Genomic DNA, 55,958 nt, shown 5'->3' with positions numbered 1-55,958 from the left:
TTCCCGGTCCGGACGTGCTCCAACGGCGTGTTCAAGCGCGCCCAACAGGTCGGCCGCCCCTGCCTGTTGGGCTACATCGGCAAGTGCGCGGCGCCCTGCGTGGGCCGGGTGAGCGCGGATGAGCACCGCGAACTCGCCGAGGAGTTCTGCGACTTCATGGCCGGCCGGACGGGCAACTACCTGCGCCGCCTGGAGGCGCAGATGCAGGAGGCCGCCGCCGACATGGAGTACGAGAAGGCGGCCCGGCTGCGCGACGACCTGGGGGCGCTGCGCCGCGCGATGGAGAAGAACGCGGTGGTGCTCGGCGACGGCACCGACGCGGACCTACTGGCGGTCGCCGAGGACGAACTCGAAGCCGCCGTACAGATCTTCCACGTCCGCGGCGGCCGGGTGCGCGGCCAGCGCGGCTGGGTGACCGACAAGGTCGAGGACGTGGACACGGCCGGCCTGGTCGAGCACGCGCTGCAGCAGCTGTACGGCGCGGGCACCGAGCAGGTGCCGCGCGAGGTGCTCGTCCCGGCGGTGCCGGACGAGGCCGTGCACGAGTGGCTGTCCGGCCTGCGCGGCGCCCAGGTCGACCTGCGGGTGCCGCAGCGCGGCGACAAGAAGGACCTGATGGAGACGGTGCAGCGCAACGCCCAGCAGGCGCTGGCGCTGCACAAGACCAAGCGCGCCTCCGATCTGACCACCCGCAGCCGGGCGCTGCAGGAGATCGCCGAGGCGCTGGAGCTGGACTCGGCGCCGCTGCGGATCGAGTGCTTCGACATCTCGCACCTGCAGGGCGAGGACGTGGTGGCGTCCATGGTGGTGTTCGAGGACGGCCTGGTGCGCAAGAGCGAGTACCGCCGGTTCCAGATCAAGAGCTTCGAGGGCCAGGACGACGTCCGCTCGATGCACGAGGTGATCACCCGCCGGTTCCGCCGCTACCTCCAGGAGCGCGAGCAGACCGGCGAGTGGGCCGTCCCGGAGGAACCCGCCGGTAGTGACGAGTCGCTCACCGACGAGAGCGGCCGCCCCAAGCGCTTCGCCTACCCCCCGCAGCTGCTGGTGGTCGACGGCGGACAGCCCCAGGTCGCCGCCGCCAAGCGGGCGTTGGACGAGCTCGGCATAGACGATGTCGCGGTGTGCGGCCTGGCGAAGCGGCTGGAGGAGGTGTGGCTGCCCGGCCAGGACGACCCGGTGGTGCTGCCGCGCTCCAGCGAGGGCCTGTACCTGCTGCAGCGGGTGCGCGACGAGGCGCACCGGTTCGCCATCACCTATCAGCGCTCGAAGCGGGCCAAGCGGCTCACGGCGGGGGAACTGGACTCCGTTCCCGGGCTCGGAGAGACTCGCCGCCGGGCCCTGCTGAAGCACTTCGGTTCGCTGAAGAAGCTTCGCGCGGCCACCATCGACGAGCTGTGCGAAGTCCCCGGGATCGGGCGCCGGACCGCCGAGACTGTTGCCACAGCCTTGGCCTCCCGTACACCTGCCGCATTCGCGGTCAACACCGCGACCGGCGAGATCATCGAAGACAGCACCGCCACAGCAGTACCGAGAAGCGGGGAAGAGACGTGACTGTGTCCAACGGGGGAGAGAGCACCCCCGAGCTGGTGATCATCTCCGGCATGTCCGGGGCGGGCCGTTCCACGGCCGCCAAGTGCCTGGAGGACCTCGGCTGGTTCGTGGTCGACAACCTGCCGCCGGCGCTGATTCCCACCATGGTCGACCTGGGGGCCCGCTCGCAGGGCGCGGTACCGCGGATCGGCGTGGTGGTCGACGTGCGCGGCCGCACCTTCTTCGACGACCTGCTGACCTCGCTGGAGGAGCTGGAGAAGCGCGGCGTCCGCCTGCGGGTGGTGTTCCTGGACTCCTCCGACGACGCCCTGGTGCGCCGCTTCGAGTCGGTGCGCCGCCCGCACCCGCTGCAGGCCGACGGCCGGATCGTCGACGGCATCGCCCGCGAACGCGAGCTGCTGCGCGAACTGCGCGGGGAGGCCGACCTGGTGGTCGACACCTCGAACCTCAACGTGCACCAGCTGCGCGCCAAGATGGACGCCCAGTTCGCCGGCCAGGACGAGCCGGAGCTGCGCGCCACCGTGATGTCGTTCGGCTTCAAGTACGGCCTGCCGGTCGACGCCGACCTGGTGGTGGACTGCCGCTTCCTGCCGAACCCGCACTGGGTCCCGGAGCTGCGGGCCCGTACCGGAACCGATCCGGACGTGGCAGAGTACGTGTTCCAGCAGCCCGGCGCGCAGCCGTTCCTGGACGGCTACACCGAGCTGCTGCGGATCATCACCGAGGGTTACCGCCGCGAGGGGAAGCGCTACATGACGCTTGCCGTAGGCTGCACCGGAGGCAAGCACCGCAGCGTCGCGATGTCCGAGCAGCTGACGAAGCGTCTGATCGCGGACGGGGTCGAGACGGTGCTGGTCCACCGGGACATGGGCCGGGAGTAGCGGCCGGGAACCCCCCGTAACCGCCGCCCCGGCCGAGCACGAGACAGGAACATGGGGTCGGCGTGACGGGATACGTGCCAGCACGGCAGCAGATCCGGACCAGACCTGCCGAGCGGGCCGCCCCGGGGCCCCGCCCCGGGGCCCCGCGCATCGCCGCGCTGGGCGGCGGCCAGGGCCTGTCCGCGTCGCTGTCCGCGCTGCGCCGGCTGACCACCGAGCTGACCGCCGTGGTCACCGTCGCCGACGACGGCGGCTCCAGCGGGCGGCTGCGCGCCGAGCTCGGCGTGCTGCCGCCCGGCGACCTGCGCAAGGCGTTGGCCGCGCTGTGCGGGGACGACGACTGGGGCCGCACCTGGTCCGAGGTGATCCAGCAGCGCTTCACCGGCAACGGCGAGCTCGGCGGCCACGCGGTCGGCAACCTGCTGATCGTGGCGCTCTGGGAGAAGCTCGGCGACCCGGTGGAGGCGCTGAACTGGGTGGGCCGGCTGCTGAACGTGCAGGGTCGGGTACTGCCGATGTCCGCCGTGCCGCTGGACATCGAGGCGCAGGTACGCGGCCACGACCCGCTGAAGCCGGGCGAGGTCTCGGCGGTGCGCGGCCAGGCCGCGGTGGCGGTGACGCCGGGCACGGTGCTGTCGATCCGGCTGCTCCCGGACGAGCCCCCCGCCGTCCCCGACGCCGTGCAGGCCGTACGGGAGGCGGACTGGGTGGTGCTCGGCCCCGGCTCCTGGTTCACCAGCGTGCTGCCGCACCTGCTGGTGCCGGACCTGGCGAAGGCCCTCGTCGAGACCCGGGCCCGCCGCCTGCTGACCCTCAACCTGGCGCCGCAGCCCGGCGAGACCGAGGGCTTCACCCCGCAGCGCCACCTGGAGGTGATCGCCGACCACGCTCCGGACCTCGCGGTGGATGCGATCCTGGTGGATGAGCGGGCCGTCAGCGGAGGAGCTTTCGGGCTCGCCGACCTGACGGGCCTGGAGCAGGCCGCGAAACGGATGGGCGCCGCACTGGTGCTCGACCAGGTGGCCCGCGCCGACGGCACCCCGCGACACGACCCGGAGCTCTTGGCCGCGGCGTACGACCGGATTTTCCGGACTCATGGAAGGATCGGCCCATGGCGATGACGGCAGCGGTGAAAGACGAGATCTCCCGGCTTCCCGTCACCCGTGCCTGCTGCCGCAAGGCGGAGGTCTCGGCGATCCTGCGTTTTGCGGGCGGACTGCACATTGTGAGCGGCCGCATCGTGATCGAGGCGGAGCTGGACACCGGCATTGCGGCACGGCGGCTGCGCAAGGACCTCCTGGAGATCTTCGGACACTCCTCGGATCTGGTGGTGATGGCCCCCGGCGGGCTGCGTCGCGGCAGCCGGTACGTGGTGCGGGTGGTGAAGGACGGCGAGCTGCTGGCCCGGCAGACCGGGCTGGTGGACGGACGCGGACGACCGATCCGGGGCCTGCCCCCGGCGGTGGTCTCCGGCGCGACCTGCGACGCGGAGGCCGCCTGGCGCGGCGCGTTCCTGGCGCACGGCTCGCTCACCGAGCCCGGCCGCTCCTCCTCCCTGGAGATCACCTGCCCCGGCTCGGAGGCGGCGCTCGCCCTGGTCGGCGCGGCCCGCCGGCTCGGCATTCCGGCCAAGGCCCGCGAGGTGCGCGGCGTCGACCGGGTGGTGATCCGCGACGGCGACGCGATCGGCGCGCTGCTCACCCGCCTCGGCGCGCACGAGTCCGTGCTGGCCTGGGAGGAGCGCCGGATGCGCCGCGAGGTGCGCGCCACCGCCAACCGGCTGGCCAACTTCGACGACGCCAACCTCCGCCGCTCGGCCCGCGCCGCGGTCGCGGCCGGCGCCCGGGTGGCCCGCGCCCTGGAGATCCTCGGCGAGGAGGTGCCCGAGCACCTGGCGGCGGCCGGCGCGCTGCGCATGCAGCACAAGCAGGCCTCGCTGGAGGAGCTCGGCGCGCTCGCCGACCCGCCGCTGACCAAGGACGCGGTCGCAGGCCGGATCCGTCGCCTGCTGGCGATGGCCGACAAGCGCGCCGCCGAACTCGGCCTGCCCAACACCGAGGCCAACCTGACGGAGGAAATGGCCTTGAACTGACGGGGCATCAGCCTCCCGGAACGCAACCCCGGAGGGGCGTGCGGAGCATGACGCGGCATCTGCTGCGGACAAGCCCGCACGCCCCTTTCGGCCATCTGGGCCCTTGCGGCCTACCGGTGAGGCGATGTGCCTTGCCACACTTGGGAGAGGTAGGGTCAGCAGTGGTCGGGGAAAACCCAAAATTTCACCCCCGTCGGGCTCCGGCCCGGCGTACCTAAGAGGAGATCGGTTCGTGACGATCCGGGTAGGCATCAACGGGTTCGGCCGCATCGGCCGCAACTTCTTCCGTGCGGTCAAGGCCCAGGGCGCGGACATCGAGATCGTCGGTGTCAACGACCTGACGGACACCAAGACGCTCGCTCACCTGCTCAAGTACGACACCACCCTCGGTACCTTCCCCGGTGAGGTCTCGCACACCGAGGACAGCATCACCGTCGACGGCCACACCTTCAAGGTCACCGCCGAGCGTGACCCGGCCAACCTCCCCTGGGCCGCGCTGGGCGCCGACATCGTCGTCGAGTCCACCGGTATCTTCACCAAGGCAGAGGGTGCGAAGAAGCACCTGGCGGCCGGTGCGAAGAAGGTCGTCATCTCGGCGCCCGCCTCCGGCGAGGACATCACCATCGTGCTGGGCGTCAACGACGGCAAGTACGACGCCGCCGCGCACCACATCATCTCGAACGCCTCCTGCACCACCAACTGCGTGGCTCCGATGGCGAAGGTGCTGGACGAGAACTTCGGCATCGTCAAGGGTCTGATGACCACCGTGCACGCCTTCACCAACGACCAGGTCACCCTGGACTTCCCGCACCGGGACCTGCGCCGCGCCCGCGCCGCCTCGCAGAACATCATTCCGACCTCGACCGGCGCCGCCAAGGCCACCGCCCTGGTGCTGCCGCAGCTGAAGGGCAAGCTGGACGGCACCTCGCTGCGCGTCCCGGTCCCGACCGGCTCCATCACCGACCTGGTGGTCACCCTGGAGCGCGAGGTCACCAAGGACGAGGTCAACGCCGCGTTCCAGAAGGCCGCCCAGGAGGGCTCGCTGAAGGGCATCCTGGCGTACACCGAAGACCCGATCGTGTCCTCGGACATCGTGAACGACCCGCACTCCTGCATCTTCGACTCCCAGCTGACGATGGTTCAGGGGAACCAGGTCAAGGTGCTCGGCTGGTACGACAACGAGTTCGGCTACTCGAACCGCCTCGTCGACCTGGTCGCCATCATCGGCGAGCAGCTCTGACTCCCAGCGGTAGCTGACGTGACGTAAGGGGCAGGGCCCGGACGGCTGTCACCGCCGACCGGGCCCTGCCGCTGCGCCCACCTCGTCCGTCCTACCCATCCCGGTGACGCACTGCGCCGTGTCGCCGCCTGCCGATCCATCCATCGAGGAGCAAGACCGTGAAGACGATCGAAGACCTGGAGGTCTCGGGCAAGCGGGTGTTCGTCCGCGCCGACCTCAACGTGCCGCTGTCCGGTGACACCATCACCGACGACGGCCGGATCCGCGCCGTCGCGCCGACCATCGCCAAGCTCGTCGAGCGCGGCGCCCGGGTGGTCGTCGCCTCGCACCTGGGCCGCCCGAAGGGCGAGCCGGACCCGAAGTTCTCTCTCGCGCCGGTGGCGGTCCGCCTCGGCGAGATCCTCGGCCGCCCGGTGAGCTTCGCCACCGACACGGTCGGGGACAGCGCGAAGGCCACCGTCGCCGCACTCGGCGACGGCGAGGTCACGCTGCTGGAGAACCTGCGCTTCAACGCCGGCGAGACCTCCAAGGACGACGCCGAGCGCGGCGCGTTCGCCGACCAGCTGGCCGCCCTGGCGGACCTGTACGTCGGCGACGGCTTCGGCGCGGTGCACCGCAAGCACGCCTCCGTCTACGACCTGCCGGCCCGCCTGCCGCACGCCGTCGGCGACCTGATCGCCACCGAGGTGGGCGTGCTCAAGCGCCTCACCGAGGACGTGGCCCGCCCGTACGTGGTGGTGCTCGGCGGCTCCAAGGTCTCCGACAAGGTCGGCGTGATCGAGAACCTGCTCGGCAAGGCCGACCGGATCCTGATCGGCGGCGGCATGATGTACACCTTCATCGCCGCCCAGGGCCACGGCGTCGGCAACTCGCTGCTCCAGGAGGACCAGATCCCGGTCGTCCAGGACTACCTGAAGCGCGGCGCCGAGCAGGGCGTGGAGTTCGTGATCCCGCTGGACACCGCGGTGTCCGGCTCGTTCCCGGACGTCAAGACCGGTGCCCCGGTGGACGACTTCGCGGTGGTCGACGTGGACGCCATCCCGGACGGCGCGCTGGGCCTGGACATCGGCCCGAAGACCGCGCAGCTGTTCGCGGAGAAGATCGCCGACGCGAAGACCGTGTTCTGGAACGGCCCGATGGGCGTGTTCGAGCACCCGGCGTTCGCGGACGGCACCCGGGCCGTGGCCCAGGCGCTGATCGACTCCGAGGCGTTCACGGTGGTCGGCGGCGGCGACTCGGCGGCAGCGGTGCGCACCCTCGGGTTCGACGAGGCGAAGTTCGGACACATCTCGACCGGCGGTGGCGCGAGCCTCGAGTACCTGGAGGGCAAGACCCTCCCCGGTCTCGCCGCCCTGGAGGACTGAGAGAACAATGACTGAGCGTCTCCCGCTGATGGCGGGCAACTGGAAGATGAACCTCGACCACCTCGAGGCCATCCAGCACACCCAGAAGCTGGCGTTCTCGCTGGCCGACAAGGACTACAAGGCCGTCGAGGTCGCCGTCCTGGTGCCGTTCACCGACCTGCGCTCCGTGCAGACCCTGGTCGACGGCGACAAGCTGAAGCTCAAGTACGGCTCGCAGGACATCTCGCAGCACGACGGCGGCGCCTACACCGGTGAGGTGTCCGGCCCGATGCTGGCGAAGCTGAAGTGCACCTACGCGGTGATCGGCCACTCCGAGCGCCGCCAGTACCACGGCGAGAACGAAGAGATCGTCAACGCCAAGGTGAAGGCCGCCTACCGCAGCGGGGTCACCCCGATCCTGTGCATCGGCGAGCCGCTGGAGATCCGCAAGGCCGGCACCCACGTCGCGTACACCCTCGCGCAGCTGGACGGCGCGCTGGACGGCGTTCCGGCCGGCGACGCGGAGAGCATCGTGGTCGCGTACGAGCCGGTCTGGGCGATCGGCACCGGCGAGGTTGCCACGCCCGAGGACGCGCAGGAGGTGTGCGGCGCGATCCGGGCCCGGCTCGGCGAGCTGTACGGCACCGAGCTGGCCGACAAGGTCCGCGTCCTGTACGGCGGCTCGGTGAAGTCCTCGTCGGCGGCCGGCCTGATGGCCAAGCCCGACATCGACGGCGGACTGATCGGCGGCGCCTCGCTGGACGCCGAGGAGTTCGTCAAGATCGTGCGGTACCGTGACCAGGCAGTAGGCTAACGCCGCCGCAGCAACGTAGGCTTTGGGGCCGGACCGCGTGGAGCGGGCCCGGCCCCTTCGCCGAAGATTCGAGAGAGTTGGTCCCGTCGTGGTTCTCGGGTTCGAGATTGCTCTGATCATTCTCAGTGTGCTGATGATCATGCTGGTCCTGCTGCACAAGGGCAAGGGCGGCGGCCTGTCCGACATGTTCGGCGGCGGCGCGATGTCCACCGGTGGCGGCTCCGCGGTGGCCGAGCGCAACCTCGACCGCATCACCGTCGTGATCGGCCTGGCCTGGTTCGCCTGCATCATCGTGCTCGGCCTGCTGCTGAAGAGCAGCTGACACCGACAACTGACGTGAAGTCGGCGGCGATGGTGGCACAGCCTTAACCGCCGCTTACACTAGGACGACTTCGCCACCGTCCGCCCAGCCGCGGCCGGACGGCACCAGCACGCAGGGGAGTCAGACCGTGGCAAGTGGCAACGCGATCCGAGGCAGCAGAGTCGGTGCCGGCCCGATGGGAGAAGCGGAGCGCGGCGAGTCCGCCCCCCGCAACCGGATCTCCTTCTGGTGCGCCAACAAGCATGAGACGCGCCCCAGTTTCGCCGCGGAGGCGGCCATCCCGGACACCTGGGACTGCCCCCGCTGCGGGTTCCCGGCCGGCCAGGACGAGCACAACCCGCCCGCCCCGGCCCGCAACGAGCCCTACAAGACCCACCTCGCGTACGTGCGGGAGCGTCGGACGGACGCGGACGGCGAGGCGATTCTCGCTGAGGCGCTGGCCAAGCTGCGTGGCGAGATCTGAGCCGTACGGCAACGCGAAAGCCGCTCACCTGGGGAGTTCTCCGGGTGGGCGGCTTTTTGCGTGGGCGCGCTTCCCCTTGCGGGGCACGAGTGAAGGGGCGCCAGTGGAAACGAATGCCGCCCGCCTGGGAAGTTTTCCGGGTGGGCGGCATCGGCGTGGTCGCGTTCCCCTTCGCGCAGTTCCCCGCGCCCCTGACGGGGCGCGGGAGTTGAGGCGGTTTCTTCGAGTCCCTGACGGGGCGCGGGGGTTGAGCGCGGTTTCCTCGAGTCCCTGACTGGGCGCGGGGGTGAGGGGGCGTCAGTGGAGCTTGCCGGCGGCGGTGGTGTCGAGGAACCAGAGGGTTCGGGCGGTTCCGGTGACGGCGCCGGCGGGGGCGGTTTCGGGGGTGGGGGTGGTGCGGGCCAGGGCCACGGCGTCGGCCTTGTCGGGGCCGGCGGCGAGGAGCCAGACCTGGTGGGCGGTGCGGAGCGCGGGGAGGGTGAGGGAGATGCGGGTGGGGGGCGGCTTGGGGGAGTCGTGGACGGCGATCACGGTGCCCTCGGTCTGCTTGACCCCGGGGTGGCCGGGGAACAGCGAGGCGACGTGCGCGTCCGGGCCGACGCCGAGCAGCAGGACGTCGAAGACCGGCAGGTCCGCGCCGTTGGGGGCGGCCGCGCGGAGTTCGGCGGAGTACCGGGCGGCGGCGTCCTCGGGGGAGGAGCCGTCGTCGGCGGGCATCTCGTGCACCCGGGCGCCGAGCGGCCGGACGGCGTCCAGGAACGCGGCGGCCTGTACGGCGTTGCGTTCCGGGTCGCTGGCCGGCAGGTAGCGCTCGTCGCCCCACCACAGGTCGACCTGCGCCCAGTTCACCGCGTCGCGCGCCGGGTGGGCGGCGAGCGCGGCGAGCAGGGCGTTGCCGTTGCGGCCGCCGGTGAGCACCACGTGGGCGGAGCCGTGGGCGGCCTGCGCGTCGACCACGGTGGTGATCAGCCGGGCGGCGACCGCCTCGGCCAGCACCGCCGGATCGCGGTGGACCAGGACCGTCTCGGTGCTCACTGGGCGCTCCGCTTGCGGGTGGCGGCCTTCTTGCCGTTGGCGGCGGGCTCCTCGGGCTCGTCGGCCCTGGGCTCGGCGACCTGTCCCTCGACGGTGCCGCCGGGGCCCGCGTGCTCGACTCCGGCGATCCGCTCGCGCAGCCGGTCCACGGGGGTGCGGACGGCGGTGGCGTAGATGTCGTCGGGGTCGAGGCGGCGCAGTTCCTCGGCGATCAGTTCGGCGGTGTCGCGGCGCTTGAGCGCGACCATGCGGTCGGGCGCGCCGGGCATCGACAGGGTGCCGAGCAGGCCGTCGGGGCGGTCCAGGACGATGTTGCCGTCCTTGGTGCGCAGCGTGACGGAGGTGATGCCAGGGCCGCCGGTGACGACCCGTTCGACCGGCACCCGCAGGCGGTTGTGCAGCCACAGGCCGAGCAGTTCGACGCTGGGGTTGTACGACTCGCCCTCGACCACCGCGGCGGTGATGGTGACGTCGCGCTGGTCGAGCGCGGCGGCCAGCATCGAGCGCCAGCCGGTGATCCGGGTCCACGCCAGGTCGGTGTCGCCGGGGGTGTAGCCGGCGGCCCGCTGGGCGAGCTGGCCGACCGGCGACTCGGCGGTCACCGCGTCGGTGATCCGGCGCTGGGCGAGCGCGCCCAGCGGGTCCTGGGCGGGGTTGAGCGGCGCGTTGTCCGGCCACCAGACCACCACGGGGGCGTCGGGCAGCAGCAGCGGCAGCACCACGGACTGGGCGTGCGAGGCGAGTTCGCCGTGCATGCGCAGGATGACGGTCTCGCCGCTGCCGGCGTCGCTGCCGACCAGGATCTCCGCGTCCAGCCGGGTCTCGGCCCGGGCGCGGGGCGAGCGGCCGGCCCGCTTGATGACGGCCAGGGTCCGCGAGGGGTGCTCGCGGGAGGCGTCGTTGGCGGCCTTCAGGGCGTCGTAGGCGCTGCCCTCGTCGGTCACGATGACCAGGGTCAGCACCATGCCGGCGGCGGTCGAACCGCTGGCCCGGCGGGCGTCCATCAGGGCAGCGTTGATCCTGCTCGACGTGGTGTTCGTCAGGTCGATCTTCATGGCCGGCGCCAGCTCCTGCCGTCTCGTGCGAGCATCTCGTCCGCCTCGACCGGGCCCCAGGTGCCGGCCGGGTACTCCGCGGGCTTGCCGTTGGCGTCCCAGTACTGCTCGATCGGGTCGAGGATCTGCCAGGACAGCTCGACCTCCTGGTGCCGCGGGAAGAGGTTGGCGTCGCCCAGCAGGACGTCCAGGATGAGGCGCTCGTACGCCTCGGGGCTGGACTCGGTGAACGATTCGCCGTACGCGAAGTCCATGGTGACGTCCCGGACCTCCAGCGCGGTGCCGGGGACCTTCGAGCCGAAGCGCACGGTGACACCCTCGTCCGGCTGGACGCGGATCACCAGGGCGTTCTGGCCGAGCTCCTCGGTGGCGTAGGAGTCGAACGGCAGGTACGGGGCACGCTGGAAGACCACCGCGATCTCGGTGACCCGGCGGCCCAGCCGCTTGCCGGTGCGCAGGTAGAACGGCACGCCCGCCCAGCGCCGGTTGTTGATCTCCAGCTTGATGGCCGCGTAGGTGTCGGTCTTGGACTCGGGGTTGATGCCGTCCTCGTCCAGGTAGCCGCGCACCTCCTCGCCGCCCTGCCAGCCGGAGGTGTACTGGCCGCGCACGGTGTGCTTGCCCAGGTCGGCGGGGAGCTTGACGGCGCTGAGCACCTTCAGCTTCTCGGCGACCAGCGCCTTCGGGTGGAAGGACGCCGGCTCCTCGATGGCGGTCAGCGCCATCAGCTGGAGCAGGTGGTTCTGGATGACGTCACGGGCCGAGCCGATGCCGTCGTAGTAGCCGGCGCGGCCGCCGATGCCGATGTCCTCGGCCATGGTGATCTGCACGTGGTCGACGTACGACCGGTTCCAGATCGGCTCGAACATCTGGTTGGCGAAACGCAGCGCCAGGATGTTCTGGACGGTCTCCTTGCCCAGGTAGTGGTCGATCCGGAAGACCTCGTCACGCGGGAAGACCTCGTGGACGATCCGGTTCAGCTCCTGGGCGCTCTCCAGGTTGTGGCCGAACGGCTTCTCGATGACCGCGCGCCGCCAGGAACCCGGCGCCGGGTCGGTCAGGCCGTGCTTCTTCAGCTGCTGGACCACGGTGGGGAAGAACTTCGGCGGCACCGACAGGTAGAACGCGAAGTTGCCGCTGGTGCCCTGCGCCTGGTCGAGTTCCTCGATGGTGCGGCGCAGGGTGGCGAAGGCGTCGTCGTCGCCGAAGTCGCCCTGGACGAAGCGCATGCCCTTGGCGAGCTGCTGCCAGACCTCCTCGCGGAAGGGGGTGCGCGCGTGCTCCTTGACGGCGTCGTGCACCACCTGCGCGAAGTCCTCGTCGGCCCACTCGCGCCGGGCGAAGCCGATCAGCGAGAAGCCCGGCGGCAGCAGGCCGCGGTTGGCGAGGTCGTAGACGGCCGGCATCAGCTTCTTGCGCGACAGGTCACCGGTGACGCCGAAGATCACCAGGCCGGACGGGCCGGCGATCCTCGGGAGCCGGCGGTCGGCAGGGTCCCGCAGCGGGTTGACGGGCTGGTCGGGGGTGTCTCCCCCGACCGGCTCCGTGCCCTCCACGTCCGGGTACGGCTGGGTGTTGCTCACTGTGGTGTGCTCCGCTTTCCGTTCGGTTTCGTGAGCGGGAGTCAGTTGTCGCCGTGCGACTGGAGCGCGGCGGTGACGGTGTCGAGCAGTTCGTTCCAGGAGACCTCGAACTTCTGCACGCCCTCCTCCTCCAGCACCCGCACGACGTCGTCGTAGTCCACGCCGGCCGCGGCGATCGCGTCCAGCACGGCCTTGGCGTCCGCGTAGTTCGGGGTGATGGTGTCGCCGGTGATGACGCCGTGGTCGTCGGTGGCGTCCAGGGTGGCCTCGGGCATGGTGTTGACGGTGCCCGGGGCGACCAGCTCGGTCACGTACAGGGTGTCCGGCAGGCTCGGGTCCTTCACGCCGGTGGACGCCCACAGCGGGCGCTGCGGCTTGGCGCCGGCCGCCTCCAGGGCCGCCCAGCGGGCCGAGGCGGGCTTGCTGCCGTCGACCGAGCCGTACACCTCCTCGTACGCCTGGTAGGCGAGGCGGGCGTTGGCCAGCGCGGCCTTGGAACGCAGGTCCTTGGCCTCGCCGCCGAGCGCGTCCAGGCGCTTGTCGATCTCGGTGTCCACCCGGGAGACGAAGAACGAGGCGACCGACTCGACCTGCGAGAGGTCCAGGCCGGCGGCCTTGGCCTGCTCCAGGCCGGTCAGGTGGGCGTCGATGACGGCCTTGTAGCGCTCCAGCGAGAAGATCAGCGTGACGTTGACGCTGATGCCCTTGGCGAGCACCGCGCTGATCGCGGGCAGGCCGGCCAGCGTGGCGGGGATCTTGATCAGCACGTTCGGGCGGTCGACCAGCCACCACAGCTGCTTGGCCTCGGCGATGGTCGCGGCGGTCTCGTGGGCCAGGCGCGGGTCGACCTCGATGGAGACCCGGCCGTCACGGCCGTTGGAGGCGTCGTACACCGGGCGCAGCACGTCGGCGGCGTCCCGGACGTCCGAGGTGGTGATCATGCGGACGGCCTCGTCGGTGGTGACCTTGCGCACCGCGAGGTCCTCCAGCTGGCGGTTGTAGGCGCCGTTGCCGGCGATCGCCTTCTGGAAGATGGTCGGGTTGGTGGTGACGCCGACGACGTGCTTCTCCTGCACCAGCTCGGCCAGGTTGCCCGAGTTCAGGCGCTCCCGGCTGAGGTCGTCCAGCCAGATCGCCACGCCTTCTTCGCTGAGGCGGTTCAATGCGTCGGTCATGGTGCTTCAGTCCCTCTTCTTCTGTTCTTCGTACGTCTGTGGAGTCCGGGGCCCGGCCCGGGGGAGTGCGGTCCCCCGGGCCGGGCGTGACCGCTAGCGGGAGACGGCCTCGACCGTGCGCAGCGAGGCGCGGGCCGCGTTGGCGACGGCGTCCGCGGTGATGCCGAACTCCTGGTAGAGCACCTTGTAGTCGGCGGAGGCGCCGAAGTGCTCCAGGCTGATGATCCGGCCGGCGTCGCCGACCAGCTCGCGCCAGCCCTGGGCGATGCCCGCCTCGACCGAGACCCGGGCCCGGACGTTCGGCGGCAGCACGCTGTCGCGGTACGCCTGGTCCTGCTCGTTGAACCACTCCACCGACGGCATCGACACCACGCGGGTCGGGGTGCCCTCGGCCTGCAGCGCCTCGCGGGCCTGCATCGCCAGCTGCACCTCGGAGCCGGTGCCGAGCAGGATCACCTTGGGCTCGCCGCCCTCGGCCTCGGCCAGCACGTAGCCGCCCTTGGCCGCGCCCTCGGCGGAGCCGAACACCTCGCGGTCGAAGGTCGGCACGCCCTGCCGGGTCAGCACCAGGCCGACCGGGCCGGGGTGGCTGGTCTGCCGCTCCAGGACGGTGCGCCACACCACGGCGGTCTCGTTGGCGTCCGCCGGGCGGACCACCGCGAGGCCCGGGATGGCCCGCAGTGCGGCCAGGTGCTCGACCGGCTGGTGGGTCGGGCCGTCCTCGCCGAGGCCGATCGAGTCGTGCGTCCAGACGTAGACCACCGGCAGCTTCATCAGCGCGGCGAGCCGGACCGCGGGGCGCATGTAGTCGGAGAACACCAGGAAGGTGCCGCCGTAGATGCGGGTGCGGCCGTGCAGCGAGATGCCGTTCATCACGGAGCCCATGGCGTGCTCGCGGATGCCGTAGTGGACGGTGCGGCCGTACGGCGAGGCGCTCTTGAGCGAGTTGCCCTCCGGAAGGAAGGAGGACTCCTCGTCGATGGTGGTCAGGTTCGACTCGGCGAGGTCCGCGGAGCCGCCCCACAGTTCGGGGATCAGCTTGCCGACGGCCTTCAGGGTGTCGCCGGAGGCCTTGCGGGTGGCGACGTCCTTGCCGGCCGGGAAGACCGGCAGGGCCTTCTCCCAGCCGTCGGGCAGCTCGCCGATCTGGATCCGGTCGAACTCGGCGGCGCGCTGCGGGTTGGCGGCGCGCCACTCGCGCAGCTGCTCCTCCCAGGCGGTGCGGGCGGCCTGGCCGCGCTGCACGACCTCGCGGGCGTGCGCGACGACCTGGTCGGTCACCTCGAAGGTCTTCTGCGGGTCGAAGCCCAGCACCTTCTTGGTGGCGGCGATCTCGGCGTCGCCGAGGGCCGAGCCGTGCGCCTTGGCGGTGTCCTGGGCGTTCGGCGCGGGCCAGGCGATGATGGTGCGCATCGCGATGATCGACGGCTTGCCGGTCTCCGCCTTGGCGGCCTCCAGCGCGGCGGCCAGCGCGACCACGTCGATGTCGCCGTCCGACTTCGGGACGACCCGCTGGACGTGCCAGCCGTACGCCTCGTAGCGGGCCAGCACGTCCTCGGAGAACGCGGTGGCGGTGTCGCCCTCGATGGAGATGTGGTTGTCGTCGTACAGCGCGACCAGGTTGCCCAGCTTCTGGTGGCCGGCCAGCGAGGACGCCTCGGCGGAGATGCCCTCCTGGAGGTCGCCGTCGGAGACGATCGCCCAGATGGTGTGGTCGAACGGCGAGGTGCCGGCCGGCGCGTCCGGGTCGAACAGGCCGCGCTCGTAGCGGGCGGCCATCGCCATGCCGACCGCGTTGCCGATGCCCTGGCCCAGCGGGCCGGTGGTGGTCTCGACGCCGGCCGTGTGGCCGTGCTCGGGGTGGCCCGGGGTGCGGCTGCCCGCGACCCGGAAGGCCTTCAGGTCGTCCAGCGACAGTCCGTAACCGGACAGGAACAGCTGGGTGTACAGCGTGAGGGAGGTGTGCCCCGGCGAGAGCACGAAGCGGTCGCGGCCGACCCAGGTCGGGTCGGTCGGGTCGTGGCGCAGGAAGCGCTGGAAGATGAGGTAGGCCGCGGGGGCCAGCGACATGGCGGTGCCGGGGTGCCCGTTCCCCACCTTCTGCACGGCGTCCATGGCCAGGACCCGGGCCGTGTCAACGGCCCGCTGGTCCAGCTCGCTCCACTCGAATACGTTCGGCGTCGTGCTCACCCTGACTCAGGGCTCCTTCCGGATTTTTGTAGAAGTGTCACCCCGTGAAGGGGACCGGTCGGCCACGCCGCTGTGGCTGGTGCCGATCACGGAGGGTTGATCCCGCTTCTCTGTGCGAGCCTACCGTTTGCGGGGCACCTCACCCTGCGTGCCGGGCAACCAGGATCTGCGGCGTCGCATTCCCCTGTCGGGGCGTCAACTCCTCTGTCCTACATTCACCCGTCCGGGGAGGGTTTGCCCGTCCGAGGCGTAAGACGCGCATGCGCACGGCTCGCCGGGGGACCCCGGGGCGGATCGGGAGATATGGAGCGTCTATCGTTGCGTGGTACGCGCAGCGCGGACGGTGGGCACCCTGCGGGTTCTCCGGGCGCCTGTGGAAGTTCATCGACTGTTGAGGTGTCCGTGACCGCCGTCGAATCCCGCCCCGCCGGGGTGGTAGGGACGAGCACCGCGCGCCGGCCGTTCGGGGCCCGCATCGGGGCTTTCGTCGCCCTCACCAAACCCCGGATCATCGAGCTGCTGCTGATCTCCACGGTGCCGGTGATGTTCCTGGCCCAGGGCGGTGTGCCCAACCTGTGGCGGGTGCTCGCGGTGGTGGTCGGTGGATACCTGTCCGCCGGCGGCGCCAACGCGCTCAACATGTACATCGACCGCGACATCGACGCGGTGATGTCCCGCACCGAGCGGCGCCCGATCGTCACCGGCATGGTCTCGCCGTGCGAGGCACTGGTCTTCGGCATCTCGCTGGCCGTGATCTCCACCGTCTGGCTCGGCCTCCTGGTCAACTGGCTGTCCTCGGCGCTGGCCGGCAGCGCGCTGCTGTTCTACGTGTTCGTCTACACGCTGGGCCTCAAGCGCCGCACCGCGCAGAACATCGTCTGGGGCGGCATCGCCGGCTGCATGCCGGTGTTCGTCGGCTGGGCGTCCGTCACCAACTCGCTGTCCTGGTCGGCGCTGCTGCTGTTCCTGGTGGTCTTCTTCTGGACGCCGCCGCACACCTGGGTGCTGTCGATGAAGGTCCGCGACGACTACGCCCGGGCCGGCGTGCCGATGCTGCCGGTGATCCGCGGCAACATCGGCGTCGCCAAGCAGGTCGTCATCTACTCCTGGGTGATGGTGGCGACCTCGATGCTGCTGTGGCCGGTCGCGCACACCAGCTGGCTGTACCCGATCACCGCCGGCGTGCTCGGCGTGCTGTGGATGAAGGAGGCGTACGCGCTCCAGTCGCGCGCCAAGGCCGGCATCGTGGGCGCCAAGCTCAAGGAGATGCGGCTGTTCCACTGGTCGATCACGTACCTGACGCTGCTGTTCCTGGAAGTCGCGATCGACCCGTTCGTGGGCTGACACCCCCCGTATTCCGAACCCCTCGGCCTCAGCGCGGCGCAAGCCCGCTGGGGCCGACGTGGTTCTCCAGCCACTCGTGCAGCGGGGCCGCCGCGTGCAGGAAACCGGTGACCCGGCCGTACGCCTTCGCGGTGCCCAGCCAGGGCGCGGGCTCCCACCGCTGCCAGGCGATCAGGCCCTTGTGGCGCAGCAGCTCGATCCGCGGGTGGTCCTTCGGGTAGCCGCGGGGCGCGGTCTTCAGACTGTCCCGGCCGACCACCTCCGGCCCGGCCGCGCGCACCGCCGCCACCACCCGCTCCAGCTCGGCGCCCGGCAGGTCCTCGGCGACCGCGGTGCGGTAGGCCGCCAGCTGGTCGGTGGCCAGGTGGTAGTAGCCGAGCCCGCAGGCCAGGCCCTCGGCGGACAGCTGCACGTACCCGCCGGACTCCAGCACCGCGCCGATGTGCGTCTTGTACGGGGACTTGTCGGCCGAGAACCGGACGTCCCGGTTCGGCCGGAAGATCTTCCCCGGACCGAACTCGGGCTCCAGCCGGGCCAGCAGCGCCTCCATCGGGGCGCGCACCTGTTCCTCGTACTGAGCGCGGTGCTCCGTCCAGAAGGTCCTGGAGTTGTCGGCCTCCAGGTGCTCGTAGAACTCCAGGGCCTCGGCCGGCCAGCCACGGAAATCGTTCACGGGGCCAGTATTCACGCCGCGGCGGCGCGGACCGCCGGCTTTGCGCGCGCATGGGGTGACGTTTCGTCAGCGGAAACAGTTCTCCAGTAGGGTCGGCCACCGTTTGCGATCCTGTCGTCGCCTTTCGGGGGAAAGAATGCCGCCGCTCCAGTCCATCGTCCTGTCCGGACACCTGTTCCTGGCCCGCGAACCGGCCGAGCTCGCCGGGCTGATCGGGGCCTTCGCCGACCCGCCCACCCGGATACTGCTCGGCGCGGACGGGCTCACCACCACCCTGCTGTCGGCCTGGACCCGCGGGCCGGTGCGGGTCGGGCACGCCGACCACCGGCGGGTGGCGGCCGCCGAGGCGCCCGCCGGGGCGGCCGCGCTGCTGCTGGCCGGCGACGACGAGGAGCTGATCGTCCGGCGCTCGGTGCTCACCGGCGGTGACGGCGGCGAGCTGTCGCGCAACGTGGTGGTCGCCCGGCCGGTACTGTCCGCCACGGCCGAGCAGTGCCTGACCGACACCGCCGCGCCGATCGGCGCGGCCCTGCAGGCCACCGGCACCGGCTACCGGCGCACCGTGCTGGACGCCGGTGTGCGCGACTGGGACGGGGCGGACGCCGCGTACAAGACCTACCTGATGTGGCACGGGCCGAAGCCGCTGGCCGCCGTCACCGAAACGTTCAACCCCGCGCTGGTGCCCGCCGTGGCCGGGGCCGACCTGTTCGCCGTCGGAGGCCGTCGATGACCCGCCGAACCACCACCGTCGCGATCGTCGGCGCCGGGCCCGCCGGGCTGGTGCTCGCCCACGTGCTGCACCGGGCCGGGATCACCGTCACCGTCCACGAGCGGCTCTCCCGGGCCGCCGTCGAGAGCGCCGCCCGGGCCGGGGTGCTGGAGCACCGGGTGGTGGAGTACCTGCGCGCGCTGGGCCTCACCGACCGGCTGACCGCCGAGGGCGAGCGGCACGGACGGTGCGAGATCACCTGCCTCGGCGAGAACGTGCTGGTCGACTACGGCGCGCTGTCCGGCGGCATCCGGCACTGGGTGTACCCGCAGCAGCTGCTGCTGCGCGACCTGATCGCCGCGTACCTGGCGGACGGCGGCACCCTCGCGTTCGAGCGGCCGGTGGAGTCCGTCACGGTCGGCGCCGACGGCCGCCCCGAGCTGAACACCGCCGACGGCCCGCTCACCGCCGAGTACGTGATCGGCTGCGACGGCGCGCACAGCGTGGTCGCCGCCGCCTTCCCCGACGGCGCCGACGGGCCCGGGCGGCGCTACCCGTACGACTGGCTGACGGTGCTGGCCCGGATCTCCCGGCCGGTCGAGCAGATCCGCTACGCGGTGCACGCCGACGGGTTCGCCGGGATGATGCCGCGCACCGCCGACGTCGGACGGTTCTACCTGGAGGTGCCCGCCGGCGAGGACCCGGCCGGCTGGGGCGAACGGCGGATCCGCGCCGAACTCGAACGGCGGCTGGAGCTCGACGGCGAGGACCCCGCGCTCGGCGCGCTGCTGGAGACCGGCATGCTGCGGATGCGCGGCAAGGTCGCCCGCCGGATGCGGGCCGGGCGGCTGCTGCTGGCCGGGGACGCCGCGCACACCGTCACCCCGTCCGGTGCCAAGGGCCTCAACTCGGCGGTCGCCGACGCCGCCGACCTGGCGGCTGCGCTGATCGCCGAGCTGCGCGACGGCGACGGCACTGGGCTGGACGGCACTGGGCTGGACGGCACCGGGCTGGACGGCACTGGGCTGGACGGCACCGGGCTGGACGGCTACGAGCGGCGACGGCTGGACGCCGCCTGGCAGACCCAGGAGTTCTCCGAGCAGCTGCTCGACCTGCTGCACCTGCCGGCCGGCCTGCCGCCCGGGCAGCGCGAGTTCGCGCTGCGGCTGCGGCTGGAGCGGATCCGCCGGATCGCCGCCCCCGGGCCGGAGGGCGCCGCCTTCGCGCTGGCCTACGCCGGGGCCGGTGAGCTGCGGCTGCCCGCCATGTGGCCGTCGGCACAGGGCGGTGCCGTCGCCAGCGGCGCTACCGGTCGGTAGCATGCGGGCATGACCAGCGCAGAGACCGCCACCACCGCCGCGCCGGACGCCCGCGTCGAGCGTCGTGCCAAGCGCATTGCCAAGCACCTGAGCAGCTTCGCCAAGCAGCACGGCGGCCACGCGGACGGTGTCGTCGAGTACGTCGGCCGCACCGCCACCCGGATCGTCGTGGTCGGCGCCGACGGCACCTGGGGCGACCAGGTCGCGCCGACCTACGCGATCGGCCGCCGGGCCGCCGAGCTCGCCGGGCTCACCCTGCACGACGACTTCGAGGGCGAGCTGGGCCTGAAGGTGAAGACCAGCTCGTACGAGTGGAAGCGCATGGCGGGCATCCAGATCTAGTGCCGCGTCAGGCAACCTTCGCCCCGTCGCGACGCCCTGCACGCACTCTCGCCGCACCGGCCGAAAACCCAAGTACACCCAGTACGAGGGCTTCCGGCCGGCACGCCGAGAGCACGCACCGGACGCCGCTCCTTGACGGGCAAAGGTTGCCTGACGCGGCACTAGTCCGCCCCGGCGGACGGAAAAGGAGCGCGGACAGCTGTCCGCGCTCCTTTTCTGCGTTCGGGGTGTCGCTCAGGCGACCAGCTCGGTCGACGGGGCGGTGGCCTGGGCCGGGATCTCGGCGCGGGTGCGCAGGGCGAGCGGGATGCGGACGGCGGCGCCCAGGATCAGGGCCGAGCCCAGCATGTGCACGCCGACCATGATCTCCGGGGCGTCGGTGAAGTACTGGACGAAGCCCAGCACACCCTGGATCATCAGCAGGCCGAACAGCTCGCGGACCCGGGCCCCGGCGGCCGGCGGGGCCTTCACGGCGGCGAACACCAGCAGCGCCGCCAGCGTCAGGCCGACCGAGAGGAACACCAGGTCGGCGTGGGCCTGGACGAGCCGGTCGTAGTCGATCGGGATGCGGTACACCGGCTTGCCGTCCTTGGACGAGGCTCCCGGGTGGTGGCCCGCGCCGGTGACCGCCGTACCGGCCACCACCAGCAGGCTGATCGTCAGCACCAGCACCTGGGCGAGGCGCTGGATCGGCTCCGCGACCAGGGCCCGTGGCGCGCCGTCGCCCTCCCGGGTGCGCTCCCACTGCACCACCGCGACCCAGACCAGGGCCAGCGCGGCGACCATGTGCGCCGCCACGATGTACGGGTTCAGGCCGGTCAGGACGGTGATGCCGCCCATCACCGCGTTGCTCATCACCAGCCAGAACTGGGCCCAGCCGAGCTTGGTCAGCGAGCGCCGCCACGGCTTGGCGCAGCGGGCCGCCAGGATCGCCCAGCCGACGGCCGCGCACAGCACGTAGGTGAGCATCCGGTTGGTGAACTCGATGACGCCGTTGATGCCCATCTCGGGCGTCGGCGTCAGGCTCTCGGCGGTGCAGCGCGGCCAGGTGGTGCAGCCGAGACCGGAGGCGGTCAGCCGGACGGCGCCGCCGGTGACCACGATCACCACGCTCATCACCAGGGCGGCCATGGCCGCCCGGCGGACGTGCTGCGCGCTCGGGTGCCAGCGCTCGGCGAGGAGGGAGAACGGGTTGGTCACCGGACCATCGTAGGCGGGCTTACACGGTGGTCCGGCGTCGCGGGTGCGGCAGCGGGCCTCGCGAGGGGCGCGCGGACAAAACGGGCGGATCGAGCGTGTCGGTGCGTTGGTCTTGACCTACTGGCGAGTGGCCGAAAGGGTGCGACTTGGTCCAGACCTTTCACAGGTTGGGCTCATCTCCCCTTGCCCTTCTCCACCCGTGGAGTCCGTTCACCGGGTCGGAGGGCCTGCTGGCGCTGACCGTGGGCGGCGCGGCGGTGCTCGGCGTGGGTGGCGGGATCGTCTACGCGGCACGGCGCAAGAAGGCCGGCGCCGCTTCCTGAGCCCGGACGTGGCCCCCGAGGGCAGCGGGGGCTACTCCCAGCGGAAGAAGCGGGCGGCCGCGGCCAGGCCGAGCACCGACCAGACGCCCAGGATGCCGAGGTCGGACCAGGGCATGCCGTGGCCGAGCTGGAGCACCGAGCGCATGCCGTCGGAGAGCGCCGAGATCGGCAGCAGCTCCAGCACCGGGCGCACCGCGTCCGGGAACTTGGCGAGCGGCACCACCACGCCGCCGGCCAGCAGCAGCAGGATGAACACCAGGTTGGCGCCGGCCAGGGTGGCCTCCGCGCGCAGCGTGCCCGCCATCAGCAGGCCGAGGCCGGAGAACGCGGCGGTGCCGAGCACCAGCAGGAGCAGGACCGCCAGCGGGTTGCCGTGCGGCGACCAGCCGAGGGCCAGCGCGATGCCGGAGAGCAGCAGCACCTGGAGCAGTTCGGTGACCAGCACGCAGCCGGTCTTCGCGGTGAGCAGCGCCCAGCGGGGCAGCGGTGTCGCGCCGAGCCGCTTGAGGACGCCGTAGCGGCGCTCGAAGCCGGTGGCGATGGCCTGGCCGGTGAAGGCGGTGGACATCACGGCGAGCGCCAGCAGGCCGGGGGCGAGGAAGTCGACGCGCTTGCCGGGGCCGTCCACGGCGACCACGTCGACGGCGGAGAACAGCACCAGCAGCACGGTGGGGATGACCACGGTGAGCAGCAGCTGCTCGCCGTTGCGCAGCAGCATCCTGGTCTCCAGGGCGGTCTGCGCGAGCAGCATCCGGCCGACCGGCGCGGCGCCCGGGCGGGGGGTGAGGTCGGTGGCGGTCATCGCAGGTCCCGTCCGGTCAGGTCGAGGAAGACGTCTTCGAGGCTGCGGCGCTGTACCGCGAGCTTGTCGGGCATCACCCCGGCCTCGGCGCACCAGCCGGTGACGGCGGCGAGCAGGGCGGCGTCCAGGGCGGCCTCGACGCGGTAGGAGCCGCGGGAGGGCTCGGCGACCAGGGCGGTGTCGGGGAGGACCTTGCGCAGGCCGGCCAGGTCCAGCCCGGGGGGTCCGTCGAAGCGCAGCTGGGCGTCGGGGCCGCGCAGCTCGTCGGGGGAACCCTGGGCGATGACCTTGCCGCGGTCGACGACGGCGACGTCGTCGGCGAGCTGTTCGGCCTCGTCCATCTGGTGGGTGGTGAGGACGACGGTGACGCCGGCGGTGCGCAGTTCGGTGACCAAGTCCCAGGTGGCGCGGCGGGCCTGCGGGTCGAGGCCGGCGGTGGGCTCGTCCAGGAAGACCAGTTCGGGGCGGCCGACCACGGCCATGGCGAGGGCCAGGCGCTGCTGCTGGCCGCCGGAGAGCCGGCGGTAGGGGGTGCGGCCGCAGGAGTCCAGGCCGAGGCGTTCGGCGAGCGGGCCGACGGGCAGCGGGTTCGCGTAGAGCTTCGCGGTGTGCTGGAGCATTTCGAGGGCGCGCGCACCGGCGTACACGCCGCCCGACTGGAGCATCACGCCGATCCGCGGCTTGAGCTGCCCGGCCTGTGCGACCGGGTCCAGGCCGAGGACCCGGACGGTGCCGGCGTCGGGGCGGCGGTAGCCCTCGCAGGTCTCGATGGTGGTGGTCTTGCCCGCGCCGTTGGGGCCGAGCACCGCGGTGACGGTTCCGCGCGCGATGGCCAGGTCGAGGCCGTCCACGGCGGTCTTGTCGCCGTACCGCTTGACCAGTCCGGTCACCTCGACGGCGGGGTCTGCATGCATACCGGCGAGTGTAGGAGCAGTTCACGGCCCTCATCAGGTAAGGCATGCCTTCCGTGATGGAGGCCACCGGTGAGACCGGGGTCACGGCTTGTTTCCCGCGGAGGAATTAAGCAACAATCGTGTTGTGAAAAAGATTCGCGAGCATGACGCTCAGCGGGAGCCCGAGGCTCCCGACTGTGCCGTGCCCGCGACTCCGGCGGAGGCGCTCGCCGCCGAGGGCCACCGGGCGACCCGGGACCGGGTCGCCCGTTCGATCCTCGACCACGGGCCGTCCTCGGCCGCCGACCTGGCCGGCCGCCTCGGCCTGACCACCGCCGCGGTGCGCCGCCACCTGGACGGCCTGACCGCCGCCGGGCTGGTCGAGTCCCGCGAGCAGCGGGTCTACGGCAGCCGCGGCCGGGGCCGTCCGGCCAAGGTGTTCGCCCTGACCGACGGCGGGCGGGACGCCTTCTACCAGGCCTACGACCAGCTCGCCGCAGACGCGCTGCGCTGGATCTCGGAGGCCGCCGGTGGCGGCGAGGCGGGCGAGCAGGCGGTCGCCGCCTTCGCCCGGGCCCGGCTCGCCAAGCAGGGCCGGAAGTACCAGGGTGAGGTCGAACAGGCCGACGCCCCGCAGCGGGCCCAGGCGCTCGCTCGGGCCTTGAGCGCCGACGGGTACGCTGCCACGGTGCGGCCCGTCCCGTCCGCCGCCCCGGCGCCTGCCGCCCCGGCCGGCGCCCAGCTGTGCCAGCACCACTGCCCGGTCGCGCACATCGCCGAGCAGTTCCCGCAGCTCTGCGAGGCGGAGACCGAGGTCTTCTCGCAGCTCCTGGGCACCCATGTGCAACGGCTGGCCACCATCGCCCACGGCGACGGGGTCTGCACCACGTATGTGCCGGCATCCGGTGCCGCACCGTCGTCCTCCGGGACGCCCGGTGCCGTGCCGACTGCCGGTACCTCCATCGAACGTCCGACGAAACCGGCTCCACCGCGCGGAGGAACCTCGCATGACTGACATCGCACACCCCGAGCTCGAAGGTCTCGGCACGTACGAGTACGGCTGGGCCGACTCGGACGCGGCCGGTGCCGCCGCCAAGCGTGGCCTGAGCGAGGACGTCGTCCGCGACATCTCGGCGAAGAAGAACGAGTCCGAGTGGATGCTCAACCTTCGCCTCAAGGGCCTGAAGCTGTTCGGCAAGAAGCCGATGCCGACCTGGGGCTCCGACCTGTCGGGCATCGACTTCGACAACATCAAGTACTTCGTGCGCTCGACCGAGAAGCAGGCCGAGTCCTGGGAGGACCTGCCCGCCGACATCAAGGCCACGTACGACAAGCTGGGCATCCCGGAGGCGGAGAAGCAGCGCCTGGTCGCCGGTGTCGCCGCCCAGTACGAGTCCGAGGTCGTCTACCACCAGATCCGTGAGGACCTGGAGGAGCAGGGCGTCATCTTCCTGGACACCGACACCGCGCTGCGCGAGCACCCGGAGCTGTTCAAGGAGTACTTCGGCACCGTCATCCCGGTGGGCGACAACAAGTTCGCCTCGCTGAACACCGCGGTGTGGTCCGGCGGATCGTTCATCTACGTGCCGAAGGGCGTGCACGTGGACATCCCGCTGCAGGCCTACTTCCGGATCAACACCGAGAACATGGGCCAGTTCGAGCGGACGCTGATCATCGTCGACGAGGACGCCTACGTCCACTACGTCGAGGGCTGCACCGCGCCGATCTACTCCTCGGACTCGCTGCACTCCGCGGTGGTCGAGATCATCGTCAAGAAGGGCGGCCGCTGCCGCTACACGACCATCCAGAACTGGTCGAACAACGTCTACAACCTGGTCACCAAGCGCGCCGTGGCGTACGAGGGCGCGACCATGGAGTGGGTCGACGGCAACATCGGCTCCAAGGTCACCATGAAGTACCCGGCCGTCTACCTGATGGGCGAGCACGCCAAGGGCGAGACGCTGTCGATCGCGTTCGCCGGCGAAGGCCAGCACCAGGACGCCGGCGCGAAGATGGTCCACATGGCGCCGAACACCTCGTCGCACATCGTCTCCAAGTCGGTGGCGCGCGGCGGCGGCCGGACCTCCTACCGCGGTCTGATCGAGATCGGCGAGGGCTCGCACGGCGCCAAGTCGAACGTGCTGTGCGACGCGCTGCTGGTCGACACCATCTCCCGCTCGGACACCTACCCGTACGTGGACGTCCGCGAGGACGACGTGTCGATGGGCCACGAGGCGACGGTCTCCAAGGTCTCCGAGGACCAGCTCTTCTACCTGATGAGCCGCGGCCTGACCGAGACCGAGGCGATGGCGATGATCGTCCGAGGCTTCGTCGAGCCGATCGCGCGCGAGCTGCCGATGGAATACGCGCTGGAGCTGAACCGGCTGATCGAGCTGCAGATGGAGGGCGCGGTCGGCTGACGCGCCGTCAGCCCCCGCCCGTCCGTCGACCATTTCCGAAAGAGAGCAACACGAACAGCCATGGCTGAGCAGAACACTCCCGGCTCCACCACCGCCGGTTCGATCGAGGTGGGCACCGCCGGCGCAGGCGCGCAGCTCGCCGGTCCGGGCACCGGCCGCGAGAGCGTCCGGCAGCCGATCGACGCCCGCGTCGCGGTCAAGCCGTCCTTCGACGTGAACGACTTCCCGGTGCCGACCGGCCGCGAGGAGGACTGGCGCTTCACGCCGATGCACCGCCTCGCCGGCCTGCACGACGGCACTGCGGTCGATGCCGTGAAGGGTGAGGACAAGATCGAGCTGGGCCTGCCGGAGGGTGTCACCTCCGAGCTGGTCGGCCGCGACGACGCCCGCGTCGGCAAGGCCGGCACCCCGGTGGACCGGATCGCCGCGCAGGCGTTCAGCGCGTTCGAGCAGGCCCTGGTGGTGACCGTCCCCAAGGAGACGGTGCTGACCGAGCCGGTCCGGATCGACGTGCACGGCGAGGGCGGGGTCCGCTTCGCCCACGTGGTGATCGAGGTCAAGCCGTTCGCCGAGGCCGTCGTGGTGCTGAACCACTCCGGCACCGGCACCCGCGCCGCCAACGTCGACCTGCTGGTCGGCGACGGCGCCAAGCTGACCTTCGTCTCCGTCCAGGACTGGGAGCGGGACGCGGTGCACGCCGCCCAGCACAACGCGCTGGTCGGCCGGGACGCCACCTTCAAGTCCGTGGTGGTCACCTTCGGCGGCGACGTGGTGCGCCTGCACCCGCGGGTCTCCTACGCGGGCCCCGGTGGCGAGGCCGAGCTGTTCGGCCTGTACTTCGCGGACGCCGGGCAGCACCTCGAGCACCGCCTGATCATCGACCACGACACACCGCACTGCCGCTCCAACGTCGCCTACAAGGGCGCGCTGCAGGGCGAGGACGCGCACGCGGTGTGGATCGGCGACGTGCTGATCCGCGCGGCCGCGGTCGGCACCGACACCTACGAGCTCAACCGCAACCTGGTGCTCACCGACGGCGCCCGGGTCGACTCGGTCCCCAACCTGGAGATCGAGACCGGCGAGATCGTCGGCGCCGGCCACGCCTCCGCCACCGGCCGCTTCGACGACGAGCAGCTGTTCTACCTGCAGTCCCGCGGCATCCCGGCCGACGAGGCCCGCCGCCTGGTGGTGCGCGGCTTCTTCGCCGAGCTGGTCCAGCAGATCGGCGTCGCCGAGATCCAGGACCGCCTGATGGAGAAGATCGAGGCCGAGCTGGAAGAGACGGTCGCATGAGCGCCGGCTACCTGCGCGCCTGCGCGCTGAGCGTGCTGCAGGAGGACGTGCCCAAGAAGGTCGAGCTGAACGGCGTCCCGGTGGCGATCGTCCGCACCGACGAGGGCGTGTTCGCGATCAACGACATCTGCTCGCACGCCAACGTCTCGCTCTCCGAGGGCGAGGTCGAGGACTGCATGATCGAGTGCTGGCTGCACGGCTCCAGCTTCGACCTGCGCACCGGAAAGCCGTCCGGGCTGCCTGCGACCAGGCCGGTCGCCGTCTACCCCGTAAAGATCGAAGGGGACGATGTGCTCGTCTCCGTCAACCAGGAGAACTGAGTACCCCATGGCAACGCTTGAAATCCGCGACCTGCACGTCTCCGTCAACGCCGAGGGCGGCCCCCGCCAGATCCTCAAGGGCGTCGACCTGACGGTCAAGCAGGGCGAGACCCACGCGATCATGGGTCCGAACGGCTCCGGCAAGTCCACCCTGGCCTACTCGCTGGCCGGCCACCCCAAGTACACCGTCACCGGTGGCGAGGTGCTGCTGGACGGCGAGGACGTGCTGGCGATGTCGGTCGACGAGCGCGCCAAGGCCGGCCTGTTCCTGGCCATGCAGTACCCGGTCGAGGTCCCCGGCGTCTCTGTCTCCAACTTCCTGCGCACCGCCGCCACCGCCGTCCGCGGCGAGGCCCCCAAGCTGCGGCTGTGGGTCAAGGAGGTCAAGGAGGCGATGGCCGCCCTGCAGATGGACCCGGCGTTCGCCGAGCGCAACGTCAACGAGGGCTTCTCCGGCGGTGAGAAGAAGCGTCACGAGATCCTCCAGCTCGAGCTGCTCAAGCCGAAGGTCGCGATCCTCGACGAGACCGACTCCGGCCTGGACGTCGACGCGCTGCGGATCGTCTCCGAGGGCATCAACCGGGTCCGCTCCACCGGTGAGGTCGGCACCCTGCTGGTCACCCACTACACCCGCATCCTGCGCTACATCAAGCCCGACTACGTGCACGTCTTCGCGGGCGGCCGGATCGTCGAGTCCGGCGGTGCCGAGCTCGCCGACAAGCTGGAGGAAGAGGGCTACGAGAGCTACGTGAAGGGCGGCGCTTCCGAGTGACCCACTCCCATCTGACCGGACTCCTGGACACCGACGCGATCCGCAAGGACTTCCCCGTCCTGTCGCGGGTGCTGCACGACGGCAAGCCGCTGGTGTACCTGGACAACGCGGCGACCTCGCAGAAGCCGCGCCAGGTGCTGGACGCGCTGAACGCCTACTACGAGCAGCACAACTCCAACGTCCACCGCGGCGTGCACGTGCTCGCCGAGGAGGCGACCGCGCTGTACGAGGGCGCCCGGGACAAGGTCGCGGCGTTCATCAACGCGCCCAGCCGGAACGAGGTGATCTTCACCAAGAACGCCTCGGAGTCGCTCAACCTCGTTGCCAACATGCTGGGTTGGGCCGACGAGCCGTACCGGGTGGACGCCGACTCGGAGATCGTGATCACCGAGATGGAGCACCACTCCAACATCGTTCCGTGGCAGCTGCTCGCGCAGCGCACCGGCGCGAAGCTGAAGTGGTTCGGGCTGACCGACGAGGGCCGGCTCGACCTGTCCAACATCGACGAGCTGATCACCGAGAAGACGAAGATCGTCTCCGTCACCCTGGTGTCCAACCTGCTGGGCACCATCAACCCGGTGGAGACCATCGTCCGCAAGGCGCAGTCGGTCGGCGCGCTGGTCGCCATCGACGCCTCGCAGGCCGCCCCGCACGCCGTCCTCGACGTGCAGGCGCTGGAGGCCGACTTCGTCGCCTTCACCGGCCACAAGATGCTGGCCCCGACCGGCATCGGCGTGCTGTGGGGACGCCAGGAGCTCCTCGAGGACCTCCCGCCGTTCCTCGGCGGTGGCGAGATGATCGAGACCGTCACCATGGGCTCGTCCACCTACGCCCCCGCGCCGCACAAGTTCGAGGCCGGCACCCCGCCGATCGCCCAGGCCGTCGGCCTCGGTGCCGCCATCGACTACCTGTCGGCGATCGGCATGGACCGCGTGGCCGCGCACGAGCACGCGATCACCGAGTACGCCATCGAGCGCCTGCTGGACGTCCCCGACCTGCGGATCATCGGCCCGCGCACGGCCGTGGACCGCGGCGCGGCGATCTCCTTCACGCTCGGGGACATCCACCCGCACGACGTCGGCCAGGTGCTCGACGAGCAGGGCATCGCGGTCCGGGTCGGCCACCACTGTGCGCGGCCGGTCTGCCTGCGGTACGGAATTCCGGCGACCACCAGGGCGTCGTTCTACCTGTACTCCACGCCCGGTGAGGTGGACGCGCTGATCGACGGCCTCCACCACGTCCGCAACTTCTTCGGCTGAGGTGGTCGCATGAAGCTCGACTCGATGTACCAGGAGATCATCCTGGACCACTACCGCAACCCCCACGGCAAGGGGCTGCGGGACGGCGACGCCGAGGTCCACCACGTCAACCCGACGTGCGGCGACGAGATCACCCTGCGGGTGAAGCTCGACGGCACGGTCGTCGCGGACGTCTCCTACGAGTCGCAGGGCTGCTCGATCAGCCAGGCCTCCGCCTCCGTGCTCAACGACCTGGTGGTCGGCAAGACGGTCGGCGAGGCGCAGCAGGTCCAGGAGGCGTTCCTGGAGCTGATGCAGAGCAAGGGCCAGTCCGAGGGCGACGAGGAGATCCTGGAGGACGCCGTCGCGTTCGCCGGGGTCTCCAAGTACCCGGCCCGGGTCAAGTGCGCCCTGCTCGGCTGGATGGCCTGGAAGGACGCCACCGCCAAGGCGCTGGCCGGCCACCCCGAGATTTCCGACTGACGTTCCGGTAAGGACACTGAATTCATGAGCGAGAACGAGACCCCCGAGGCCGCCACGGCCGAGGTCGCGGTGTCCGACAGCCCCGGTGCGTTCACCACCGCCGGGACCGTCACCACCGAGGACCTCATGGAGGCCCTGATGGACGTCGTCGACCCCGAACTGGGCATCGACGTCGTCAACCTGGGCCTGATCTACGGCCTGCACATCGACGAGGACGACACCGCCACCGTCGACATGACCCTCACCTCCGCGGCCTGCCCCCTCACCGACGTGATCGAGGACCAGGCCCGGACCGCGACCGACGGCCTGGTCAAGGACCTGCGGATCAACTGGGTCTGGATGCCGCCGTGGGGCCCGGACAAGATCACCGACGAGGGCCGCGACCAGCTGCGCGCGCTCGGCTTCAACGTCTGATCGGTCAGTAGTACTTCTGGCAGGGGCGGGACCTTCGGGTTCCGCCCCTGTTGCGTGTGCTCACTTGATCGTTGCCTCCCGCAGCGCCGCCGCCACCCGGCGGACCGGGCCCGACCGCGGACGGTCGGGCAGCCGGGCCGGCAGCAGCCGATGTCCGCCTCGCGGCGGGGGGTCAGTCCTTGCGGCGCAGGACGGCGGCGGCCAGGGCCAGGGAGGCGGTGGCGGCGAGGGCGGCGAAGGTGGTGATGGCGGGGATCAGGCCGTAGGCGCGGGTGAGGGCGCCGACGGCGATGATCGGGGCGGAGGAGCCGAGGTAGACGATCACCCAGAGGGTGGAGAGTTCGCTGCCGCGGCGGGCGGGGTCGAGGGCGGCCACTGCGGCGGTGAACAGGGAGCGGAAGGCGATGCCCTGGCTGACGCCGGCGACCACGCTGCCGATGAAGAGGAGTGCGGGGGTGCCGGTGGCGGCGGCGGCGGTGAGCAGGCCGAGGCCGGTGGCCAGGCCGGTCAGGCCGGCGGCGACCACGATGCGGTCGGAGGTGGGCGGGACCAGCAGCTGGGCGGCTGCCGAGGAGCCGAGCAGCAGGGCCGCGACGGCGGCGCCCGCCATCTTGGAGTCGGTGTGCAGCAGGGTGCTGGAGAACGCCGGGGCGAGCGCCAGGTAGACGCCGAAGACCGCGTACGAGACGAAGCCCGCGCCGGAGGCGAGCAGGAACTCGCGGCGCCCGGAGCGGGGCAGTCGCAGGCGCTGCGGGCGCAGCTGGGTGGGGGTGGTGATGCGCGGCGGGGAGGCCGGCGGGCGGACCGAGCCGGGCATCCGCGGGTGCACCAGGGCGAGGGGTACGCAGAGGGCGAGCAGCGCGACGGCGTGGGTCAGGAACAGGCCCGGCAGCGGGTTCGAACCCGAGGCCATGGCCGCGCCGACCAGCGGGCCGAGTGCGACGCCGCCGGCCGAGCAGGCCAGGGTGATTTTGGCGGCGAGGGTGGGCCGGTCGGGCAGCAGGTCGCCGAGGGCGGCGCCCGCCGCGCCCGTGGACAGGCCGACGGCGATGCCCTGGACGGCGCGTCCGGCGGCCAGTTGCCAGAAGGAGCCGGCGGTGGCGAAGACGACGTCGCCGGCGGCGGACAGCGCGACCGCGGGCAGGATCATGGCGCGTCGCCCCAGGTGGTCCGACCAGTGGCCGACCGCGGCCAGTACCGGGACCAGGGCGAACACGTAGACCGTGAACAGGATCGTGGTGTCGAGCGGGGTCAGGCCGAGCCGCTGCTGGAGCGCGGGGTAGAGCGGCGTGACCAGGTTGGCGCCGATCAGCATCAGCAGCAGGCCGGCGGCGACCAGGCCGACCCGGATGCCGCGCAGCGCGTTCCATCGGCTGATCGCGGAGAGCTGGAGCTGCTTGCGAGGGGCGAGTTCCAGTGGAAGCAGGGCCTCCGACAGTCGGCGGCCGGCGTACTGAGCGGTGCTCAGGCCGGGGCCGGCGGGGGAGAGGTCCGCCATGGCAGGGGTCTCCTGTGGCCGGGCGCCGCCGGGCGTGGCCAGGCCGGGGAGTGGTGGCATGGCGGACTGGCCCGGTCGGCGCGGGTGTGCACGTGGTTCTTGGGGTTCGGAGCTCCGTCGCTCCGGGGACGCACGCGCGGGGGTGGTGCGCGGCGCCCACCGAAGGATACGTGCACCCGGGCACTCGTTCGGCCGCACCGTCCCACTCGTTCGGGGGGACGCCCGGGCGGCTCACGCTTTCGGTGGTGGCGGCCGATACGCTGGGTTGACGGGCCGACACACCGGTCCGCGCCGCCGATGCCCCGGCGTCCGCCCCTTTGTCGGACCGCCCACCGGGCGGCGGTTACCTCCGACGAACAGCGGGAGTTCGCGCGCGATGGCCGGACGAAGCCGTAAGACCCCTGAGCAGCAGCCGTCCGACGCCGAGGGCCTGCTGCCCGCCGACTACGACCTCGCGGAGCTGTACGGCTCCAGCAGCGGCGACGAGGACCCCGACGACACGGCGGTGCTGATCCCGCCGATCGTGCTGCCCTCGGACCGGGAACTCGCCGACGCGGCGCTCGCCGTCCCGCTGATCGCCCAGGTGGTCGCGCTGGCCCGCTGGATCGACCCGCACCGCGACGTCGACGAGCACGGCGACCTCGGCCCCGAGGACCGGATCCGGGCCGCCCGGATGCTCGGCATCGAGGACCCGGACGAGGAGGACGTCGTCGAGGCGATGCGCGCCTGGGCGCTGGCCTGCGACCTCGGCGCGGTGGAGACCGGCACCACCGAGGGCGGCACCCACATCGCCGTCCCCGGTGCCGACCTGCCCGCCGTCGAGGCCGGCGAGCCGGCGGCCGTGCTCGGCCTGTGGTTCGAGGCCGCCGAACTGGTCCGCGAACTCGCCGCCGAGGCCGAGTCGGTGGACCCGGACGTGGTCGAGGGCAGCGAGCGGGACGATCCCGAGGGCCTGGCCGAGGTGGAGGACGCCCGGGACCAGGCCGCCGAGATCCTCGACGAGGCGCTGCACGTGCTGTACGAGTCCACCGCGTTCGCCGAGCCCGGCGCCGACACCACCGTCCCGCTGGGCGTGCTGGCCGCGCTGCTGGTCGTCCCCGAGGGCGAGGAGCCCGACGAGGAGATGCTCGGCGAGATCACCGACCTGATGGTCGTCCTCGACCCGATGCTCGGCGACCTCGCCGAACTCGGCCTGGTCGAGCACACGCCGATCGACCCCGAACTGTTCGAGGAGGAGGACGACGCCGCCGCCGCCGAGCCCGAGCACCCGCTGACCGACGAGGACGCCGCCCGCTTCGGCACCGTCCGGCTCACCCCGCTCGGCCAGTACGCCGTCCGCGAGTGGCTGATCGCCGACGGCTTCGACGCCCCGCTGATCGGTGACCTCGCCGACCTCGACGGCCCCGCCCTGCTGCGCGCCCTCGCCGAGAACGGCAACACGTTCGCCGAGCCCGAGCTCAGGGCCTGGCTGGCCGCCCGGGAGGACGCCACCGACGCCGCCCGCGCGCTGCTGTCCGGCGGGCGGGGCCGCGACGTGCAGTCGCCGGTGCGCCGCTACTACTGCGGGTTCGCGCTCGGCGAGCTCGGCGAGGACGCCGTCCCCGCCGTCCGGGAGGTCGTCGACGACCCCGAGCTGGGCGGCCTGGCCCGCGAGTGGCTGCGCGCCCGCGGCGAGGACGTCGAGGCCGCCGAACGCCCCGACGCGCTGTGGCGGGTGGTCGACTCGGTGGCCGCCGTGCTGCTGCTCACCGCCGGTGAGGGCGGCCGCCTGCAGGCGCTGGTCGCCGACCTGCCGGTCACCGACAACCCGGCCAGCTACTTCGGCGAGGTGTGGCGGGTGCCGCACCCGTTGACGCCCGAGGTGCTGGAGGTCATCGGCGCGCTCCACCTGGACCGCAAGGTCGCCAAGGAGGCGCGGCGGGCCGCGATCAAGGCCCGTTCGCTGAGGGCGCAGCGCTGACGGGCAACCCGGGCGGGTTCCCGCCGCGTCACCCTGGCGGAAGACCACCGCGAAGCTGATGGATCGACAGGTTCCCCGGGCCGTATGGTGGTCGCCGTGCCGGGCCCGCCCGGCAGCAGAACGGTGTGGCGAGTGCCGGGGGTGCGGCGAGAAATGAAGAGGCAGCACGCGAGCGGGCCGTGGGAGATCGAGGAGGTCTACGCGGACCAGGAGGCGTACAGCCGGCGGCTGATGGCCGGGGCCGGGTTCCCGGTGTTCGGCTGGGAGCACCGCGCGGGCGGCCTGCCCGGGCGGGACGTCCTCGCCGAGTACCAGGTCGACAACGGCGAACTCGGCTGGGTGGAGGTCCGCTCCGGTGACTGGAACCGTGCGGACGGTCCGTACGTGACCGTCCGCACCTACCGGCCCGGCGCGGAACTCACCGAACCGCTGCCCGACCTGGAGGACGTGGTCGAGGACGAGCGCGACCGGGTGTACGAGCAGCTCGGCATCGACGAGGGCGACACCCCCGGCGGCGTGCGGGCGCTGCGCGAGTGGATCACCGTGGACGGCGACCCGCGCGCCCTGCAGATCCACGAGGACCGCCGCCCCGGCGCCGGCACCGTCTGGGCCGGCCGGCTGTGGATGGACGGCACCACCGTCACCGTCACCGGACGCGGGGTGCCGCCCGGCGCGATCGAACTGCGCGGAATCGCCGACTTCGAGCAGTACATCATCGGCCGCACCGCGCTGCTGCGGACCCTGGCCGCCCGCCGGACCACCGTGCCCGAGCCCGCGGCCGAACCGACACCCGCCGAACTCGGCCTGACCGCCCACCGCGAACTCGTCGAGCACGGCATCGCCCGGGCCACCGCGATGGTCACCCAGCTCCGGGCCGGCCGCAGCGCGAGGCTGCCCCGGCACCTGCGCGGTGCGGACCGCAAGGCCCGCTGGGAGACCGTGGTGCGCCAGCAGATGTGGCTCGCCTCGGAGACCGAGGAGGAGGCGGACAGCGCCGTCACCTCGATGGTCAACCACCTTGGCCGGCTCGCCCACCACGTGGACTGGCTGACCGGCACCGCGGAGGGCGCCGCGGCCGCCGAGGAGGTGGTGCGGTACACCGTGTTCGCCAGTGAGGTGCCGAGCCTGCCCGCGCAGCGCGCCTGGGAACGCCTGTGGGCCGGGGGCACGCCCGAGCTGCCGTCCGGCACGGAGGACGCCTGGCTGACCGCCTGGGAGCAGTGGCGCGTCGAGCGTACCCAGCACCGGAACCAGTGGTAAAGGCCCGGTCATGGGGCCGTCTCCGGTTGGCAAAACGGTCGGTGGATCGGCGCTTTGACGTAGCGTCCGATTCACGCCCGGTTCACGCGCGGGCCGGACTCTGACGGTCACCGATCCGTCTCCTTCTGCTGAGGAGTGACCGTCATGTCGCTGTCCCGCCGGGACTTCGTGAACCGTTCGACCGTGCTCGGCGCAGGCGTCCTGATCGCCGGAAGCGCGGAGGTCCTCGCCACCGCGCCCGGGGCGATCGCCGCTCCCTCCGGCGGCGAGGCCGCCCTCGCCGGGGCCGGGCACGCCGCGGTCGGCTACGGCGCGCTGGTGTCCGACCCCGAGGGCATCCTGGCACTGCCCAGGGGCTTCTCCTACGAGATCATCACCCGCACCGGCGTCACCACCCTGCTGACCGGCGAGAGCACCCCCAGCAACCACGACGGCACCGCCGCGTTCGAGGGCCGCCACGGCGCGACCCTGCTGGTCAACAACCACGAACTGGCCGGCCCGCGGGCGAACTGGCCGCACCCCGTGCCGCTGCTGGACGGCTACGTGTACGACCCGGCGGCGGCCGGCGGGTGCACGGTCGTGGAGGTGTCCGGGCATGGTCATTTCCAGGAGGACGGCGACGATCACGGTCGCGGGCACGGGTACGGCAGGCGGCGGGTGCGGGAGTGGGTCGGCATCGCCGGCACCGCCACCAACTGCGCCGGCGGGGCCACCCCTTGGGGCACCTGGCTGACCTGCGAGGAGACCGAGGACAAGGCCGGCACCAACGGCTTCACCAAGGACCACGGCTACGTCTTCGAGGTCGACCCGCACGACCAGGACGCCAACCGGAACCCGCAGCCGATCAAGGCCTTCGGCCGGTTCCCGCACGAGGCCGTCGTCATCGACGAGAAGCGCGGCCACGCCTACCTCACCGAGGACGCGGCCAAGCCCAACGGCCTCTTCTACCGCTGGACGCCGCCGGCCGGCTTCCGGCACGGCAAGGGCAAGCTGCGCACGCTGGCCGCCGACGCGGGCGCGCTGGAGGCGCTGAAGGCGTTCGACGCCCAGGGCAAGCTGGTCGACGACCTCTCCCGCGCCACCAAGCCCGGCACCACGTACGGCGCGGACTGGGTCAAGGTCGCGGACCGGGACGCCCGCACCACCTCGATCCGCAAGCAGTTCGCAGCCGGCGAGATCACCCGGGCCCGCAAGCTCGAAGGCATGTGGTGGGGGGACGGCGGCATCTACTTCGTGTCGTCGTTCGCGCGCGAGGAGTCGCCGCTGCAGCACGACGGGCAGGTCTGGTTCTACAGCCCGGCCCGGCGGACGCTGACGCTGAAGGTCATCCTCGGGGTCAACGCGGATGTGTGGACGGACAAGGGGAACTTCGACGGCCCCGACAACATCACGGTGTCGCCGCACGGCGGGCTGATCATCGCCGAGGACGGCAACGGGCTGCAGCACCTGTTCGGGGCGACTTCGGACGGGCGGACGTATGCGCTGGCGCGGAACGAGCTCAACCTGGGGACGGCGGAGAAGCCGGAGTTCAGCGAGTTCACCGGGGTGACGTTCTCGCGGGACGGGCGGACGTTGTTCGCGAATATTCAGGAGCCGGGGATCATGCTCGCGATCAGTGGGCCGTGGCACCGGATGTGACACGTTTTTAGGTGGTCCGCCCGGGGAGGGGTGTTGCGCTCCTTTGGGCGGACCTTGCCGTTTGTGGGTGGTTGCTCGCGCAGTGCCGCGTGCCCCTGACGGGGCGCGGACCGTTAGTCGGAGAGGCGCAGTTGGAGCATGGCCAGGAGGCGTTGTTGGGGTTGGGTCAGGTCGAGGCCGGTCAACTGCTCTGCTCTGCGGACTCGGTAGCGCAGGGTGTTGGGGTGGATGTGGAGGGCGTCTGCGGCTGCGCGGACTTCGCCGAGGGCTTCGAGGTAGGCGAGGACGGATTCGGCGAGGCGGGTGTGGTGGCGGGTGTCGTAGGTGGTGAGGGCGGTGAGGCGGGGGTCGCGGAGTTCGGGGCGGTCCTGGAGGAGGGCGAGGACTTCGGAGACCAGGACTTCGGCCTGGACGTCGTGCAGGGCGGCGACGTCGGGGACGACGCCGCCGCGGCCCATGGCGTCGAGGATGCGGTCGGCCTGGGCGCGGGAGGAGGGGACGTCGGCGAGGCCGGGGACGGTGGGGCCGATGGCGGCGCGCAGGGGGATGGCGAGGTGGGTGCGGGCGGCGTCGACGGTTTCCTGGGCCCAGTCGCGGAGGGTGGACTGCGGGAGGGCGGGCGGGAGTTCGGGCAGCAGGACGTAGATGCGGGAGTCGACGGGGGCGAGCAGGGCGCCGCGGTGGCGGGCGGCGGTGTGGACGGAGATCAGGCCGGTGACTTCGTCGCGGGAGAGTTCGACGTCGCGTTCGGCGGTGGCGGCCGGGGCGTAGGCGAGGACGGTGGCGGGGCGGCGCAGGTCGAGGCCGAGGTGGGTGGCGAGCGACTGGGGGCCGGTGGAGCCTTCCAGCAGGCCGGTGAGCAGGGTCTGGGTGAGCCGGGCGTCGGCCGACAACTCGCGGCGGCGGCGCACCAGTTGGCCGGCGGCGACGCGGGCGGCGCCGACCAGGGCGCGGTCGGCGGTGGGGGCGAGCGGGCGGGTGCTCTCCTGGACCCAGATGGTGCCGAGCGGCTGGGCGCCGGAGCGGATCGCGATGGCGAGGCGGCGGCGGATGCCGAGTTCGGGGTGGGCGGCGATCTCGATCGCGCCGTCGGAGCCGCGCAGGTGGGAGAAGACGCCCCATTCGCGGAGCTTGGCGAGGTAGGGCTCGGGCCCCTGGCGGCCGAGGATGGACAGCCGGCGCAGGTCGTCGACCTCGTCGGAGTCGGAGGTGCGGGAGTAGGCGAGGACCCGGCTGGAGGTGTCCTCGATGGAGACGATGCCGCCGGTGAGGACGGCGACGGTCTGGGCGAGGGTGAAGAGGTCGCCGGTGTCGGCCTCGCCCGGTTCTCCGCTGTCGGGTCCGGCGAGTAGGGCGCGGGCGAGCGAGTCGAGGTGTTCCCAGCGGGTTTCGCGGCGTACTGAGAGGAGGGCGACGCCGGCTTCGGTGGCGGCCTCGCGCAGCGCGTCGGCCTGGCCGGGCCCGTCGAGTTTGACGGCGACGGCGGCGGCCCGGGCGCGGCCGGCGGCGCGCAGGGCGGGGAGGGCGGCGCGGCCGCGGGCGCCGATGGCCAGGACGAGTTCGCCCGGGGCGGCGGTCGGCGGGTCCTCCGGGTCGAGGATGGCGACGTCGCGGACCGGGACGTCCAGGCCGGCCGGCGCGGCCTGGAGTTCGACCAGGGGTTCGCCGAGCGACATCAGCAACTGGCGCAGCGGCAGGCCGTTCATGGGCGGGGTCCTCGTCGAGTCACTGTCGGGGTCTGGCGGGGTCCGTCGAGCCCGTCGGGTCTTCGTCGGGGCGGACAACATCCCGGCCTCGAGTTTAGTGAGCCGGACAGGATTCGGCGGCCGTGACCGGTACGTGACGGTGTTCGTCCGGGCGGACAACGGCGAGCGGGGGACTTTGGCGGCGCGGCCAACAGTTGGCGGCCAGGACGGGGAATAGCGTTCGTGACATGGCCGACGTGTGAACCCCGTCGGCGTCCCATGACGAGAAGGAGAGCGTGCGCCATGGATGCTGTGACCCAGGTCCCCGCGCCGGTCAACGAGCCGGTCCACAGCTACGCCCCCGGGAGCCCCGAGCGGGCCCGCCTGGAGGCGAAGCTGAAGGAGCTGGGCGGCCAGGGGCCGATCCAGCTCACCATGACGATCAACGGCGAGCAGCGCCTCGGCGGCGGCTCCGAGTTCCACGTGGTGCAGCCGCACAACCACGCGGCGAAGCTCGGCACGCTGCGCAACGCCACCCAGGACGACGCGCGTGAGGCCATCGACACCGCGCTGGCCGCCGCCCCGGCCTGGCAGGCGCTCTCCTTCGACTCGCGCGCCGCGATCTTCCTGCGTGCCGCCGACCTGCTGGCCGGCCCGTGGCGCGAGACGCTGGCCGCCGCCACCATGCTCGGCCAGTCGAAGACCGCCCAGCAGGCGGAGATCGACACCCCCTGCGAGCTGGTCGACTTCCTGCGCTTCAACGTGCACTTCGCCCGGCAGATCCTGGCCGAGCAGCCGATCTCCTCGGACGGCGTGTGGAACCGCATGGACCACCGCCCGCTGGAGGGCTTCGTCTACGCGATCACCCCGTTCAACTTCACCGCGATCGCCCTCAACCTGCCGACCGCGCCCGCGCTGATGGGCAACGTGGTGATCTGGAAGCCGTCCCCGACGCAGCAGTTCGCCGCGCACTACCTGATGCGTCTGCTGGAGGCCGCCGGCCTGCCCAAGGGCGTCATCAACATGGTCACCGGTGACGGCCTGGACGTCTCCGAGGTCGCGCTGAAGCACCCCGCGCTGGCCGGCATCCACTTCACCGGCTCCACCCCCACCTTCCAGCACCTGTGGCGCACGGTCGGCGAGAACATCTCCAACTACCGCACCTACCCGCGGATCGTCGGCGAGACCGGCGGCAAGGACTTCCTGGTCGCCCACCCGTCCGCCGACAAGGCGATCCTGAAGACCGCGATGACCCGCGGCGCCTTCGAGTTCCAGGGCCAGAAGTGCTCGGCGCTGTCCCGCGCGTACGTCCCGGCCTCGATCTGGGCCGAGCTGAAGGACGACTTCCGCGACGAGGTCGAGTGGCTCACCATGGGTGACGTCACCGACCTGGCGAACTTCATGGGCGCCGTCATCGACGAGCGTGCGTTCGCCAAGAACAAGGCCGCGATCGACCGCGCCCAGGCAGACCCGAAGGTCGAGGTCCTGGCGGGCGGCACGTACGACGACTCGGTCGGCTACTTCGTCCGCCCGACCGTGCTGGTCTGCGAGGACCCGACCGCCGAGTACTTCAAGGACGAGTACTTCGGCCCGATCCTCTCCGTGCACGTCTACGAGGACGACAAGTACGACGAGATGCTCGCGCAGATGGAGTCGGTGTCGTCCTACGGCCTGACCGGCTCGATCATCGCCCAGGACCGCGAGGCCGTGCAGCACGCCATGCACGTGCTGCGCAACGCCGCCGGCAACTTCTACATCAACGACAAGCCGACCGGCGCCGTCGTCGGCCAGCAGCCCTTCGGCGGCGGCCGGGCCTCCGGCACCAACGACAAGGCCGGTGCCAAGCAGAACCTGATGCGCTGGACGTCCACCCGGTCCATCAAGGAGACGTTCGTCCCGCCGACGGACTACCGCTACCCGCACATGGGCTGACCCAGCCCCGCTGTGCTCTTCGGCGGGGCGGCCGCCACCCCGGCCGCCCCGCCACCTCTCGCCACCAGCTGAACCTTGATCCGGGAGTACCGATGCTCCGTTCCGCCCTCCTCGCCGCCTCGCGCTCCCCGCAGGTGCGCACCATGGTCGAGAAGTTCCCGCCCACCCACGCGATAGTCGAGCGCTTCGTCGCCGGTGACCGCCTCGACCAGGGCGTGGACGCGACCGAGACGCTGGTCAACAGCGGCCGCAAGGTCACCCTCGACCACCTCGGCGAGGACACCAAGGACGCCGCCCAGGCGGCCGGCACCGCCCTGGCGTACGAGCACCTGCTGACCGCCCTCAAGGAGACCGGCCTCGCCGCGAACGCCGAGGTCTCCGTCAAGCTCTCCGCGGTCGGCCAGTTCCTGCCCGTGGACGGCGAGAAGATCGCGCTGGAGAACGCCCGCCGGATCTGCCAGGCCGCCGCCGACGCCGGCACCACGGTGACCCTCGACATGGAGGACCACACCACCACCGACTCCACCCTCGGCATCGCCCGCGAACTGCGCGCCGACTTCCCGTGGCTCGGCGTCGTCCTGCAGGCCTACCTGCGGCGCACCGAGGCCGACTGCCGAGACCTCTCCCACGAGGGCTCCCGGGTGCGCATCTGCAAGGGTGCCTACAAGGAGCCCGAGTCGGTCGCCTTCCAGGGCAAGCACGAGGTCGACCTCGCGTACGTCCGCGCGCTGAAGGTCCTGATGGCCGGTCAGGGCTACCCGATGGTGGCCTCGCACGACCCCAACATGATCAAGATCGCGGGCCAGCTGGCCGAGTGGAACCGCCGCGACGTCACCTCCTTCGAGTACCAGATGCTGTTCGGCATCCGCCCCGAGGAGCAGCTCCGCCTCGCCGAGGCCGGCAACACCATGCGCGTGTACCTGCCGTACGGCCAGGAGTGGTACGGCTACTTCATGCGCCGCCTCGCGGAGCGCCCCGCGAACCTGACGTTCTTCCTGCGGGCGATGGCCACCCGCGGCTGACGTCGGCTCAACTCCCGCACGGGGCCCGTGGCATGACGCCACGGGCCCCGTCGGCGTGCGGAGGGCCGTCAGCCGGCCGCGCCGCGCAGGCCGATCAGACAGTGCAGGGAGGTGGGGCGGCCCCCGGTGAAGGAGGGGTCGGTGAGGGTGTCGGCGAGTTCCGTGAGGATGCCGACGGCGGTCCGGAACTCCCCGGGGGCCCGGTCGTGCAGGAGGGTGAGGTCGGTCACGACGATCAGGGCGGTGTCGCCGGGGGCCCCGTGCAGGCCGCTCCACAGCGAGTCGGCGAGGGCGTCCCAGCCGCGCCGGCCGAGCAGTGGCGGGTCCATGGGGAGCGCGCCGCGCACGGCGTCGAAGAAGTCGGCGCGGGAGGCGGCCGCGGCGGTGTCGACCCGGTAGCGCAGGACGGCGTCCCGGGCTGCTGCGGCCCGGCCGATCGCGGACGGATCGACCAGGGTGACCCCGGGGGCGCTCAGAGCATCGCCGCCGCGGGCTGGACCATGGAGCGGGCGGTTTTGGCGTCGACGTATTCGCCGAGGGCGGTCATGACCCATTCGCCGGAGAACTGTCGGACGAGTTTGCACATGGCGACGCCGGTGCGGGGTTCGGCGTGGGTGAGGTCGAAGCGGACGAGTTCCTCGCCGGTGGCGGCGTCGGTCAGGCGGCAGTAGGCGTTCTTGATGTCGGTGAACTTCTGGCCGGAGAAGGAGTTGACGACGAAGACCAGGCCGCAGACCTCGGGCGGCAGGCCTTCGAGGTGGACGGTGATGGCTTCGTCGTCGCCGCCGCCCTTGCCGGTCAGGTTGTCGCCGGAGTGGGCGATGGCGCCGTTGAAGACCGAGAGCTTCATGAACCAGGCGGTGTCGATCTTCTCGCGGCGGGCGTCGAAGGCGATCACCGAGGCGTCCAGGTCGATGCCGCGGCCGTGGTGCGCGGGCTCCCAGCCCAGGCCCATCCGGATCGAGGCGAGGAACGGCTTGCCGGCCTTCTCCAGGGAGACCGAGCCGCCCTTGACCAGGTTGACCTTGCCCTTGTCGAGGGTGATCTTGCCGACGGCGGGGGAGCCGGACGGCATGGGGGGTGCGGCCGCGGCCGGTGCGTCCTCGACGGTGACGCCGAAGTCGGTGGCGATGCCGGCCAGGCCGTTGGCGTAGCCCTGGCCGACGGCGCGGATCTTCCATTCGGCGCCGCGCCGGTACACCTCGACCACCACCAGGGCGGTCTCGCCGCCGAGCCGGGGCGGGGTGAAGGCGAACAGTTCGCGGCCGCTGTCGGCGTCCCGGACGGTCGCGGTGGGCTCGGTGCCGGCGAAGGTGGCCTGCCGGTCGTCGAGGGAGGCGGTGACCACGATCCGGGTGACGTCGGCGGGCACGCCCGCGGTGTCGACGGTGATCGCGTCGGGGTTGCCGCCGGCGGCCGGACGGTGCGTCACACCGGGGCCGGTGGGGGCGTTGAAGAAGACGAAGTCGGCGTCCGAACGGACCTTGCCGGACTGGGTCAGCAGCAGCGCGGACACGTCCAGCTGCTTGCGCGCGGTGACCTCCACCACGACCCGGCTCGCGCCGAGCGACGCATTGCCGCCCCGCACCAGAACTGTCGTCACGTGCTCCTCCTCGACTCGCCGCCGCGACACACCCTAGCCAACTCCCCGGACCGCCCCTGGTACGCCGCCAGCGAATCCGGGTCGAACCCGCTTGCCGGTCCCGGGCGGGCTCGGCGAGCATGCAGTCATGCCAGCACTGCAACGAGCCGAAGCAACTGTCCGTGCCCGCCTGTTGGCGGTCCACGGCTACACCGTCGACCTCGACCTGACCCGCGGACCGGACCGGTTCGGCAGCACCACCGTGATCCGGTTCGGATGCGCCGAGCCCGGCAGCGACAGCTTTGTCGACCTGGAGCCGGCCACCCTGCACCGGGCCGTCCTGAACGGGCAGCCGCTGGACGTGGCCGCCCTGGACGGCAACCGGCTCGCGCTGCCCGGACTGCGCGCCGAGAACGAGCTGCTGATCGAGGCCGAGATGCGCTACTCGCGCACCGGCGAGGGCCTGCACCGCTACACCGACCCCGCCGACGACGCGGTCTACCTGTACGCCACCTGCGGCCCCGACCTGGCGGCCAAGGTGTTCGCCTGCTTCGACCAGCCCGACCTGAAGGCCCCCATCACCCTCACCGCCACCGCCCCCGAGGACTGGACCCTGGTCTCCAACGGGGCGCCGGTCAAGTCCGAGGGCGGGCACTGGGAGTTCGTCGCCACCAAGCCGATCTCCACCTACCTGTTCACCGTGGTGGCCGGCCCGCTGCACTCGGTGTACGGCGAGCACGACGGCATCCCGCTCGGCCTGCACGCCCGCCGCTCGCTGGCCGCCGAACTCGACCGCGAGGCCCCCGAGTTGTTCGAGGTGACGGCCGCCTCGTTCGACCGGCTGCACGAATTCTTCGACGAGCGCTACCCGTTCGGCGAGTACCACCAGGCGTTCGTCCCCGAGTTCAACTGGGGCGCGATGGAGAACCCCGGCTGCGTGGTCTTCCGCGACGAGATGCTGTTCCGCTCGCCGGCCACCGACGTCGAGCGGGAGCGCCGCGCCATGGTGGTCTGCCACGAGATGGCCCACATGTGGTTCGGCGACCTGGTCACCATGCGCTGGTGGGACGACCTGTGGCTGAACGAGTCGTTCGCCGAGATGCTCGGCTACCGGATCGCCGCCGAATCCACCCGCTTCACCGGCACCTGGACCGGCTTCTCGGTGCAGCGCAAGGGCTGGGGCTACGACGCCGACCAGCGCGCCTCCACCCACCCGGTGGCCGGCAACGGCACTCGCTCGGTCGCCGAGGCGATGGTCAACTTCGACGGCATCTCCTACGCCAAGGGCGCCTCCGTGCTGCGCCAGCTGGTCGCCTGGCTCGGCGACGAGGCGTTCTTCACCGGCCTGAACGCCTACTTCGCCGACCACCTGTACGGCAACGCCGAACTGCCCGACTTCCTGGCCGCGCTGGCCACCGCCAGCGGCCGTGACGTGCACGCCTGGGCCGAGAGCTGGCTGCGCACCAGCGGCGTCGACACGCTGCGCGCCGAGACCGAGCGCGCCGACGACGGCACCCTGACCGCGCTCACCGTGGTCAACGAGGGCGAGCGGCCGCACCTGATCGAGGTCGGCGGCTACCGGATCGAGGACGGCCGGGTCGTCCCCGTCGGCCGCGCCGCCGTCGAGCTCGCCCCCGGCCGCCGGGTCGCCGTGCCCGCCCTGGTGGAGGCCGGTGCGCAGCTGGTCGTCCCCAACGACGGCGACCTCAGCTGGGCCAAGATCCGGCTGGACGCGCACTCCTGGCAGCTCGTCACCGAATCGCTGTCCGCAGTCGAGGACGACGTCACCCGCGCCGTGCTCTGGGCACACGCCCGCGACCTGGTCCGGGACGCCGAGCTCGACCCGGTCGCCTACCTCGGCCTGCTGGAGCGGCACCTGCCCGCCGAGACCTCCGACGCGATCGTCGAGGCGGTGCTCACCTTCGCCCACCTCCACGTCGTCGGCCGGCACCTGACCGGCGAACGCCGCACCGAAGGCCTGGCCGCGCTCAGCCGCACCGCCCGCGCGCTGGTCACCGGCGGCGCCGGCGACGGCATCCGGCTGGCCGCGCTGCGGGTCGCCGTGGAGGCCTCCGGCGGCGAGCAGCAACTCGCCGAACTGCGCGGCTGGCTGGCCGGCGACGGGGTCCCCGCCGGGCTGGAGATCGGCCCCGAGCTGCGCTGGGCGGGCCTGGCCCGACTGGCCTCGCTCGGCGAACTCTCCGAGGAGGAGATCGCTGCGGAGCTCGCCCGCGAGCCCGGCACCGAGGCCGAGTTCGGCGCCGCGCAGTGCCGGGCGGCCCGGCCGGAGAGTGCGGCCAAGGCCGCGGCGTGGCAGGTCCTGTTCACGCCCGAGTCGATGTCCAACCGTCTGCTGGAGGCCACCGCGCGTGGTTTCTGGGCCTCCGGTGACCCGGAGGAGAAGGCCGCGTACGCGCTGCGGTACTTCGAGCGGATCGGGGAGGCCTCGGACCGCGGCGACATTGTCGCGCACTTGCTCGGGGGGACGCTGTTCCCGGTGGACCAGGCGACGCCCGAGGTGGTGGCCGCGGCCGAAGCTGCGCTCGCGGAGCCGGAGTTGACGCCCGGGCTGCGGCGGAACCTGGCCGACTGCGCGGACGATTTGCGGCGGGCGCGGGCGATTCGGGTGGCGTTCGAGTAGGGGCGCGAAAGCAGGGGCCCGGGGACAGCGGTTGTCCGTGGCTGCGGAGGGTCAGAGACGGGGACCAGAAACGGCGGACCGCTCCGCGCCCTGTTGATCCTCCGCAGGCACGGCCCCGCCGTTCCCCGGGCCCCTGAATGCGCACCTCCGGGCCCCTGAATGCGCACCCCGGGCCCCTGGAGGGGGCTTCACTTCCGCACTGCCGGAGGCTCAGAAGCTGCCGCGGGCTGCGACTGCGCGGGTGGTGGGGAGGGCGAAGGCGGAGGCGGTCCAGGTTTCCGGGGTGGTGGGGGTGGGGGCGGCGAGGGCGCCGGTGACGGTGAAGGTGTAGGTGCCGGGGGGCAGTTGGAGGTGGGACGGGGTGGTGAAGCGGTAGATCAGGGTGTCGCGTTCGAGGGCGATGGTGGCGACCGCGCCCGGCAGGTCGGTGGCGGGGACGGTGCCGGGGAGGGCGGCGGGGCGGGCGAGGCGGAACTCGACCTGGAGGGCCGTCATCGTTTCGCCGAGCTGGATCTGTACGACGTGCCGGGTGCCGGCGCGGCCCAGGGCGTCGACCCGGGCGGTGCCGCTCAGCGGCTGCGAGGGGGCGGGCGCGGCCGTCGGTGAGGGCTCGGCGGGGTTCAGGGGCGAGTGGGTGTCGCTCGGGGACGGCGTCGGGGACGGCGTGGTGGGGCCGGCGGGGATCGACGGCGAGGGCCGGGTCGACGGGGCGGCGGGGATGCTCGGCGAAGTGGAGGGTGCGGCCGGGCCGGTGGCGGCTGCGGGGCGGGCTCCGGTGCGGGTCGGGCCCGGGACGGGGGAGGCGGTCGCGGAGCCGCGCGGGGGCGGCGGGGTGTCGGTGGGCTCGTCGACGGGGGTGGCGTCGGTCGTGGGCGAGGCGTCGGGGCTGGGGACGGGCGGGCCGCCGACGGTGACTCCGGGGCGGCGGCCGATCTGCTGCTGTTCGTTCAGCAGCCAGGTGGTGGCCAGGCTGATGCCGACCACCGTGGACATCGCCATCGCCGCGCCGGAGAAGCGGATGGTGGGCAGCCGGAGCCGTCCGCCGAAGGGCCGGGGGCGGCCGTGCCGGCCGGTTCGCCCGGCGGCGACGGGCCGGGAGTGCTCGCGGAGCGCCACCGGGCTCCCCTTCCTGGGTCTGGTCCGCGTCCGGCGTTCGGTCCGAACGCCACGCCGCATCCCGCGCCGCCGGGGGTGCCCGGACGAACGGCGGAGGAAGGACGAGAGTACCAGCGGCCTGACGGTCCGCCAGATTCCGGACCGAACCCGGGTGCGAATCGGGCCGCCGCCCGCCGGCCGGAAGCGGACATCCGTGCAACCCCCTGCAACCGTTGCGGGCGCCGGTGTGCGGGAGCAGGCTTGGCGGACACCCAGCCGTCCCGGAGAGACAGCCATGCCGCGCGATCCGCTGCCCGCCCCGTCCGACCAGCCGCTCGCCGCCACCCCCACGGGCGGCGAGCCGGCCGGAGCCGCCGTGCCCCGGGTGCTGGAGGAGACGCTGGTGCTGCGGATCGCGCTGGACGAGGAGCAGGTCGGCGAGGTGCGGACGCGGTTCCGCTACGACGCCGCCGCGCCGTACGAGGTGCGCCTGACGTTCCACGCGGGGCGTCCCGACGAGGCGGACTGGGTGTTCTCCCGCGATCTGCTGCGGGACGGCCTGGATTCGCTGTCCGGCCAGGGCGACGTCAAGTTGTGGCCCACCCACTGCCCGTGCCACGGGTTCACCCTGCACCTGGCGCTGGAGTCCCCGCACGGCAGTGCGCTGCTGGAGGTGCCCCGGTCGCAGGTGAAGGACTGGCTGGAGCGCAGCTACCGGATCGTCCCGGACGGCCAGGAGGCCGAACTGCTGCCCGACGACGAGGAGTTGGCGCAGCTGCTGGCCGAGGGCTGAGCCGCTCCGGGCAGTCGCAGTACGCCGTGTGCCAGGTCGGCCCGCAGTGCCCGTACGGCCGGGGCGGCCGAGCCGGGCAGCAGGTCGTACGGGTCGTCGGGACCGAGCACCGTCACCTGGGCGCAGGCCGCCAGCCGGTACGGGCGGGCTTCCAGCAGCGGGCCCAAGTGCCTTCGCAGGCGGGAGAGTTCGGCGCGGACGGTGACGGTGCGGGCGGCGTCGGCGAACAGTTCCCCGGCGAGTTCGGCGGCGCTCAGGCCGTCCCGGTGCAGGGCCAGCAGCAGGAGCAGTTCGGTGTGCCGCGGGCTCGGGGTGTGCGACCAGCTGCCGGCGCTGCCGTTCACCCGCAGCTCGGGACGGTCGGTGCGGCGCAGGTCGAGTTCGATCAGGCCGGCGCCGGGGTGCTCGGCGTCCTCGGCGGGCCGCGGCGCGGACGGGCGGATCAGCCAGCCGTCGGCCAGCGGCTCCACCACGCACTCGCCGAGGGTCGGTACCCAGCGCACCCCGCCGCCCTCCCAGTTCTCGGCGGGCAGCGCCAGCCGGGGCGAGGCGGGGACGCCGACCGCGGCGGCCGTCCAGCCGGCCGGGTCGACCACCAGCGCGGGGCCGCCGAAGCGGGCCAGCAGCGGTACCGCGACGGTGCGCAGGTGGTGCAGGGCCTCCAGGTGGGCGGCGCGCAGTTCGGTCTCGGCGAGGCGGGCGGCGGTCAGCGCGAGCTGCCGCAGGTAGTGGCGGTCGCCCGCGGCGGGGCCGCTCAGGTCGACCACGCCGGCCGGGCGGCCGGTGCGCGGGTCGCGGATCGGCACGCCGTAGCAGCTCCAGTTCTGGTGGCTGCGCAGGTAGTGCTCGGCGGAGTGCACCTGGGCGGGCCGGCCGGTGCGGGCGGCCAGGCCGATGGCGTTGGTGCCCACCTCCTCCTCGGCCCACAGCGCGCCCTGCTCGAAGCCGATCGAGTCCACCGCGCGGCGCAGCCGCTGCTCGCCGTCCATCCACAGGACCCGGGCCTTGGGGTCGGAGACCGCGAGCACCAGCGGGGTGGAGTCGCCGGGGGCGAACAGGGTGGAGCGCAGCACCGGCAGGACGGCGGCCAGGCCGGTGGCGCGGCGCAGTTCCTCCAGTTCGGCGGGCGGCAGCCGGTGGGTCTCGCGGGGGCGTTCCGGGTCCAGGCCGAGGCGGCGCAGGCGGGCCCAGGAGTCCTCGATCTCCGGTCGGACGGGGTGGGCGTCGTCGGGGGCGGGCCGCTCGCCCGCCATGATCCGTTCGTATGCGCGGGCGGGGATGTGCACGCGGGTCGGGGGCCGGACGCCTCTGCTGCCGTGCTGCATGCGTACCCCCCGTGTCGACGTCGGCTGTCAGCGTAGGCCGATTCGGCGTGGACACGCCGAACCGGGGAAATGATCTCGTGCACGCGGCGCCCGCCGGTCGGTTCCGCCCGGTCAGCGGTGCTGTGCGGGGCGCTCGCCCTGGGCGGTTTCGACGGCCCGGTGGAGGTCGTGGCCGGCCTCCGCGATGGTGACGGCGGTGCCGGCCAGGCAGCCGGCCAGCGCGAGCGCGGCCAGGGCGCGGGAGGCGCGGCGGTGGCGCGGGGGGCCGGGGGCGAGCAGGGCGCGGACCCGGCGGGGCACCGGGCCACCGGCGGCGGCGGGCGCGAGCCGGGGGCGCGGGGCGGCCGGGGCGCGGGCGGCGGCGAGTGCGGCGCGGCCGATCGCCCGGGCGATGAGCGCCCGGTCGCCGACCTCGGCGGCGGCGCACTCGTCGGCCCAGCGCTCCAGGTGGTAGCCGAGCGAGCCGCGCAGCGGCCGCAGCGCGGGGTGGCAGGCGGCGGCGTACTCGGCGGCGGCCAGCAGCAGGTGGTGGCGGCCGGCCAGGTGGGCGCGCTCGTGGGCGAGCAGCGCGGCCCGCTCGGGGGCGCTGAGCGCGGCCAGCATGCCGGTGGTGGCGACGATCCGGGGCGGGCGGCCGGGCAGCGCGTAGGCGTCGGCGCGGTCGTCGTCGAGGACGGTGAGCGCGGCCGGGCCGGTGCGGCGCAGCCGGTCGCGCAGGCCGGTGGGGGCGCCGCCGGTGGCGCGGCGGGCGCGGCGCAGGTCGGCCAGCTGGTGGTGGGCGGTGCGGGCGGCGAGTGCGCCGATCACCAGCAGGGCGAGCGCGGCGGCGGCCGCGGCGGGCGCCCACTGCGTGCCGGAGAGTGCGTCGGGCAGGCCGTGGGCGGGGGAGAAGTGGGCGAGCGCGCCGACGTACGGCAGGTGCAGCAGGCCGGTGACGGTGAGCAGGCCGAGCGAGCCCAGCGCGGCGGTGCCGAGGACGACGGCGGTGCTGGCCAGGGTGAGTGCGGCGGCGCGCGGGGCGAGCTGCTCGGTGAGCCGGCGGGCCAGCGGGGCGGCGAGCAGCGGCAGCAGCAGCGGGATCCAGACGGCCCAGGTCACGGTTGCTCCCCGAGCAGTTCGCGGAGCAGCCGTTCGTCCTCGCCGGACAGGTCGGAGACGAACCGGGCGAGCACGGTGGAGCGGTCGCGGCCGCGTTCGAGTTCGGTGCGCATCCGGCGGGCGGCGAGGCCGTCGGCGTCCTGGACGGTCGGGGTGTAGGCGAAGGCCCGGCCCGCCTTGGTGCGGGCGACGGTGCCCTTCTCGTGCAGCCTGGCCAGGATGGTGGCGATGGTGGTGCGGGCCAGGTCGGCGTCGAGCGCGTCCTGCACCTGTTGCGGCGTGAGCGGGGTGCCGGCGGCCCAGAGGACGGCGAGCACCTGGGCTTCGAGCTCTCCCGCCGGCCGACGGGCGGTCGTGTCCGTCATGTCGCGCGAACCTCCGGCGTTCGTCTACAGTCCTGTCGATCGACGTCTACACCACTGTAGACGCCAAGGGGGTGCCCGGAACCGGACCCCCCCAAGGTAACGGGAGGTCCGCCAGCCTTGCCCCAGTCACTGCTCCTCGGAACCGCGAGCACGCCGCACGCCGCGTCCGTTCTGGTACATGTTGTCCCTGTGACTCCGAACGTTCATCCCTCCGCCCGCCTGCTCGCCTACGACGGCAGTGGCATCGACGGCAGCCTCTACACCCGGGTCACCGGGTGGGCCGAGTCCGCCCCGCACTGGTTCGACCAGCTGACCAAGGAATGGTCCGCGTACGGCCTCGCGGTGTTCGCGCTGCTGATGGTGTGGGGCTGGTGGCGGGCCCGGGCCGCCGACTCGGTGGTGATGGCCCGGGTGCTGGCCTCGCCGCTGATCGTGGTCGGCGCGTACCTGGTCAACTCGGTCTTCAAGGGGATCGTCGAGGAGAACCGGCCCTGCCAGCAGATTCCCGGCAGCTTCACCCTCGAGGCCTGCCCGGCGCCCGGCGACTGGTCGTTCCCCAGCAACCACACGGTGATCGCGTTCGCCGCCGCCACCGCGCTCTGGTACGCCGACCGCCGGCTCGGCTGGATCGGCCTGGTCGCCGCCGTGCTGATGGGCGCCTCCCGGGTCTGGGTCGGCGCGCACTACCCGCACGACGTGGCGGTGGCCGCGGTGGTCGGCATCGTGGTGGCGCTCCCGCTGGCGGCGCTCGCCGTACGGGCCGCACCGCTGGTCGACCGCCTGCGAACCGGCCCGCTGGGCCCCGTTCTCGGAGCCGGAGCCGCCTGACCTCTCGCAGGTTGTATGGACAACTCTTGCGGGCGGTTCACCTGCCCGACGGGAGCCGGACGACCTGCGGCCACCTCGGCGCCCGAGCCTGTCCGCATGAAGGTAATCGTCGTAGGAGCCGGCGTGCTGGGCACCATGCACGCCTGGCAGGCCGTCGAGCGCGGCCACGAGGTCGTCCACATCGAGCGCGAGGCCGAGGCGCGCGGCGCGTCCGTCCGCAACTTCGGACTGGTCTGGGTCAGCGGACGCGCCGCCGGTGAGGAACTCGAGGTCGCGCTGCGCGCCCGCGAACTCTGGGAGCAGATCGGCGCCCGCGTCCCCGGCCTCTGGTTCCGCCCCAACGGCTCGCTCACGCTGGCCCGCACCGAGGCCGAACTCGCCGTCGCCGAAGCCGCCGTGAAGCTGCCCGACGCCGCCGCCCGCGGCTACCGGCTGCTCGACGCCCACCAGGTCCGGGCCGTCAACCCGGCGCTGCGCGGCGACTTCCTCGGCGGCCTGCACTGCACCCGGGACGGCGCCGTCGAATCCCGGGTCGCCCAGCCCGCGCTGCGCGCCGCGCTGGAGGCCACCGGCCGCTACACCTTCCTGCCCGGACGCGAGGTCCGCGAGGTGGTCAACGCCGCCGCCGTCCGCGACGACCACGGGCAGCTGCACCAGGGCGACCAGGTCATCCTGTGCACCGGCGCCTGGCTCGGCGGCCTGGTCCGCGAACTCGCCCCTGACCTTCCGGTGCGCCGGGTGCGCCTGCAGATGATGCAGACCGACCCGCTGGGCGAGACGCTCACCACCTCGGTCGCCGACGGCGACTCGTTCCGCTACTACCCCGCCTTCATCGGCCCCGAGCTGGACGCGCTGCGCGCCGGCCAGCCGCAGCCGCCGGTCGCCGCCGAGCACAAGATGCAGCTGCTGATGGTCCAGCGCAAGGACGGCGGCCTCACCATCGGCGACACCCACGAGTACGACCAGCCGTTCGGCTTCGACGTGGTCGAGGACCCCTACGAGCACGTCGCCGAGGTCGCCGAGACGCTGCTCGGCCGCCCGCTGCCGAAGATCCGCCGCCGCTGGGCCGGCGTCTACGCCCAGTGCCTGGACACCACCCGGGTGGTGCACCGCCAGCAGATCACCGAGGGCACCTGGCTGGTCACCGGCCCCGGCGGCCGCGGCATGACCTGCTCGCCCGCCATCGCCGAGACCACCGCCGACCTCGCCGGCCTCTGACACCTTCGATCGCATAGGCAGAACATGACCACGCACGATGTGACCCTGGTGGTGCTCGACATGGCCGGCACCACCGTCGCCGACGACGGCCTGGTGGAGCTCGCCTTCGCCGCCGCCGCCCGCTCCCAGGGCGTCGAACCCGGCAGCCCCGAGCACGCCGGCATGCTGGCGCACGTCCGCGCCACCATGGGCGAGTCCAAGATCTCGGTCTTCCGTCACCTGTTCGGCGACGAGGACCGCGCCCAGGCCGCCAACCTGGCCTTCGAGGCCGGCTACGACAGCCTGGTCGACGAAGGCCGCTGCGAGGCGCTGCCCGGCGCCGCCGAGGCGATCGCCGAACTGCGCGGGCAGGGACGGAAGGTCGTCCTCACCACCGGCTTCTCCCGCACCACCCAGGACCGCATCCTGGCTGCGCTCGGCTGGGAGTCCGTCGCCGACCTGACGCTGTGCCCCGCCGACGCGGGCCGCGGCCGCCCCTACCCCGACATGGTGCTCACCGCGCTGCTGCGCACCCGCACCGACTCGGTCCGGCAGATCGCGGTGGCCGGCGACACCGGCTACGACATGCTCACCGGCACCCGGGCCGGCGCGTCCGTGGTGGCCGGCGTGCTCACCGGTGCCCACGACGAGGCCCGGCTGCGCGCCGACGGCGCCACCCATGTGCTCGGCTCGATCGCCGAGCTGCCGGGGGTGCTGCTGGGCTGAGGTGCTGTACGGCTGAGGTGCTGTACGGCTGGCGTGCTGTACGGCTGAGGTGCTGTACGGCTGGCGTGCTGCTCGGCTGACGTGCTGTTCAGTGGCCCCGGGGCGGTGACGCCCCGGGGCGCGCGGGGGCCAGCCCGAGGGCGCGCGTGGGATGGCCCGATGGTTGTTCGCGTGCTTATCTGACGGTATGTCGCTCTCACTGAGGTCGGTCGGCCTGCTCACGCTCGGACTGGCGCTGGCCGCCGGCTGCGGATCGCCCGCCAAGAGTCCGTCCCCGAGCCCCGCGACCGGCAGCGCCGAGCCGACCACGAACGAGCAGCCCACCGGCCCGTCGCCGTCGCTCTCGCCGACCGCCTCGCCGTCGCCGACCGCCTCGCCGACCGCCCAGCCGTCGGCGGCCGCCGCCGACCTCGCCGGGCAGCGGATCGTCTACTCCTACCCCGGCACCACCCCGCCCGCCGCGCTGCTGCAACGCATCCGCGAAGGCCGGGTGGCCGGAGTGATCTTCTTCGCCGAGAACGTCGGCAACGACCCGTCCGTGCTGCGCACCGCCGTCAGCCAGCTCCGGCAGGCCGAGCAGCAGGCCCCGCACCCCCGGCCGCTGCTGCTGATGACCGACCAGGAAGGCGGCCTGGTCCGGCGACTGCCCGGCGGGCCCGCCCAGTCCGCGAAGGACGTCGGCCGGGCCGCCAACCCCACCGCCGCCGCCACCGCGACCGGCGGCCAGGCCGCCGCGACGCTCTCCGGCTTCGGCCTCAACCTCAACCTGGCGCCCGTCCTCGACGTCTTCCGCACCCCCGGCGACTTCGCCGACAGCGCCCAGCGCTCGTACAGCACCGACCCCGCGGTCGTGGGCAAGCTCGGCTCCGCGTTCATCAAGGCCCAGCAGGGCGCCGGCGTCGCCGCCACCGCCAAGCACTTCCCCGGCCTCGGCAGCGCCCCCGCCGGAGCCAACACCGACGAGGAACCCGTCACCCTGAACGTCTCGGCGAACCAGCTGCGCACCGTCGACGAACGCCCCTACCAGGACGCGGTCGCCGCCAACGTCAAACTGGTGATGCTCTCCTGGGCGATCTATCCGGCCCTCGACCCCGGCACCCCCGCCGGGATGTCCGGCACCATCGTCCGCGACGAACTCCGCGACCGCCTCCACTTCCAGGGCGTCACCGTCACCGACGCGCTGGAGGCCAAGGCACTCGACCCCGTCGGGGGCACCGACAAGCGTGCGCTCGCCGTCGCGGACGCGGGAGTCGACCTGATCCTGTGCTCCGCCCGCGACGTCAACCAGGGCGACCAGGCCGCGACGGCCCTGGCGGGCGCGCTGGACTCCGGGGACCTGGACCGGGACGCGTTCACCGCCTCCGCGAACCGGGTGGACGCGCTGCGGGACTCGCTCAAGTAGCGGGCGGCGCAGGCGGGTTCAGCGTTCGGTGGAGGGCAGGTGTCAGGCTGCGAGGCGGCGGCGGAGCTCGCGGAGCTGCTCGTCCGAGGCCAGCGGCGCGGACGGGACCGGAAGGATCTCCTCCCGGCTGTCGTCCGGAAGGTCCGACCAGGCAGGGAGACGGCCGGTTGCCTCGCGGTGCAGGATGGCGAGGCGGCGGCGCGCCGTCGGTGTCGACGGCGGGTTGCGCTCGGGATCGGGCCAGACCAGCAGCTTGAGGCGGCGGGCCGGGTCGCGAAACTGCCGTTCGAACGCTTCGAGTTCGGGCCAGGTCAGCGCGTCGTCCAGGAAGTTCCACCGGCCGACCTGGGCCGCGTGCATCCAGTCGTGGTACGCCTTGGCGAAACGGCGGCGGATCGTCAGGTCGGTCGGGTAGCTCGACACCAGGCCGCGCAGCCGCCGCCGGGCCAAGTCGTCCCGGTGCTCGCGCAGGTCGGTGTCGACCTTGGCCAGGGTGGACTCGATGCTCACGGCCCGGATCATTGCCGCCCAGGGGGCGGCTGGTCAACCGAGTTGGTGCAGGACCAGCGCGATCAGGGCCGTGCCGGCGGCGACGAGCAGCGTCAGGCGGAAGGCGGCGACGTGCATCGGCATTCCGGGCGGGGGTGGCGCGAACTCGGGCTGTGGCGAATGTTGTTGGGGCTGAGGTGGGATCGGGCACGGGTTCGTCGTCGCCGCGTCGTCCGGGTGGTCGGGCCAGGTGGGTGGGGTGCCGGTGGCCTGGTGGTGGAGGGCGGCGAGTCGGCGGCGGGCGAGCGGGGTCGGCGGCGGGTTGTGCGTGGGATCGGGCCAGCGCAGGACGGCCAGCCGGCGTGACGGGGCGCGGAAGCGGCGTTCGAAGGCGAGGAGTTCGTCCGTGGTGAGCGATTCGTCCAGGTAGCTCCACCGGCCCGACTCGTCGAGGTGGCCGATCCGGCGGTAGTGCTCGGCGAGGCGGCGGCGGAGCGCCAGGTCGGTCGGGCGGCTCGTCAGCAGGCCGAGCAGACGTTGGCGGGCCAGGCCGGGGCGGCCCTCGCGGGCGTCCTTCTCGGCTCTGGCCAGGGTGGATTCGGTCATTTGGTGGACGCTTTCACAGGAACCGGAGGACGGTGGTGATCGTGCCGATCACGGCCGGGGAGAGGAGGGCGGCGGGGGTGATCAGGCAGGTGGGGAGCAGGAAGCCGCGGGGTTCGGGCCCGGGACCCGGTCCTCCGGGCGATGTACGGATCGGTCCAGGTGACCGGGCCGCCGTCGCCGCCGACGGCGGGCTCGCGGAGGGCGGGCTCGCGGAGGGGGGACTCGCGGAGGGCGGGCTCGCGGAGGGCGGGCTCGCGGAGGGCGGGCTCGCGGAGGGCGGCAAGGCGGGCGCGGGCCGTCCCGGTCGGGGCGTGGTCCTCGGGGGCGCGCCGGCAGAGGGCGATCATCCGGCGCGGCGGATCCGGGTGGCGGGCCTCGAACGCCGCGGTCTCCGCCGGGTCGGCGGACTCGTCCAGGAAGTTCCAGCGCCTCGCCTCGGCCGGCTCGCCGTACAGGCGGTACACGGTGGCCGGCCGGTGGCGCGCCGTCAGGTCGGTCGGGTGGTCCGCGATCAGGCTGCGCAG

Annotated in this window: 53 protein-coding genes (1 of these 53 only partly in view); 33 read left to right on the top strand and 20 right to left on the bottom strand. The window is 72.6% G+C overall.

Annotated features, from left to right (window positions below; all coding sequences use genetic code 11):
• From uvrC to ACIHEI_RS20115, 9 genes are all read left to right on the top strand, one after another.
• A protein-coding gene (gene uvrC / locus ACIHEI_RS20155) for an excinuclease ABC subunit UvrC (protein WP_396607563.1) crosses the window boundary here: on the top strand, positions 1-1,554 show its 3' portion. It extends 450 nt beyond the left edge of the window; 1,554 of the gene's 2,004 nt are visible here — the last part of the coding sequence; its start codon lies off the left edge, out of view; its stop codon occupies positions 1,552-1,554.
• A gap of 2 nt (positions 1,555-1,556) precedes the next feature.
• The gene (rapZ, locus tag ACIHEI_RS20150; RefSeq protein ID WP_052509189.1) at positions 1,557-2,435 is read left to right on the top strand and encodes an RNase adapter RapZ; all 879 of its coding nucleotides are present in this window, start codon (positions 1,557-1,559) and stop codon (positions 2,433-2,435) included.
• Positions 2,436-2,497: 62 nt separating this feature from the next.
• Positions 2,498-3,556: a uridine diphosphate-N-acetylglucosamine-binding protein YvcK gene (yvcK, locus tag ACIHEI_RS20145; RefSeq protein ID WP_396607562.1), complete on the top strand. Its 1,059-nt coding sequence runs from the start codon at positions 2,498-2,500 to the stop codon at positions 3,554-3,556.
• Positions 3,547-4,527, top strand: a complete 981-nt coding sequence (whiA, locus tag ACIHEI_RS20140) for a DNA-binding protein WhiA (protein WP_043910002.1) — start codon at positions 3,547-3,549, stop codon at positions 4,525-4,527. Before yvcK ends, whiA begins: the two co-directional genes overlap by 10 nt.
• A gap of 232 nt (positions 4,528-4,759) precedes the next feature.
• Positions 4,760-5,767, top strand: a complete 1,008-nt coding sequence (gene gap / locus ACIHEI_RS20135) for a type I glyceraldehyde-3-phosphate dehydrogenase (protein WP_392951737.1) — start codon at positions 4,760-4,762, stop codon at positions 5,765-5,767.
• 158 nt (positions 5,768-5,925) lie between these two features.
• The gene (locus tag ACIHEI_RS20130; RefSeq protein ID WP_387646433.1) at positions 5,926-7,131 is read left to right on the top strand and encodes a phosphoglycerate kinase; all 1,206 of its coding nucleotides are present in this window, start codon (positions 5,926-5,928) and stop codon (positions 7,129-7,131) included.
• Between the two features lie 7 nt (positions 7,132-7,138).
• Complete coding sequence (gene tpiA, locus ACIHEI_RS20125) at positions 7,139-7,924, top strand: triose-phosphate isomerase (RefSeq protein ID WP_387862754.1); 786 nt, start codon at positions 7,139-7,141, stop codon at positions 7,922-7,924.
• 88 nt (positions 7,925-8,012) lie between these two features.
• The gene (gene secG / locus ACIHEI_RS20120; RefSeq protein ID WP_392951742.1) at positions 8,013-8,246 is read left to right on the top strand and encodes a preprotein translocase subunit SecG; all 234 of its coding nucleotides are present in this window, start codon (positions 8,013-8,015) and stop codon (positions 8,244-8,246) included.
• A 127-nt stretch (positions 8,247-8,373) separates the two neighbouring features.
• The gene (locus ACIHEI_RS20115) at positions 8,374-8,709 is read left to right on the top strand and encodes an RNA polymerase-binding protein RbpA (RefSeq protein WP_073814874.1); all 336 of its coding nucleotides are present in this window, start codon (positions 8,374-8,376) and stop codon (positions 8,707-8,709) included.
• A 297-nt stretch (positions 8,710-9,006) separates the two neighbouring features.
• On the opposite strand, the gene pgl is transcribed toward ACIHEI_RS20115, so the two are convergent.
• The 5 genes from pgl to tkt form a co-directional block, all read right to left on the bottom strand.
• Positions 9,007-9,744, bottom strand: a complete 738-nt coding sequence (gene pgl / locus ACIHEI_RS20110) for a 6-phosphogluconolactonase (RefSeq protein ID WP_396607561.1) — start codon at positions 9,742-9,744, stop codon at positions 9,007-9,009.
• Positions 9,741-10,799, bottom strand: coding sequence for a glucose-6-phosphate dehydrogenase assembly protein OpcA (gene opcA, locus ACIHEI_RS20105; RefSeq protein ID WP_392951749.1), 1,059 nt, complete (start codon positions 10,797-10,799; stop codon positions 9,741-9,743). The genes pgl and opcA overlap by 4 nt, the downstream gene beginning before the upstream one ends.
• Complete coding sequence (gene zwf / locus ACIHEI_RS20100) at positions 10,796-12,355, bottom strand: glucose-6-phosphate dehydrogenase (RefSeq protein ID WP_387646672.1); 1,560 nt, start codon at positions 12,353-12,355, stop codon at positions 10,796-10,798. The genes opcA and zwf overlap by 4 nt, the downstream gene beginning before the upstream one ends.
• Before the next feature lie 68 nt (positions 12,356-12,423).
• Positions 12,424-13,557: a transaldolase gene (tal, locus tag ACIHEI_RS20095; protein WP_387646419.1), complete on the bottom strand. Its 1,134-nt coding sequence runs from the start codon at positions 13,555-13,557 to the stop codon at positions 12,424-12,426.
• 93 nt (positions 13,558-13,650) lie between these two features.
• The gene (gene tkt / locus ACIHEI_RS20090) at positions 13,651-15,747 is read right to left on the bottom strand and encodes a transketolase (protein WP_387646418.1); all 2,097 of its coding nucleotides are present in this window, start codon (positions 15,745-15,747) and stop codon (positions 13,651-13,653) included.
• A gap of 402 nt (positions 15,748-16,149) precedes the next feature.
• Here tkt and ACIHEI_RS20085 point away from each other — a divergent pair, with 402 nt between their 5' ends.
• A complete protein-coding gene (locus tag ACIHEI_RS20085) occupies positions 16,150-17,091 on the top strand; it encodes a heme o synthase (RefSeq protein ID WP_396607615.1) in 942 nt (313 codons plus the stop codon).
• Between the two features lie 28 nt (positions 17,092-17,119).
• Here the strand turns inward: ACIHEI_RS20085 and ACIHEI_RS20080 are convergent, their stop codons facing one another.
• Positions 17,120-17,764, bottom strand: coding sequence for a DUF2461 domain-containing protein (locus ACIHEI_RS20080; RefSeq protein ID WP_392951758.1), 645 nt, complete (start codon positions 17,762-17,764; stop codon positions 17,120-17,122).
• 136 nt (positions 17,765-17,900) lie between these two features.
• Here ACIHEI_RS20080 and ACIHEI_RS20075 point away from each other — a divergent pair, with 136 nt between their 5' ends.
• From ACIHEI_RS20075 to ACIHEI_RS20065, 3 genes are read left to right on the top strand one after another with little or no spacing between them, the layout of a single operon-like run.
• On the top strand, positions 17,901-18,494 hold the full coding sequence (locus ACIHEI_RS20075) for a chorismate pyruvate-lyase family protein (RefSeq protein WP_396607560.1): 594 nt from the start codon (positions 17,901-17,903) through the stop codon (positions 18,492-18,494).
• The gene (locus ACIHEI_RS20070; protein ID WP_396607559.1) at positions 18,491-19,792 is read left to right on the top strand and encodes an FAD-dependent monooxygenase; all 1,302 of its coding nucleotides are present in this window, start codon (positions 18,491-18,493) and stop codon (positions 19,790-19,792) included. The genes ACIHEI_RS20075 and ACIHEI_RS20070 overlap by 4 nt, the downstream gene beginning before the upstream one ends.
• A gap of 9 nt (positions 19,793-19,801) precedes the next feature.
• Positions 19,802-20,134 (top strand): hypothetical protein, encoded by a 333-nt coding sequence (locus tag ACIHEI_RS20065; protein ID WP_387646406.1) that lies wholly within the window; start codon positions 19,802-19,804, stop codon positions 20,132-20,134.
• Positions 20,135-20,368: 234 nt separating this feature from the next.
• Here ACIHEI_RS20065 and ACIHEI_RS20060 read toward each other — a convergent pair whose 3' ends face one another.
• The gene (locus tag ACIHEI_RS20060) at positions 20,369-21,334 is read right to left on the bottom strand and encodes a heme A synthase (RefSeq protein WP_396607558.1); all 966 of its coding nucleotides are present in this window, start codon (positions 21,332-21,334) and stop codon (positions 20,369-20,371) included.
• 167 nt (positions 21,335-21,501) lie between these two features.
• Between ACIHEI_RS20060 and ACIHEI_RS20055 the strand changes: the two genes are divergently transcribed.
• Positions 21,502-21,657: an LPXTG cell wall anchor domain-containing protein gene (locus tag ACIHEI_RS20055; protein ID WP_396607557.1), complete on the top strand. Its 156-nt coding sequence runs from the start codon at positions 21,502-21,504 to the stop codon at positions 21,655-21,657.
• Positions 21,658-21,688: 31 nt separating this feature from the next.
• Here ACIHEI_RS20055 and ACIHEI_RS20050 read toward each other — a convergent pair whose 3' ends face one another.
• Together ACIHEI_RS20050 and ACIHEI_RS20045 are read right to left on the bottom strand one after the other, a co-directional pair.
• A complete protein-coding gene (locus ACIHEI_RS20050) occupies positions 21,689-22,459 on the bottom strand; it encodes an ABC transporter permease (protein ID WP_396607556.1) in 771 nt (256 codons plus the stop codon).
• Positions 22,456-23,373: an ABC transporter ATP-binding protein gene (locus ACIHEI_RS20045; protein ID WP_392951773.1), complete on the bottom strand. Its 918-nt coding sequence runs from the start codon at positions 23,371-23,373 to the stop codon at positions 22,456-22,458. Before ACIHEI_RS20045 ends, ACIHEI_RS20050 begins: the two co-directional genes overlap by 4 nt.
• 124 nt (positions 23,374-23,497) lie before the next feature.
• On the opposite strand from ACIHEI_RS20045, the gene ACIHEI_RS20040 reads away from it, so the two are divergent.
• The 8 genes from ACIHEI_RS20040 (at position 23,498) to ACIHEI_RS20005 (ending at position 30,292) form a co-directional block, all read left to right on the top strand.
• Entirely contained in the window at positions 23,498-24,367 is an 870-nt protein-coding gene (locus ACIHEI_RS20040) for a helix-turn-helix transcriptional regulator (protein WP_392951776.1), read from the top strand.
• Complete coding sequence (gene sufB, locus ACIHEI_RS20035; protein WP_363480938.1) at positions 24,360-25,772, top strand: Fe-S cluster assembly protein SufB; 1,413 nt, start codon at positions 24,360-24,362, stop codon at positions 25,770-25,772. The genes ACIHEI_RS20040 and sufB overlap by 8 nt, the downstream gene beginning before the upstream one ends.
• 60 nt (positions 25,773-25,832) lie before the next feature.
• Positions 25,833-27,065, top strand: a complete 1,233-nt coding sequence (sufD, locus tag ACIHEI_RS20030; RefSeq protein ID WP_392951778.1) for a Fe-S cluster assembly protein SufD — start codon at positions 25,833-25,835, stop codon at positions 27,063-27,065.
• Positions 27,062-27,385 carry a non-heme iron oxygenase ferredoxin subunit gene (locus ACIHEI_RS20025; protein WP_380365196.1) on the top strand — a complete coding sequence of 108 codons (324 nt, stop codon included), beginning with the start codon at positions 27,062-27,064 and terminating at the stop codon, positions 27,383-27,385. Before sufD ends, ACIHEI_RS20025 begins: the two co-directional genes overlap by 4 nt.
• Before the next feature lie 7 nt (positions 27,386-27,392).
• Positions 27,393-28,157, top strand: a complete 765-nt coding sequence (sufC, locus tag ACIHEI_RS20020) for a Fe-S cluster assembly ATPase SufC (RefSeq protein WP_387646389.1) — start codon at positions 27,393-27,395, stop codon at positions 28,155-28,157.
• Positions 28,154-29,416: a cysteine desulfurase gene (locus ACIHEI_RS20015; RefSeq protein WP_387646387.1), complete on the top strand. Its 1,263-nt coding sequence runs from the start codon at positions 28,154-28,156 to the stop codon at positions 29,414-29,416. The genes sufC and ACIHEI_RS20015 overlap by 4 nt, the downstream gene beginning before the upstream one ends.
• Before the next feature lie 9 nt (positions 29,417-29,425).
• Positions 29,426-29,878 carry a Fe-S cluster assembly sulfur transfer protein SufU gene (gene sufU / locus ACIHEI_RS20010; RefSeq protein WP_396607555.1) on the top strand — a complete coding sequence of 151 codons (453 nt, stop codon included), beginning with the start codon at positions 29,426-29,428 and terminating at the stop codon, positions 29,876-29,878.
• Between the two features lie 126 nt (positions 29,879-30,004).
• Positions 30,005-30,292 carry a metal-sulfur cluster assembly factor gene (locus ACIHEI_RS20005; RefSeq protein WP_051055973.1) on the top strand — a complete coding sequence of 96 codons (288 nt, stop codon included), beginning with the start codon at positions 30,005-30,007 and terminating at the stop codon, positions 30,290-30,292.
• 172 nt (positions 30,293-30,464) lie between these two features.
• Here ACIHEI_RS20005 and ACIHEI_RS20000 read toward each other — a convergent pair whose 3' ends face one another.
• Complete coding sequence (locus ACIHEI_RS20000; protein WP_396607554.1) at positions 30,465-31,790, bottom strand: MFS transporter; 1,326 nt, start codon at positions 31,788-31,790, stop codon at positions 30,465-30,467.
• A 376-nt stretch (positions 31,791-32,166) separates the two neighbouring features.
• Here ACIHEI_RS20000 and ACIHEI_RS19995 point away from each other — a divergent pair, with 376 nt between their 5' ends.
• From ACIHEI_RS19995 to ACIHEI_RS19985, 3 genes are all read left to right on the top strand, one after another.
• The gene (locus ACIHEI_RS19995; protein WP_396607553.1) at positions 32,167-33,750 is read left to right on the top strand and encodes a hypothetical protein; all 1,584 of its coding nucleotides are present in this window, start codon (positions 32,167-32,169) and stop codon (positions 33,748-33,750) included.
• 153 nt (positions 33,751-33,903) lie between these two features.
• Positions 33,904-35,010 (top strand): hypothetical protein, encoded by a 1,107-nt coding sequence (locus ACIHEI_RS19990; protein ID WP_392951787.1) that lies wholly within the window; start codon positions 33,904-33,906, stop codon positions 35,008-35,010.
• Positions 35,011-35,154: 144 nt separating this feature from the next.
• Entirely contained in the window at positions 35,155-36,648 is a 1,494-nt protein-coding gene (locus tag ACIHEI_RS19985; RefSeq protein ID WP_396607552.1) for an alkaline phosphatase PhoX, read from the top strand.
• Positions 36,649-36,761: 113 nt separating this feature from the next.
• Here the strand turns inward: ACIHEI_RS19985 and ACIHEI_RS19980 are convergent, their stop codons facing one another.
• Positions 36,762-38,354 (bottom strand): PucR family transcriptional regulator, encoded by a 1,593-nt coding sequence (locus tag ACIHEI_RS19980; protein ID WP_387646372.1) that lies wholly within the window; start codon positions 38,352-38,354, stop codon positions 36,762-36,764.
• A 282-nt stretch (positions 38,355-38,636) separates the two neighbouring features.
• Here ACIHEI_RS19980 and pruA point away from each other — a divergent pair, with 282 nt between their 5' ends.
• Positions 38,637-40,265: an L-glutamate gamma-semialdehyde dehydrogenase gene (gene pruA / locus ACIHEI_RS19975; RefSeq protein WP_387862789.1), complete on the top strand. Its 1,629-nt coding sequence runs from the start codon at positions 38,637-38,639 to the stop codon at positions 40,263-40,265.
• A 92-nt stretch (positions 40,266-40,357) separates the two neighbouring features.
• Entirely contained in the window at positions 40,358-41,287 is a 930-nt protein-coding gene (locus ACIHEI_RS19970) for a proline dehydrogenase family protein (protein ID WP_387646368.1), read from the top strand.
• Positions 41,288-41,355: 68 nt separating this feature from the next.
• Here the strand turns inward: ACIHEI_RS19970 and ACIHEI_RS19965 are convergent, their stop codons facing one another.
• Positions 41,356-41,841 (bottom strand): barstar family protein, encoded by a 486-nt coding sequence (locus ACIHEI_RS19965; protein ID WP_396607551.1) that lies wholly within the window; start codon positions 41,839-41,841, stop codon positions 41,356-41,358.
• The gene (locus tag ACIHEI_RS19960; protein WP_392952014.1) at positions 41,760-42,878 is read right to left on the bottom strand and encodes a TerD family protein; all 1,119 of its coding nucleotides are present in this window, start codon (positions 42,876-42,878) and stop codon (positions 41,760-41,762) included. Before ACIHEI_RS19960 ends, ACIHEI_RS19965 begins: the two co-directional genes overlap by 82 nt.
• A gap of 139 nt (positions 42,879-43,017) precedes the next feature.
• On the opposite strand from ACIHEI_RS19960, the gene pepN reads away from it, so the two are divergent.
• Positions 43,018-45,510 carry an aminopeptidase N gene (gene pepN / locus ACIHEI_RS19955; protein WP_396607550.1) on the top strand — a complete coding sequence of 831 codons (2,493 nt, stop codon included), beginning with the start codon at positions 43,018-43,020 and terminating at the stop codon, positions 45,508-45,510.
• 210 nt (positions 45,511-45,720) lie between these two features.
• Here pepN and ACIHEI_RS19950 read toward each other — a convergent pair whose 3' ends face one another.
• Positions 45,721-46,626, bottom strand: a complete 906-nt coding sequence (locus ACIHEI_RS19950; protein ID WP_396607549.1) for a hypothetical protein — start codon at positions 46,624-46,626, stop codon at positions 45,721-45,723.
• 274 nt (positions 46,627-46,900) lie between these two features.
• On the opposite strand from ACIHEI_RS19950, the gene ACIHEI_RS19945 reads away from it, so the two are divergent.
• Positions 46,901-47,398 carry an SsgA family sporulation/cell division regulator gene (locus ACIHEI_RS19945; RefSeq protein ID WP_396607548.1) on the top strand — a complete coding sequence of 166 codons (498 nt, stop codon included), beginning with the start codon at positions 46,901-46,903 and terminating at the stop codon, positions 47,396-47,398.
• On the opposite strand, the gene ACIHEI_RS19940 is transcribed toward ACIHEI_RS19945, so the two are convergent.
• The 3 genes from ACIHEI_RS19940 to ACIHEI_RS19930 form a co-directional block, all read right to left on the bottom strand.
• On the bottom strand, positions 47,317-48,651 hold the full coding sequence (locus ACIHEI_RS19940) for a GAF domain-containing protein (RefSeq protein WP_396607547.1): 1,335 nt from the start codon (positions 48,649-48,651) through the stop codon (positions 47,317-47,319). The two genes, ACIHEI_RS19945 and ACIHEI_RS19940, sit on opposite strands and share 82 nt — an antisense overlap.
• A gap of 183 nt (positions 48,652-48,834) precedes the next feature.
• Entirely contained in the window at positions 48,835-49,821 is a 987-nt protein-coding gene (locus tag ACIHEI_RS19935) for a M56 family metallopeptidase (protein ID WP_396607546.1), read from the bottom strand.
• Entirely contained in the window at positions 49,818-50,186 is a 369-nt protein-coding gene (locus ACIHEI_RS19930; protein ID WP_387646350.1) for a BlaI/MecI/CopY family transcriptional regulator, read from the bottom strand. The genes ACIHEI_RS19935 and ACIHEI_RS19930 overlap by 4 nt, the downstream gene beginning before the upstream one ends.
• Before the next feature lie 189 nt (positions 50,187-50,375).
• Here ACIHEI_RS19930 and ACIHEI_RS19925 point away from each other — a divergent pair, with 189 nt between their 5' ends.
• The 4 genes from ACIHEI_RS19925 (at position 50,376) to ACIHEI_RS19910 (ending at position 54,339) form a co-directional block, all read left to right on the top strand.
• Positions 50,376-51,014 (top strand): phosphatase PAP2 family protein, encoded by a 639-nt coding sequence (locus ACIHEI_RS19925; protein WP_396607545.1) that lies wholly within the window; start codon positions 50,376-50,378, stop codon positions 51,012-51,014.
• Positions 51,015-51,110: 96 nt separating this feature from the next.
• Positions 51,111-52,232, top strand: a complete 1,122-nt coding sequence (locus ACIHEI_RS19920) for a TIGR03364 family FAD-dependent oxidoreductase (RefSeq protein WP_396607544.1) — start codon at positions 51,111-51,113, stop codon at positions 52,230-52,232.
• 24 nt (positions 52,233-52,256) lie between these two features.
• Positions 52,257-52,937, top strand: a complete 681-nt coding sequence (locus ACIHEI_RS19915) for a phosphonatase-like hydrolase (RefSeq protein WP_387646344.1) — start codon at positions 52,257-52,259, stop codon at positions 52,935-52,937.
• A gap of 187 nt (positions 52,938-53,124) precedes the next feature.
• On the top strand, positions 53,125-54,339 hold the full coding sequence (locus tag ACIHEI_RS19910; protein WP_396607543.1) for a glycoside hydrolase family 3 N-terminal domain-containing protein: 1,215 nt from the start codon (positions 53,125-53,127) through the stop codon (positions 54,337-54,339).
• Between the two features lie 42 nt (positions 54,340-54,381).
• Here the strand turns inward: ACIHEI_RS19910 and ACIHEI_RS19905 are convergent, their stop codons facing one another.
• The 3 genes from ACIHEI_RS19905 to ACIHEI_RS19895 form a co-directional block, all read right to left on the bottom strand.
• Complete coding sequence (locus ACIHEI_RS19905; protein WP_396607542.1) at positions 54,382-54,849, bottom strand: DUF6584 family protein; 468 nt, start codon at positions 54,847-54,849, stop codon at positions 54,382-54,384.
• 33 nt (positions 54,850-54,882) lie between these two features.
• Complete coding sequence (locus ACIHEI_RS19900) at positions 54,883-55,434, bottom strand: DUF6584 family protein (RefSeq protein WP_396607541.1); 552 nt, start codon at positions 55,432-55,434, stop codon at positions 54,883-54,885.
• A partial coding sequence (locus tag ACIHEI_RS19895; RefSeq protein ID WP_396607540.1) for a DUF6584 family protein occupies positions 55,431-55,958 on the bottom strand: 528 nt, incomplete at its 5' end. The genes ACIHEI_RS19900 and ACIHEI_RS19895, both read right to left, overlap by 4 nt.

The sequence above is a fragment of the Kitasatospora sp. NPDC051984 genome (assembly GCF_044593455.1).
Taxonomy (GTDB): domain Bacteria; phylum Actinomycetota; class Actinomycetes; order Streptomycetales; family Streptomycetaceae; genus Kitasatospora.
This window is presented reverse-complemented; position numbering and strand designations above follow the sequence as displayed.

Excerpts from the sequence above, each read along its gene's own strand:
- ACIHEI_RS19945 (WP_396607548.1), top strand. The coding sequence starts at position 46,901 with ATGCCGCGCGATCCGCTGCCCGCCCCGTCCGACCAGCCGCTCGCCGCC.
- ACIHEI_RS20075 (WP_396607560.1), top strand. The coding sequence starts at position 17,901 with ATGCCGCCGCTCCAGTCCATCGTCCTGTCCGGACACCTGTTCCTGGCC.
- ACIHEI_RS20000 (WP_396607554.1), bottom strand. The coding sequence starts at position 31,790 with ATGGCGGACCTCTCCCCCGCCGGCCCCGGCCTGAGCACCGCTCAGTAC.
- whiA (WP_043910002.1), top strand. The coding sequence starts at position 3,547 with ATGGCGATGACGGCAGCGGTGAAAGACGAGATCTCCCGGCTTCCCGTC.
- ACIHEI_RS19915 (WP_387646344.1), top strand. The coding sequence starts at position 52,257 with ATGACCACGCACGATGTGACCCTGGTGGTGCTCGACATGGCCGGCACC.
- ACIHEI_RS19995 (WP_396607553.1), top strand. The coding sequence starts at position 32,167 with ATGGCCGGACGAAGCCGTAAGACCCCTGAGCAGCAGCCGTCCGACGCC.
- ACIHEI_RS19990 (WP_392951787.1), top strand. The coding sequence starts at position 33,904 with ATGAAGAGGCAGCACGCGAGCGGGCCGTGGGAGATCGAGGAGGTCTAC.
- ACIHEI_RS20065 (WP_387646406.1), top strand. The coding sequence starts at position 19,802 with ATGACCAGCGCAGAGACCGCCACCACCGCCGCGCCGGACGCCCGCGTC.
- ACIHEI_RS19920 (WP_396607544.1), top strand. The coding sequence starts at position 51,111 with ATGAAGGTAATCGTCGTAGGAGCCGGCGTGCTGGGCACCATGCACGCC.
- sufU (WP_396607555.1), top strand. The coding sequence starts at position 29,426 with ATGAAGCTCGACTCGATGTACCAGGAGATCATCCTGGACCACTACCGC.
- pruA (WP_387862789.1), top strand. The coding sequence starts at position 38,637 with ATGGATGCTGTGACCCAGGTCCCCGCGCCGGTCAACGAGCCGGTCCAC.
- ACIHEI_RS20025 (WP_380365196.1), top strand. The coding sequence starts at position 27,062 with ATGAGCGCCGGCTACCTGCGCGCCTGCGCGCTGAGCGTGCTGCAGGAG.
- ACIHEI_RS20070 (WP_396607559.1), top strand. The coding sequence starts at position 18,491 with ATGACCCGCCGAACCACCACCGTCGCGATCGTCGGCGCCGGGCCCGCC.
- tal (WP_387646419.1), bottom strand. The coding sequence starts at position 13,557 with ATGACCGACGCATTGAACCGCCTCAGCGAAGAAGGCGTGGCGATCTGG.
- ACIHEI_RS19985 (WP_396607552.1), top strand. The coding sequence starts at position 35,155 with ATGTCGCTGTCCCGCCGGGACTTCGTGAACCGTTCGACCGTGCTCGGC.
- ACIHEI_RS19940 (WP_396607547.1), bottom strand. The coding sequence starts at position 48,651 with ATGGCGGGCGAGCGGCCCGCCCCCGACGACGCCCACCCCGTCCGACCG.
- ACIHEI_RS19900 (WP_396607541.1), bottom strand. The coding sequence starts at position 55,434 with ATGACCGAATCCACCCTGGCCAGAGCCGAGAAGGACGCCCGCGAGGGC.
- ACIHEI_RS19930 (WP_387646350.1), bottom strand. The coding sequence starts at position 50,186 with ATGACGGACACGACCGCCCGTCGGCCGGCGGGAGAGCTCGAAGCCCAG.
- pepN (WP_396607550.1), top strand. The coding sequence starts at position 43,018 with ATGCCAGCACTGCAACGAGCCGAAGCAACTGTCCGTGCCCGCCTGTTG.
- sufC (WP_387646389.1), top strand. The coding sequence starts at position 27,393 with ATGGCAACGCTTGAAATCCGCGACCTGCACGTCTCCGTCAACGCCGAG.
- sufD (WP_392951778.1), top strand. The coding sequence starts at position 25,833 with ATGGCTGAGCAGAACACTCCCGGCTCCACCACCGCCGGTTCGATCGAG.
- ACIHEI_RS20045 (WP_392951773.1), bottom strand. The coding sequence starts at position 23,373 with ATGCATGCAGACCCCGCCGTCGAGGTGACCGGACTGGTCAAGCGGTAC.
- ACIHEI_RS20005 (WP_051055973.1), top strand. The coding sequence starts at position 30,005 with ATGGAGGCCCTGATGGACGTCGTCGACCCCGAACTGGGCATCGACGTC.
- ACIHEI_RS19980 (WP_387646372.1), bottom strand. The coding sequence starts at position 38,354 with ATGAACGGCCTGCCGCTGCGCCAGTTGCTGATGTCGCTCGGCGAACCC.
- ACIHEI_RS20050 (WP_396607556.1), bottom strand. The coding sequence starts at position 22,459 with ATGACCGCCACCGACCTCACCCCCCGCCCGGGCGCCGCGCCGGTCGGC.
- opcA (WP_392951749.1), bottom strand. The coding sequence starts at position 10,799 with ATGAAGATCGACCTGACGAACACCACGTCGAGCAGGATCAACGCTGCC.
- tpiA (WP_387862754.1), top strand. The coding sequence starts at position 7,139 with ATGACTGAGCGTCTCCCGCTGATGGCGGGCAACTGGAAGATGAACCTC.
- ACIHEI_RS19965 (WP_396607551.1), bottom strand. The coding sequence starts at position 41,841 with ATGGGTCATGACCGCCCTCGGCGAATACGTCGACGCCAAAACCGCCCG.
- ACIHEI_RS19970 (WP_387646368.1), top strand. The coding sequence starts at position 40,358 with ATGCTCCGTTCCGCCCTCCTCGCCGCCTCGCGCTCCCCGCAGGTGCGC.
- sufB (WP_363480938.1), top strand. The coding sequence starts at position 24,360 with ATGACTGACATCGCACACCCCGAGCTCGAAGGTCTCGGCACGTACGAG.
- ACIHEI_RS19910 (WP_396607543.1), top strand. The coding sequence starts at position 53,125 with ATGTCGCTCTCACTGAGGTCGGTCGGCCTGCTCACGCTCGGACTGGCG.